Origin of the sequence: Gleimia coleocanis DSM 15436 (assembly GCF_000159015.1) — a bacterium.
In the GTDB taxonomy this organism is placed as follows: domain Bacteria; phylum Actinomycetota; class Actinomycetes; order Actinomycetales; family Actinomycetaceae; genus Gleimia; species Gleimia coleocanis.
On sequence record NZ_DS999546.1, the window covers coordinates 1 to 57671 of the forward strand.

The window sequence follows — 57671 nt, forward strand, 5'->3', positions numbered from 1 at the left end:
CTTCGAACGCCGTGACGACCGCGGTGGCCGTAAGTTTGACCGTCGCGATGACCGCCCACGTGTTGACTTCAACAAGGATGAACGACGCGCATTCTCTGCAGAACGTGCAAACCACCTCAACGAACAGTTTGACGCCGAATTTGCAGCCCCTAATACTTCCACCATTGATGGCCTTTTCATGCCAGAAGGTGTAGAAGCTACTGAACTTGATACTCACGTACTTAAAGCTTTGGAAACTTTGGGCGCACGTGGACAAGAAGAAGTTGCGAAGCTTTTGGTAATGGCAGGTCAGCTGATCGATATTGATCCTGAACTTGGTTACAAGTACGCACAAGCTGCTGTAAAGCGTGCTGGTCGTATCGATATCGTACGCGAAGCCGCTGCCCTTACCGCTTACGCAACCGAACGCTACCAGGAAGCCCTGCGTGAAGTACGTGCAGTACGTCGTATGCGTGGTGATTTCGCTCTACGTGCAGTTGAAGCAGACTGTGAACGCGCGCTCGGTAAGCCAGAAAAAGCCTTGGAATTGGTCGAAGACACCCCAATGGATCAGGTGTCCTTGGAAGAACAGGTTGAACTGGTAATCGTCGCAGCCGGCGCTCGCGCTGATCTGGAAGAACACGAAACCGCTCTGTTACTGGTAGAAAACGCCCTCGAGAAAATCGGTACAAAGGCAGAAGAACACGTAATCTCCCGACTGCTCCTGGCACAGGTAACGCACCTGCGCTCCCTGGGACGCAACCTGGAAGCAGACGAAATTGAAGCTTCCATCCCAGAAGAAGACGATGCAGAAATCATTGACTTCCTGGAACTCGCAGACGCTGATATTGACGATGTTCGTTCCGACCTCAAAGGCTCTGAAGAAGCTCCAGCAACCCGTTACGACACCCTGATTCTAGACCTCGACGGGGTATGCTACAAGGGTAAAGAACCTATCGCCCACGCAGCAGAAGGCGTAACTAAAGCAACCGAAACTGGCATTGTGCAGGTTTACGTAACCAACAACTCCTCCCGCAGCCCACAGGCAGTAGCTGAGCAGCTTTCCAGCCTTGGCTTCCCAGCAGACGAACACAATGTCTACACCTCTGCAATGGACGCAATGGCAATCATGGGTGAAACTATTGAAGCCGGTTCCAAGGTATTCGTAATCGGTGGGGAAGGCCTACGCAAGGCAGTAGTTGAAGCTGGTTACGAACTGGTTGATTCCGCAGATGAACGCCCTGCAGCTGTCGTACAGGGCTTCGACCGCTCTGTAGACTGGGCAATGCTTTCTGAAGGCGCACTGGCAATCAACGCTGGAGCTAAGCACTTCGCAACCAACATGGACGGCTCCCTGCCAATCGAACGCGGTTTTGCACTGGGCAACGGCGCGTTAGTACGTGCAGTTCGCTACTCCACCGGCGTGAAGCCAGAAGTTGCGGGCAAGCCACTGGCTGGTATCTACCACCGCGCAATCCACTTGGTAAACGGCGAACGCGCACTGGCTGTTGGCGACCGTCTGGAAACTGACATTGCAGGTGCTCTTAACGCTGGCGTGCCAGTAATGCACGTTCTCACCGGCGTTCATTCTGCAAAGGATTTGATCCTGGCTGACCGCGGTCTGCGCCCACAGCTGGTACACCTAGATATGCGTGGTCTGAACGAACCACACCCACGCCCACGTCACCACCGTGACGGCACCTGGACTTGTGGTGTTGGCCAGGTTGCGAAGGTTGTAAACGGTAAGCTGACTTTGGACGGGGTAGCACTGGTCGAAGACACCACCATCACCCTGGACTCCTACCGCGCGCTGATTGCTGCAGCTTGGGAACAGGCAGCTAAGGGACCAAAGGTATTCTGCCCAGAACTAACTGTAGTTGAAAACGATGATCCAGCAGGTATCGTCAAAACTCCAGAAGTAGTTGAAACTGAAGTAGAAACCGTAGCGGTTGAAGCAACTGAAGCTGATGCAGTAGTTGACTTCCTACCAGGTGAAGAAGATCTGGAAGCCCTGCTTGCAGAAACCGCTCACTTGGAAGATGAAGCACACTGATTAAACTAGACTGCGTAAACAGCAGTAGCTTAGTTTAAAATGGCTGAGAGCCTGGAATTTTCTGGGCTCTCAGCCTAACTTATTTATGAGGGAGCAGAAATGGCTAAATTACGCAGAATTGATGCTGAATTAGTGCGTCGTAAGCTGGCTCCCTCTCGCACTAAAGCCCAGGAAATGATTCAGGCTGGCTACGTGAAGTTAGACGGGGAAGTAGTTTATAAACCTGCCCGACAGATGGATCCTGCACAGGCGATTGTTGTGGATTTAAACGACAGTCCTGACTATGCTTCTCGCGGCGCTTATAAACTTGCCGGTGCTTTAGAAATCCTGGGGGAGAAAGCACCCCAAATCAAAGATAAACGCTGTTTAGATGCCGGGGCATCAACTGGCGGATTTACTGACGTTTTATTACGTAATGGTGCTGCTAGTGTAGTGGCAGCTGACGTAGGCTATGGACAGCTGATTTGGCGTTTACAAAATGACCCACGGGTTGAAGTCCGTGACCGCACTAATGTGCGACAGTTACAAGCTGGAGACATCGAACCTGCCCCACAGGTGGTGGTTTCCGACCTGTCTTTCATCTCATTAACCTTGGTTTTAGATGCGTTAAAAGATGTGGCAGCTTCGGATGCTGATTTCTTACTGATGGTAAAACCGCAGTTTGAGGTTGGGAAAGATAAGCTAGGCTCTGGCGGGGTAGTGCGTAACCTCGACCACCATCATGAGGCAGTTTCCGCGGTGGTGCGTTATGCGATGAAGATTGGTTTGCATCCCTATGGTTTAGCTGCCAGCCCACTTCCAGGGCCAGCTGGCAACGTAGAGTATTTTGTGGCGTTAAAAGCGGTCGCGCAAGATTTTTCCGAGGGCGCTACGCCAGCGGTAACCGTGGAAGCAGAAAATAACCGAGTCGTTGAGTTCATTAACGAGGCTGAACTAGATGTTCAGATTTGGGAAGCAATCAATGCCGGTCCTGCAAAAACCAATGGAAAAATCGCAGGAGGAGTTGAACATGACGCGTGAAGTCCTGGCAATAATTAATCCTTTCCGCGCCGACGCAGCTACTACCGCAGAGCTTGTGAAAAAAGGACTTGCAGAGTACGGGATTACGCTTACTGAGGATTTAACCGCTACTGAAGTTGAGTTAGTTCTTGTATTTGGTGGAGACGGAACCTTACTTAAAGCTGCTGAAACAGCGCGTAAAATCGATGTACCACTTCTAGGGGTAAACATCGGACATATGGGTTTTCTGGCAGAAGCAGAGTTGGATTCTTTAGAACAACTAATTGCCTGCGTAGCAGCGCAACAGTATCAGGTTGAAGAACGCATGACGTTGCAGATCGAAGTTAGCGCGCCAAACCAACCTAGTATTTCAGATTGGGCTCTGAATGAAGTATCCATCATGCATACTGACTTAGCACACCCAGCGCACTTTGGTGTTGGTGTAGACGGCCACGGGGTATCAACCTACGGTGCTGATGGTATTCTGGTGGCAACTCCAACTGGTTCTACCGCCTATAGTTTTTCTGCCGGGGGGCCGGTAATCTGGCCAGATGCTGAAGCTTTCCTGATGGTTCCACTTGCTGCGCATGGTCTTTTCACTCGTCCACTGGTGTTGGGACCATCTGCAAAACTTGAAATCTCCGTTTTAGAAGAACAACGCGCAGACCTGGAAATCTGGTGTGATGGCATCCGCTCTTACACCGTTCCAGCGGGTACTGAAGTAGTCTGCACGAAATCAGAAACCCCCGTGAAACTAGCCCGTCTCAACGACACTCCTTTCTCAGCCCGTCTAGTAGCGAAATTCAACCTACCAGTAGACGGCTGGCGGAATAGGTAGGAAGCTGCCAATGATTGAAGAACTGCATATTCGTAATCTGGGTGTAATAGCGCAGGCAAGTATCGAGTTCAAACCCGGTCTAACAGTACTTACCGGGGAAACCGGTGCAGGTAAAACAATGCTGCTAACTTCCTTACAACTATTGCTAGGGCAGCGTGCAGATACTGGAAAGATTCGTGCTGGCGAAGCCGAAGCCACCGTTGACGGGGTTTTCACGGTGGATGAAGATTTGCAAGCCGCCCTCGGGAAAAATGAAATTCAAGAATCCGAGGACGGAATACTCTTAATCGGGCGAAAAATTAGCCCCACCCGCTCTCGCAGCTATTTGGATCGCCGTCCCGCCCCGCTTAACCTGCTGACGGACCTGGGACCAAACCTCGCAGTAATCCACGGTCAGGCAGAGCAACTTAACTTAAAGAATCTTGCCTATCAGCGGGAAATCTTAGATGAATTCGGTTCTAGTGAGCACCAGGAACTCGTCGCACAATACCAACAGGCGTGGAAAATTGCGGTAGCTGCAAAACGCGAAAAAGACGCCTTCGAAGCAAGCTTGGACGATGCAGAAGCAGAAATCCAAGAACTCACTCCGGTGCTACAAAAAATTCGCAAACTAAACCTTGAACCAGGTGAAGAAGACAGTCTACAAGCAGAAATAAAACGTATCGAGAATGCGGAAACTCTGCGCGGAGGACTGGCACAAGCTCACGGTTATCTGAGTGGAAACGCAGAAGAACTTGGGGTAGTGGAAGCAATGACACAAGCCCAGCAAGCCCTGCGCCGGATTGAAAACTATGATCCAGAACTAAATGAAATCAGCCAACGCCTGGCAGAAACCATCGCCCAAGCCCAAGTCATAAGAGACGACCTGGCATACGCGCTACATGAGATTAACGCCGACCCAGCGAGGTTAGATGCCCTACAGGGACGCCGGCGCAGTATTAACCAGCTACTCAGAGGCCGCGCAGTAGACATTACAGGTCTCTTAGAATGGGCAGAAACCGCAGAGCAGAAACTAGCCGGGCTAGAAAATATTGATGATCGTTTAGCAGAACTCACCCAGAACCTTTTGGATGCCCAAGCTGAAGTTTTAGAAACCGGGGCAGCTCTTTCAGCTTCCCGGGCAGCGGTGGGTGCTAACTTGGAAAAACTAGTAGACACTGAATTACATGGCCTCGCCATGCCCAATGCACACTTCATTGTCGCGTTAAAAGAACGTATTCGCCCGGGACCGGATGGATTAGAGGATATCGAGATGCTGCTACAGCCTCACCCCGATTTGCATCCCGCGCCTTTAGCCGCAGGAGCTTCTGGTGGTGAACTCTCTCGTATCATGTTGGCGTTAGAAGTGGTTCTTGCTGATCGGCAGGCGGGTGAAAATGCGGGTCTGACCTACATTTTTGATGAGATCGATGCAGGAATCGGCGGTAGTGCAGCCCGGGAAGTTGGGTATCGTCTGGCGCGGCTCGCGAAGCATCGGCAGGTGTTGGTAGTAACCCACTTAGCACAGGTAGCGGCCTGGGCAGATCAGCAGTTAGTAATCCATAAAGAGGGCTCTACCACAACTGTGAAACCAGTGGAAAACGGGGAAAGAGTACTTGAATTAGCTAGAATGTTATCAGGAGCCCAGCATTCAGAAACTGCGCAGGCTCACGCTGAAGAACTTTTAGCTGAAGCACAGCTTCGGAAATCAGAAAGGTAAAGTGCCGTGTGGAAACGCAAAAGCCCCACGAATTCTGGGACTGACAGTGCGGTGGTACGCGTTGATCGGCGCACTAAACGACTAGCGATGCGTCTGGAATCCGGCGAAATCGCAGTTATTAACCACGCTGATATTGATCGTATCGCTGCTGAATCTTTGGTAGCAAAGCAACCTAAAGCGGTGCTTAACGCAGCTAAATCAACTACCGGACGCTATCCAAACCTTGGCCCAGAAATCCTGCTGGAAGCAGGCATTACTCTTATTGATGATTTGGGTACGGAAATCATGGAGCTGACAGAAGGTCAGTCCATCCAGATTCACGAAAATCAAATATTTGACGGCGATACCCTGATCGCTACCGGTAAACTTCAGACTTTGGAAACCAACGCTGAGGCTATGGAAGCTGCCCGGGTAGGCATGGCTGAAGAAATTGAAGCATTTGCAGCTAACACCATGGAATACATGGTTAAAGAACGCGATTTGCTGCTAAACAGCGTTGGTATTCCAGAAGTTAAAACAGATTTCCGAGGGCGGCATATGCTGGTAGTCGTGCGAGGCTACCACTATAAGGAAGATTTGGCTCTGCTGAAACCATATATTCGTGACTATCGCCCAGTGTTGGTAGGCGTAGACGGCGGTGCAGATGCCATCATAGAAGCTGGGTTTAAGCCCGATATGATTTTGGGTGATATGGACTCAATTTCTGATGAAGCACTCACCTGTGGGGCAGAAATCGTAGTTCATGCTTATCGCAATGGTAATGCTCCCGGTTTGGAACGTGTTAAACGTATTGGTGTAGAACACGTTGTATTCCCCGTTACCGGTACTTCTGAAGATGCTGCAATGCTACTAGGGGATGCTAAAGGTGCTTCCCTAATCGTTTCTTTAGGAACACACTCAACACTGGTAGAGTTCCTCGATAAAGGACGTGCAGGTATGTCTTCAACCTTCCTCACTCGTTTAGTAGTGGGTTCAAAACTGGTTGATGCTAAAGGCCTGTCCCAGATTTACCGCACCCGAATTTCTAACTGGCAACTTTTGATGCTGGCTCTAACCGGTATGCTTGCCATTATCCTAGCGATGGCAATGACACCTGCTGGACAAGCAGTCCTATCTATTATTGGCGTCCACTTGTGGGACCTGTTCAGTTCATTTAAGGAACTAATCGGTCTGGCCCCGCAAACCCCAACAAAATAAACGGAGACATAAATGGTTGATTTTCGCTATCACCTGGTTTCACTTATCTCAGTCTTTATCGCCCTCGCTCTAGGCGTGGTGTTGGGTGCAGGACCCCTCCAGGAACCAATCGCTAACGGACTCACCGGACAAGTTGAAGCCCTGAAGGAAAACCAGGCGCAAAATATCCTGGAAATCGAAAAAGCTCACAGCGACATTGCACAGCGCAATGAATGGATTTTCGACACCGCTCGCGCAACGCTCGCGGGGAGCCTAAAAGACCGTAAGGTTGCTTTAGTTACTTTCCCAGGTGCACGTCAGACCGATATTGATGATTTACGTTCTCTGATTGAAACCGCCGGTGGGGCAATCAACCAGCGGGCCACTTTAACCGCCGACTGGGCAAACAAGAAGCAAACTGAATACCGCATCGAACTTGCAAACACGTTAGCTCCAGAGCTGACGAATAAACTAGCAGATACTGCTAATAGCGGAGACGTTTTAGGACACGCCCTCGTAGAATCTCTCACCCTGGACACCCCGGAAGCTGTTGCCCTTCGTGAAAAACTAGCGGGAGCTGAAACCACCCTGGTGGAATTTGATCAGGCCAGCAACGTTACTTCTGACACTATCCTGGTTCTGGGTGCGCCTGCAGAAGCAGTGGTTAAGCCAGCTGAAAATGCAGTCACCCCACAGGATAAGAAAGCTAAAACTAACGCATCTGCAAAGGGAGCTGATATAGCGGCCCTCACTGGTTTAGCAAACGCAGTAGTATTGGCTCCAAACTGGGGCGTAGTGCTGGGTGATGGCGAATCAGAAAAAGGTCTTGTAGCAGTACTGCGCAATGCATCCGTGAAGGTAACCACTGTTGACTCTGCTGGAACCACTATGGGTAACACTTCAGCTATCTTGGCGCTGGTAAATGCAAAGGATAAGAACCTTAAGATCGGCTTCGCTCCTTCTGCGCAGCAGGTTATTCCAGAACTGCACACCCAGGCGAAATAAAATGAAAACAATCATGCGGGCTCTCGCCGCTACCGCTACAGCAGCGGTAACTACCGTATTAGTACAGGAAAAACTCAGATTCCACCCAGCACTGCAACGCACTAATCACGCGGGTAATACAGTAACTTTAGCTACTGGTCCGGCATTATCAGCTGGACTAGTCGCAGGTAACCTAGTTGCGGGAAACTTCGCTGCCGCCAGCGCGTTAGCTGCCACCGGTACAGCAGGGCTTTACGATGATGTTGACCAAGGCGAACATGATGGCGAGCAAATCGCTAAAGGGCTGAAAGGCCACTTTAACGCTTTGCGCAACGGATATATCTCAACAGGGGTTTTGAAAGTTGCCGTGATTGGCGCCAGCGCTGGAACTTACGCCCTGTATAGGGCTGTAAAAAGTAGCAAGCCGGTGCCTCAACGCGTAGTTGAATGCTTTGTTGATACGGCTCTTATCGCGGGGTGCGCAAACTTAGGTAATTTATTTGACCTGCGTCCCGGACGTGCTTTGAAAGTTGCCGTCATAGCATCAATCCTTAATGCTGGGGTGGCTGGGGCTCAAGTGTCTTTAACCCTGGCCACTATGGCAGTTGTTACAGAAGAAGACTTGGCTGGTAAAGCTATGCTCGGGGACGCCGGTGCAAACCCATTGGGCATGATGGTGGGAATGCAGAGTGCAAATATTAAGTGTCTACCGGTGAAAACAGCTGTGTGTGGATTGGTCGTTGGACTTAATGTTCTCTCTGAGAAAGTTAGTTTCACTAAGGTAATCGAAAATACCCCGGTGCTCCATAAGCTGGATATGCTTGGCCGAAACTGACCGTTATTTTCAAACAGCCAAGTTTAATACCAGAAGGGAACTACACAGGTGAAGCGGATTTCTCTAGAAAAATTCACCCTTGGTAGCGTCGGTATCCTTGCAATCACGACGCTCCTATCCAGGCTGGTAGGCTTCGGTCGGTGGCTCACACAGGGGGCTTTTGTAGGCTCAGGTGAAGTCGCTGGCGCCTATGCGTTGGCAAACCAAGTTCCCAACATTATTGTCGAAATTGTCATTGGTGGAGCCCTAACGGGCATCATGATTCCGGTTCTAGCTGGCGCGGTAAGTGCAAAGCAAAAACAGGAAGTCAATGCGATTGCCTCTGCTCTGTTAACCTGGGTAACTCTTATTCTTAGCCTCCTGGCAGTTAGCGTCTTTTTCCTAGCTCCCCATATCGCAGGCTGGTTGCCTATCCCGGCAGGTGCGAATGTTGAGAATCAGTTAAACCTAATCACGGTTTTTCTGCAGATTTTTGCCTGGCAGCTACCGCTTTATGGGGTGGCTTTAGTGTTGGGGGGAGTCCTCCAAGCACAAGAGAAATTCTTCTGGCCAGCTATTACTCCGCTATTTTCTTCGCTGGTGACGATTGCTAGCTTCTGGGCTTATCAGCAGCTGTTAGTTTCCGCTGACGCGACAGCTGCGGTACAGGGACTAGCATGGGGAACCACCGCGGGGGTTATGGCGCTTTCCATTCCACTGTTTATTCCCGTGTGGTTAAGTGGGGTACGGCTACGACCTAGCCTGGGGATATCTGCAGAAGTTCGCAAGCAGGCACTGCAACTTGGGGGAGCTGGCGTAGTAACTTTAATAGCACAGCAAGTCAGTGTCTTTGGTGGCTTATTGCTGATGCGTAAGTTTGGTGATCCAGGTACTGTGGCAATATTCCAGTACGGTCAGGCAATCTATATGTTGCCTTATGCACTTTTAATTTTCCCCGTAGTAACTGCTTTTTACCCGCGCATGGCTGCCCTGTATGCAGCGGGGGATTCTTTAGAACTTAGTGCGCAAGCAGAACAAACTCTTGAGAAAGTTTTGAAAGCGGGTGCTTTAGGGCGTGCTGGTTTATTGGCCGCAACCCCGGTTGCTGTAGCAGTGTTCAGCTTTTTAACTCCTGTGGTGGGGATGGGGCTGATGCTTTATGCCATGGCTTTTTCGCTGACTGGCTATGGTGTCATGTACTTTGGACAACGGGTTTTCTACGCCCTGGGGCAAGTGAGAATGGCAGCTGTAGTTGCAATCCAAACTTGGGCTTTGGTTATACTTTTCCAAGTTATTTTTGTAGTTGGTTTGTCTTTCCCGCAGGTTTCGCACTTTACTTCTGTGACTGAGGTTGGTGCGCAGACTCTTTTAGGCATGGGGTTAGGTTTTGCAGTTGGCTTGGGAATGTCACAGTTTTTGTATATTCGGGTTTTGAGTAAGGTTTTGCCACAAAGTCAACTACGTCAGGCTTTATCGCAGACGTGGAAGTTTTCTATGCTGACCTTGTTCGCAGGGATTATTTCAGCGTATTTGCTTAATCAAGTATTGGTATTGTTTGAAGGGGTTTTACGATGATTGCAGATGAGCGAAAGTCATATCCGGTTTTAGAACACCAACGGGTTTGGCATGGGGCAGTTTTTGATATGGATGAGGATTTGGTGCAGTTAGCGCCGGATTCAGATCCTGTACGGCGTCATTATGTGGCGCATACCGGAGCGGTTGCAGTGGTAGCTCTGCGTGGGGAGGCGGGGAGCGAAGAAATTGCTTTGGTTGATCAGTACCGGCATCCGGTGCAGGCTAAACTTTGGGAAATTCCTGCGGGTTTGTTGGATATCGCTGGTGAAGACCCACTGTTAGCGGCGCAGCGAGAGCTTTGGGAAGAAGCGGATTTGCGGGCGGACACTTGGCATGTGTTGGTGGATTATTTTACTTCTCCGGGTGGTTCTACTGAAGAATTGCGGATTTATTTGGCTCGCGATGTGGTGGAAGTTCCCGAGGGCGAGCGGCATGTACGGTGTGATGAAGAACAAACTATGGCTTTGCGGTGGGTAAATCTTAATGAGGCTATAGATGCAGTGCATGCTGGGTTGATTCATAACCCTTCTGCAGTAGTTGGCATTTTGGCTGCGGGTAGTGCGCGGAGTCGAAATTGGGAGTCGTTGCGCAGTGTTGAGTCTCTTTGGTTTAAATCGCCGCTGGGCCGTTAAACAGGGGAGTAGTCGCTTTCTTGTAGTGAGTAGTAAAACTATTGGCGCCTCGAGTTTCCTTCGAGGCGCCAATAGTTTTATAAGGTTAACGTGGGCAAGTGCACCAATCTTCTGGAGCTACGACTGCTTTTACTGAGTCAATGTGTTCACCGCATCCTTGCCAGGTGGTTTTGTTGCATTTAGGGCAGGTTACTGGGTAGCACATAATGGTCCTTTCCTTTTGAAAGTGCTATACAAACATCTTAGCAGATTAGATTTCTGTTATGGATTAGATTGTAGCTTTTGATTTACGGGATGTGATTAGTTTTTTCTATGGATTGCTTTAGAGAATTTATATAGCTAGGCAAAGCGCCCTCGGAATCCGCTTTTTAAGTAATGAATACGTATCGTAAATCCGTTAAGATTAATACGGTAAGAAAAATCAGCGGGGTGGAAGGCCAAAGCCTCACAAAACGTGAGCTGACGCTGCCACCACCAAGGTGAAGCAGAGAGGAGCGTGACCAATGGATGATCAAGGAACCAAAGAATCCGTACTGGACCTAGTCGTAGAAAAAGGACCAGTAACTGCTTCAGTAATCGCGAAAATCCTGGGTCTAACTACAGCTGCTGTACGTCGCCACATCGCCACGTTAGAAGAATCTGGACAGATTGTTGCTCACGACATTGCGCAAGTCTCTCCACGTGGGCGGGGGCGCCCCGCGCGCCACTACGTAGCAACCGACCTGGCACACCAGCGACTCCACGACTCCTATGCCGAAATCGCTGGGAAAGCACTCACTTTCCTAGCGCAAACAGCCGGCACTGACGCAGTCGAGAGCTTCGCCGCCGTGCGATCAAGAGAAATTGAACGTAAATACGCACCCGTTATCCGCGCCGCCGGCACGGACCCGCGGGCACGCGCAACCGCTCTTTCAGACGCACTCACCCAAGACGGGTACGCGGCCAGCGTCCGTGAAATCGGAGGCGGAAAATTTGCCGTCCAACTCTGTCAAGGTCACTGCCCAATCCTGGCAGTAGCCGAAGAATTTCCACAGCTTTGCGAAGCCGAAACACAGGCATTCGCACGACTACTTGATGTGCACGTACAGCGCCTCGCCACCCTCGCCGGTGGAAAGCACGTCTGCACCACGCACATTCCGGTTGCGTCACTATCCAAACGAACTGGATGGCGACACGATTCAAAACGAGCATAACGCTCATCTAGGAAGGAACACATGTCCGAAACAATGACGCCTGAAGCGCGGGAAGTGGAAGAAAAGAAGCCACAGACCGACGAAGAGATCATTAACTCTATCGGCGCATACGAATACGGCTGGCACGACACTGACCACTACGGTGCAAACGTCGAACGCGGTCTAACCGAAGAACTGGTTCGTGAAATCTCCGCGATTAAGAACGAACCAGAATGGATGCTCGAACGTCGTCTAAAGGGCTTCAAGGCATGGGAACGCAAACCACTTCCAAAGTGGGGTCCAGACTTGGACTACATCGACTTCGATGAATTCAAGTACTACGTGCGCCCAACCGACCGTGTCGCACAGTCCTGGGATGAACTGCCACCAGAAATTAAGGAAACCTACGACCGTTTAGGTATTCCAGAAGCAGAACGCAACCGCCTAGTCGCAGGTGTGGCAGCACAGTACGAATCTGAAGTTGTGTACCAGCAAATCCAGGAAGACCTGGAAAAGCAGGGTGTTATCTTCCTCGATACTGACTCTGGTCTGCGTGAATACCCAGAAATCTTCGAAAAGTACTTCGGTAAGGCCGTACCAGCAGGCGACAACAAGTTCGCAGCTCTGAACACTGCGGCTTGGTCCGGCGGTTCCTTCATCTACGTACCACCAGGCGTACACGTAGAAATCCCACTGCAGGCATACTTCCGTATTAACACCGAAGCAATGGGACAGTTCGAACGTACCCTGATTATCGCGGACGAAGGCTCCTACGTACACTACGTAGAAGGCTGTACCGCACCAATCTATGACACTAATTCTCTGCACTCTGCAATCGTAGAAATCTTCGTACTCAAGGATGCTCGCGTTCGTTACACCACCATTCAGAACTGGTCAACCAACGTTTTGAACCTGGTAACCCAGCGTGCAATCGTTGAAGAAGGCGGCACCATGGAATGGATCGATGGCAACATCGGTTCCGCAGTAACCATGAAGTACCCAGCCTGCTACCTGATGGGTGAACACGCACGTGGTGAAACCCTTTCCATCGGCTTCGCAGGAACCGGGCAGCACCAGGACACCGGTGCAAAGATGGTTCACATGGCACCATACACTTCCTCTTCCATCACCTCTAAGTCCGTCTCCCGAGGCGGCGGTCGCGCATCCTACCGCGGTCTGGTAGAAATCGATGAAAAGGCACATCACTCAAAGTCCAACGTACTTTGTGACGCATTGCTAGTCGACAAGATTTCTCGTACCGACACCTACCCATACGTAGATGTACGTACTGACGATGTAGAAATGGGACACGAAGCAACCGTATCCAAGGTGAGTGAAGACCAGCTGTTCTACCTGATGTCTCGTGGTCTAGAAGAAGACGAAGCAATGGCGATGATTGTGCGTGGCTTCGTTGAACCAATCGCCCGCGAACTTCCAATGGAATACGCACTCGAACTTAACCGCCTGATCGAACTACAGATGGAAGGATCCGTGGGATGACCGTTTCAGAAACCATGTCACGCGCGCATTCGCACGGTCTGGTAAACGAACCAGTACACCACTCTCGTGCAACTAAGCTGACCTCATTCAACACCGCAGATTTTGCAATCCCAACTGGTCGTGAAGAAGAATGGCGTTTCACCCCAATGCCACGCATTAACTTCCTCTTCGACGATACCTCCTACGCAACTTCTGCGCCAGCAGTTGAAGTAACCCTATCTGACGAAGCTACCTACGAAGTAGTGCCAGCTACTGACGAACGCCTAGACCCAGTTCTAGCGCCAGTAGACCGCACTGCGGTAGTTTCTTGGAACCAGGCGCAGGAAGTTCACTTCATTGACATTCCCCGCCACGGTGAAGTAAACGAACCAATCTTCATCAAGGTAAACGGCGATGCCACTGAAAACCAGGCGCAGCGTATTTACGTGCGTGCTGGTCAGAACTCCCATGCAGTAGTAGTACTGAGCCACACTGGTAAAGCAAACCTCAACCAAACCGTTGAAGTAAATGCCGCAGATGACGCTCAGATTACCTTCGTTTCCCTCCAGGAATGGGACGACACTGCAACCCACGCTTCAAACCACCGCCTCCGCGCGGGTAAGAACACCAAACTGCGTCACATCGTGGTTACCCTCGGTGGTTCCCTGGTACGTCTGTCCGCAGACACCGAATTCAGCGCAGAACGCGGTCACATTGAAATGCTCGGTCTCTACTTCGTAGACAAGGGGCAGCACTTCGAACACCGCCCATACATTGCGCACACCGAGCCAAACTGCTACTCTCGCGTAACTTACAAGGGTGCTTTGCAGGGTGAAGGCGCACATTCTGTCTGGGTTGGCGACTGCCTAATTGGTGAACGCGCAGACGGAACCGATACCTACGAACTGAACCGTAACCTGGTTCTTACCGAAGGTACTCTAACCGACTCTGTTCCAAACCTGGAAATCGAAAACGGTGAAATCGAAGGTGCAGGTCACGCATCCGCAACCGGTCGTTTCGATGACGAACAGCTCTTCTACCTAATGGCTCGTGGTATCCGCGAAGCAGACGCACGTCGCCTGGTAGTCCGTGGCTTCTTCGCTGAACTCATCAACGAAATCGGCATCCCAGCAGTTCAGGAACACCTGATGGAACTCATCGACGCTGAACTCGAAGCCGGTGGAGCCCTGCAGGGAGCAGGCGAATGAGCTTTCAGCTAGCTTGCCCAGCAGACCTAACTCCCGGAAGCGCCCGTGCAGTAAACCTAACCGACGCTTCGGGAACCAATCACCTGGTCGCCATTGTCTGCGATACCGAGGGAGAATGGTTTGCAATCGATGACACCTGCACCCACGCGGATGTGCCTCTCTCAGAAGGCGACATCGGCGCAGGCTGCATCGAATGCTGGGCCCACAGTGCTGAATTCGATCTTCGTACCGGAGAAGGCAGCTTCCCAGCTCCAAAACCAGTACGCACTTATCCTCTGACCATCGAAAACCAGCAGGTGCTGGTAGACGTAGATAACTAAGTAACGGAAGAAGTTCTCAATGACCACTCTAGAAATCAAAGACCTGCACGTCAGCGTCGAAACCGGCGAAGGCATGAAGCAGATTCTGAAGGGTGTAAACCTAACCATTAAGTCAGGCGAAATCCATGCAATTATGGGTCCAAATGGCTCTGGTAAGTCCACCCTGGCATACGCTCTGGCAGGACACCCAAAGTACATCATCGACTCTGGTGAAGCACTGCTTGACGGCGAAAACATCCTGGAAATGTCCGCAGACGAACGCGCTCGCGCAGGCGTATTCTTGGCAATGCAGTACCCAGTAGAAGTAGCTGGCGTAACCGTATCCAACTTCCTGCGTACCGCAAAGACTGCTGTAGACGGCGAAGCACCAAAGCTGCGTTCCTGGGTTAAGGAAGTACGCGAAGCCATGGATAACTTCCGTATGGACAACGCATTCGCAGAACGAGACGTAAACGTAGGCTTCTCCGGCGGCGAAAAGAAGCGCCTAGAAATCCTACAGCTGGAACTGCTTAAGCCTAAGATGGCAATCCTCGATGAAACCGACTCCGGTCTGGACGTTGACGCACTGCGCATCGTATCCGAGGGCGTAAACCGCGCACACCAGGCAAACGACATGGGCGTTCTCTTGATCACCCACTACACTCGTATCCTGCGTTACATCAAGCCAGACTTCGTACACGTATTCGTAGCTGGCAAGATTGCAGACCAGGGCGGCCCAGAACTGGCTGACCGTCTGGAAGCAGAAGGCTACGACCGTTACCTCAACGCCTGATAATATTTCCCGAGGGCGCATCTGAAAACTAAGTTTAAACAGATGCGCCCTCGAAAATATATCCCACCACGAAACTAAACTCTGGACGAAAAGCATGACAGTTGCGCAACCAACCCCGCTCACGGACGCAGAACTCAGCCAGCTACGCGAACAATTCCCAATCCTCTCCCGCACCGGCCGAGACGGACAAGCAATCGCCTACCTGGACTCTGCTGCTACCGCGCAGAAACCACAACGCGTAATCGACACCGAAAAACGTTTCTACGAACTTTCAAATGCAGCGGTAAATCGTGGTACCCATGAACTCGGGGATGAAGCAACCCAAGCCTTCGACGACGCTCGCACAACCGTCTCTGCCTTCATCGGAGGGCAAACCGACGAACTCGTGTGGACCAAAAACGCTACCGAAGGGCTTAACCTCATCGCCTACGCCATGCAAAATGCGTCCCTCGACAAAACCTACGCCGGAAACGCACAAACCGAATGTTTCCGAATTGGCCCCGGAGACCGAATCGTCACCACCCGCGCCGAACACCACGCAAACCTACTCCCATGGCAGGAACTCTGCAAGCGCACCGGAGCAGAATTCGCCTACCTTGACCTTACTCCCGAAGGCCGGATTGACCTTGAAACCCTCAGTGTCATCACTCCAAATACAAAACTCGTAGCCTTCACCCACATGTCCAACGTAACCGGAGCTATCAGCCCGGTCGCAGAAATCGTGGCAGCAGCACGTGCAGTGGGAGCGCTCGTCGTCCTCGATACCTGCCAGTCGGCTGCCCACATGCCGGTAGACGTGCGCGCTCTCGACGTTGATTTTGCCGTCATGTCCTCTCACAAAATGTGCGGACCAACTGGCGTTGGTGCCCTCTGGGGACGCGCTGAACTACTCGACGCTATGCCTCCCGTACTTTCCGGTGGCTCCATGATTGCCACCGTCAGCATGGAAGGTGCTCGTTACTTACCTGCACCACATCGCTTTGAAGCCGGCTCACAGCCCGTAGCACAGGCTGTAGCCTGGGCAGAAGCTGTTGAATTCTTGAAAACAGTCGGAATGGATAGGGTAGCGGCTACTGAAGAAATCTTGGCAGAAGCCATGGTGGCAGAAATAGCCGCAGTACCGGGACTCCGTATCCTCGGACCAGAAACTGCCGAAAACCGTGCCGCTGTTGTCTCGTTTGCAGTAGATGGCGTACACCCGCACGACGTCGGGCAGTTCCTGGATGCCTCATCTATTGCTGTGCGCGTTGGCCACCATTGCGCTATTCCGCTTCACACTTTCTTTGGCGTCCGCTCGTCGACTCGTGCATCCGCGGGGTTGACCACTACAGTAGAAGAAGTACAACGATTAGGCGCTGCCCTTAGCGGCGTGCAGAAATTCTTCGGAGGATACTAATGTCTCAGTTAGATGTAATGTACCAGCAGGTTATCCTAGACCACTCTCGTGCTCGTTGTGGCTCCGGTACCCTGCCAGTAGACATTCAGACCTCTTCATACCAGGTAAACCCAACCTGCGGTGACGAAGTAACTTTGGGCTTAAACCTTGACGAAGCTGGCGAAATTACCCAACTCATTTGGGATGGTGACGGTTGCTCAATTTCGCAGGCGTCTTTGTCAATCATGAGCGAATTACTTGAAGGCAAGTCATTAGCAGAAATCGCGCAATTCTATGATGACTTCGAAACTATGATGCACTCCCGCGGACAAGGGGTAGACGATGACCTGTTGGACCGTATTGAAGATGGCGCTGCCCTGGAAGGTACTTCTAAGTTCCCAAACCGCATTAAATGCGCACTACTTGGTTGGTATGCTTTGAAAGACGCGCTGGCTAAAGCTGGAGTAGCTTTAGAAGAACATAAAGCTTGAAACTAACTGCTTAACTTAAAGCTCTAAGAGAGGACAAAAATGGATAACCCAATGGCGAATCCAGAACCGGTGGAACAGCGTTTCGCTGAAGTTCAGGATGAACGTTTGGAAGGCGTAGCAATGTCTTCTGCAGGTGACTTTGACGCTAGCCAGGTCGAAGAACTCCTGAAGGACGTAATCGACCCAGAACTCGGTATCAACATTGTTGACTTAGGTTTGGTTTATGGTATTGCCATCGACGAAAATAACCGTATCAACATTGATATGACGCTGACCTCGGCGGCTTGCCCACTGACTGACGTTATTGAAAACCAAGCTCAGATGATTCTGGCAGAGCTTTCTTCCGACGTGGTTATTAACTGGGTGTGGTTGCCACCATGGGGCCCAGATCGCATTACCGAGGATGGGCGCGAACAGCTTCGTGCCTTGGGCTTCAACATCTGAGAGGTGCTTATAAAAGAACCCCTGAGCCTTGTTGGTTCGGGGGTTCTTTATAGCGTTTCTGCCTTGTTGCTGCGTGGGAATCATAACTCCGGCGTTCTCTCTGCGCGTGAACTTGATTTCGCACGCAGAGAAAACGCGTGAACTTGATTTCGCACGCAGAGAAAACGCGTGAACTTGATTTCGCACGTTGGAGGTATCCACAGCCTGGGCAGTGCGATCGAGGGTCACTAGTAGTAGTTGAGGAACGCAGTTAGTGCTGGAAGGAGGCATTTAGTGTATTGGCACGCACTAAACGCTGCCTTTAACTCTGTAGGGGAGGCGTTTAGTGTCAAAAACCAGCGTGAAGATTGCGTTCAGTGCCGGGAAGTAGCAGTTAGTGTGTAACTGAACTTTTGGGTTGTACACGCAATCTGTTACTTACACGCACAATTCGCTACTGTCATCGCACCGTGACCGGCAGTTCCTAAATATGAAGCCGAGCATGAAGCAGGAATAGTGTCCAGAAACTAAAAGCCCGACTTTCCCCCTATAACGTGGAAAGTCGGGTCCCAGCAACACCACACGTTGTATAGCCTGTATTTTGACCAAATAGCTTGTGCCCCGAGTAGAAATCTACTCAGGGCACAAGCTATAGATTATTAGAGGTTAGTCTGTGGATTTTCAGTGACCTCTGGGGATGGAACATCCTCGGTAGAATCTGCAGTTGCAACTGGAGCAGCTGGAACTGGCATAGCCATTTCCTGCGCTACTGGCTGTGCCACTGGCATTTCAACAGGTGCTGCTGCTCCTGCAGCTACTGGCATTTCAGCAGCTACAGCGGGCATTGCTGTTGGTGTTTGCTCTGGAACTACGCCTGGAACCAGGTATGCGTACTGCTGCTGTACGTGAGGTGGGTACAGGTTAAAGTACTCAGGGTAGAACTGGCCCTTTTCAAACTTGGAGCGCAGGTAGTCTGGTGTAGGAAGCGGACGCTGAGCAGGGTCAGTTAGGTGACGGCGTTCAGGCTTACGAGCCTCCCACTTACGGTAGATAACGTCGATGGTGAAGACTTGAATAACCATTACTACCAGAACTAGTACGGTCGCGTACCAAGGAGTAACCGTGTCTTCTCCGACTAGGGAGTCTGAAACCCCAGCGAACATTTCCTTCACGAAGATGGTTACGTTGTTCATTGCGTGGAGGCCAATTGCAGCTTCTAACCCACCGGTACGGTAGGTGAGAATCCAGGCTGCCACACCAAATCCGGCAAGCTGCAGGAAGGTAGCTGGATCGAAAGATCCATGTGCTGCACCAAACAGGGCAGAAGAAACCACTACAGAAATAACCAGACCGACCTTACGCCATGGAATCACTGCTCCGATTACTTGTGGCAAGAAACCGCGGAAAATGTATTCTTCACCGGCAGATTGCAGTGGAATCAAAGTCACTACCAGGAGAATCATGAGCCATAGACGTGGGTTAGGATTATAAGCTGGTAGTTCCCAGCTTAAGAGGGATTCAATACCGACAATGAGGGTGAAAGAAAAAGCAAAAGAAATTAGGGTAGATATTGCCAGCCATCCCCAGCGCATACGTCCCATCACAGAGTGTAAGAACCCAATCTTGGAACGGAATGCTATTAGTGAGGCTAGTTGGGAGGACGGAATAATTACCGCTAGGCTAAGCGCTAGGAATACTAAGACAAAGGGGTCTTGGAGGTCGATTTTTTCAGTGCTGACTTTTGCTAACATTTCACTTCCGTCAGAACCAGTAATGATGAATGGGGAGACAACCAGCATGATGCTGAGAATCCCGAAGGTTGTAACCCCAGCTAGGATGCCTAGTAGGATTCTCCACCAGCGGGTTTCTGATCCTCGGAAGGTGCGTTGATATTCAACGGGTGTCGCAGACATAGTCTGTGGCAGGTAAAACATATTAACCTTTCTTAGAGTAGAAGCGTCCTAACACTTCTTCTTTACAAGCCAAGTATTCCCTATTTTTAATGGCTTCGCGAATGGTATCTACCAGGTGTACGGTGAACCACTCATTGTGGATGGTTGCCAGGGTCGAGGCTAAGATTTCTTTGGTTTTGAACAGGTGGTGTACGTAGGCGGTAGTGTAGTGCGTACAGGTGTAGCAGCCACAGCCTGCCACCATTGGTTCGAATTTGCGTTTGAACCGTGCGTTAGTGATATTTACGCGCCCATCGGGAGTGTAGATAGCTGCGTTGCGTGCAACGCGGGATGGGTTTACGCAGTCAAAGGTATCGGCGCCTACTTCAATGGCGCGGAAGAAGTCGTCTGGTTCAGAGATGCCCAGCAGGTGACGGGGTTTTTCTTCAGGTAGTTCAGAGGTGAGCCAGGAGACGATAGTTCCCAGATTTTCTTTTTCGAGGGCGCCGCCTAATCCATATCCGTCAAACCCTTGGCCTTCGAATTCCATTTCGCGTAGGGTTCGTGCGGTTTCGCGACGTAGGTTTTCAAATTGGGCACCCTGCAGTACGCCGAAAAGTTGCTGGTAGGGGCGTTCTGGTTGTTCTGCAGTGAGTTTCCAGTGTGCGTCGAGTGAACGCTGTGCCCAGCGGTGTGTACGTGCGAGGGATTCTACCTGGTAATCGTAGGGGTGTAGTAGTGAGGTGAGTTCGTCAAAGGCGAACATAATGTCAGCACCCAGTTGATGCTGGATTTTCAGTGAAATTTCTGGGTTGAAGCGGTGTTTTGTGCCGTCGTGGTGGGAACGGAATACTACGCCGTCTTCGTCTACGGACTTGCGTGAGCGTTTGACGGCTTCTTTGGCTTCTTGTTCTGCGGTTGGTTTTTGTCCGGAGAATTCTTGGGAGAGAACTTTTTTGTAGCCAGATCCTAAGGATAATACTTGGAAACCCCCAGAGTCTGTGTAGGTAGGTTTTTCCCAGTTCATGAATTTGCCCAGGCCGCCTGCTTCATCGACGATATCTGCGCCGGGAGTTAAGTATAGGTGGTAGGCGTTGGCGAGCAACGCTTGTGCTCCCAGGTCTTCCATCATTTCTGGAAGTACACCTTTAACGTTTGCAAGGGTGCCAACGGGAATGAAAGCTGGGGTTTCAATCTGTCCGTGAGCGGTAGTAAGAATGCCGGTTCGCCCTAGTGGTTTATCACCGTAGGGGGTTTCGATTGGTACTTCATCTACGCGCGCGGTGATTTCAAAACCGCGTTGTGCGTCGATGCGTTCAAAATCTAGGTTGTCGGTAACGCCCATTAGTTATCAGCCTTTTCTGCTACGGGGGTAGCTTCCAAAATGGTGCTGCCCTTGATACCTTCGATACGTTTTACTAGGTGGATGGTTGGGTAAGTGATGGGGAGCATCACGATTTCTACAGTGACTTTGTAGACGTAACCCAGGATTAGGTAGTTGAGGAAGTCTGCTCCGGTGAGTTCGCCGTAGAAGGCAACGGTGCAGAAGATAAGTGTGTCAGCGAATTCACCTACCAGGGTGGAGCCTAAGAGGCGTGCCCAGAGGTGTTTTTCACCCCACTTGCGTTTAATAGTGACTAATACCCAGGAGTTGAGTAGTTGCCCAACAAAGTAGGCTAATAGAGATGCCGCAACGATGCGGGGGACGAAGCCAAGGACTGCTTCGAAAGCAGCTTGGTGTTCGTATGCGGATGCTGGTGGTGCGGCGGCTACTAGTAAGAACACTAGGGAAGCCAGGATTGAGTAGAAGAATCCGAGCAAGATAGCGCGTCGTGCTTTCTTTAATCCGTAGACTTCTGAAAGTACGTCACCCAGGATATAGGTCATTGGGAACAGTATTGCGCCACCGTCAAAAATCAGGGTGGTGAAGCCAAGATCTACGCCGATGAGTTTGGTAGCTGCGATATTGGAGAGTAGCAGCAGGCTTACGAATGCGATTGCGATGACGTCATAGAGTCTGTTCTTTGGAGGGGTCGTACTAAAATTATCCATACTAAGAAATTACTATATTGCGGGAACGTACTACACTTAGGACTGTGATTAATGTTCAGGATTTTTCAGTACGTATTGGCCCTCGTGTACTTGTTAAGCAGGCTTCTTTCCGTTTAGATAAGGGTATTCGAATTGGTTTAGTTGGGCGTAATGGTGCGGGTAAGACCACTACTATGCGTATGCTCGCTGGGGAGGCAGACCACGGGCAGGCTGAGTATGGGGGTGTGGTTTCTGTAAAAGGAAGCGTGGGCTACCTCTCACAGGATCCGCGGGTGGGTGACCCGCAGCAGCTGGCTTTAGATAGGATTCTTAGCGTTCGCGGGATTGATGAACTGTTGGCTCGGATCAAGAAGGCTGAGGAAATCATGTCTTCTTCTGAGGGGGATAAGCAGGTTAAGGCTATGGAACGCTATGTGCGTTTAGATCAGGAGTTCACAAATCAGGGTGGGTACGCAGCTAAGGCAAAAGCCGCACAGATTGCAGCTTCGTTGAGAATTGATGAACGTCTTTTAGGTCAGCCTTTGCAGACTCTTTCTGGTGGTCAGCGTCGTCGCGTGGAGTTAGCTCGAGTCTTGTTTTCTGAGGCTGAGGTGCTGCTTCTTGATGAGCCTACTAACCACTTGGATCATGATTCGATTTTGTGGTTGCGTGACTATCTGAAGTCTTATGCGGGTGGTTACATGATTATTTCTCACGATGTGAATTTGATTCGTGAGACGGTTAATCAGGTGATTCATTTGGATGCGGATCGGGCCGAAATGGATATTTACCATATGGGCTGGGATTTGTATTTGAAACAGCGGGAAGAGGATGAGCGTCGCCGCCGGAAGGAACGCGCGGTAGCTTTGAAGAAGGCTGAGACTTTGCGGGCGCAGGGTGAGAAGATGCGTGCTAAGGCGACTAAGGCGGTGGCTGCTCAACAAATGTTGCGTCGTGCTGAGGAGCTTGAGGCTTCGGTGGCTCCGACTCGGCAGGTTGAGAAGGTGGCACGTTTGCGTTTTCCTGAGCCTGCGGCCTGTGGCAAGGTGCCGTTGACGGCGTCGGGGCTTTCGAAGTGCTATGGGTCTTTGGAGGTTTTCACGGGTGTTGATTTAGCGATTGACCGCGGCTCGAAGGTTGTGGTTTTGGGGTTGAATGGTGCTGGTAAGACTACTTTGCTACGTATTTTGGCTGGGGTTATGCAGTCAGATAGTGGGGAAGTGGTTCCTGGGCATGGTTTGAAGCTGGGGTATTACGCACAGGAACACGAAAATCTCGATTTAGAGAAGACTGTTCTGGAAAATATGGTGTATGCGGCTCCGGCTTTGGATGATACGCATGTGCGTAATGCGCTGGGGCAGTTCCTTTTCTCTGGTGATGATGTGGATAAGCCGGCGGGGGTGCTTTCGGGCGGTGAGCGGACGCGTTTGTCGTTGGCGATGCTGGTAGTGAGCGCTGCGAATGTGCTGTTGTTGGATGAGCCTACGAATAACTTGGATCCGGCTTCGCGTGAGGAGATTTTACATGCTCTGCGGGTTTATGAGGGGACAGTGGTTTTGGTTACTCACGATCCGGGGGCGGTGACGGCGTTGAATCCTGATCGGGTGTTGATTTTGCCTGATGGGGATGAGGATCTGTGGGATGACGAGTATCTTGAGCTGGTTACTTTAACCTGAGGTGGTTTGATGGCTTTAAGTAGAGTGAGTGGTTTTCATGTTTGTTCGGCGCGTCAGTGTACTGAGGTGGCGCGTTGGGCGGTGATTTGGCGTAATCCGCGGATTCATCAGGCGCGTGAGAAAACTTGGTTGGCTTGTGAGGGACATAAGGAGTTTTTGGCTGAGTTTGTAGCGTTGCGGGGGTTTCCTTATCGGATTGTTCCGGTTTCTGAGTTGGGGGAGCCTGTGGGGCAGAGTGCGAAGCAGGTTGATCCGCGTTCTTTGACGGCTGAGGAACGGAAGATTTTCGAGGGCGGTGTCTGACTCTAAAACTCATATGTGAGTCCTCTTTGGGATGTGACTTTTTAGGCTTTTGATTTGAAAACTCATATGCGAATACGGATTCGCATATGAGTTTTCTGCTTTTGGTGTCTTAGCGTGCTGATTTTCGGTATATTTCTGGATTTTCCCTCCACTTTCCACCACCGTGGTTTTTCATTGAAAAACCACGGTTTTTTAATTTGTTTTTATGAAAACACTTCGGAAAAGTGTGGACTTGTGGTGGAAAGTGGCGTAAAGTGGAGGACGTAGGGTTGGGAGTGGAATTTATCCAAGGAGGTGTGTCATGTTCATGGGAACCCACGAGCCGAAGCTCGATGCCAAAGGACGTGTCATTCTTCCAGCTAAATTTCGCGATCAACTCGCAGACGGTCTGGTGGTGACTAGGGGGCAGGATCGCTGTCTCTACATCTTCACCAAAGCTGAGTTTGAAAATATTTACGATCAGCTCAGCAAAGCACCAATCACTTCAAAAAACGCTCGCGACTTCCTGCGTGTGCTGATGGCTGGCGCCTCTGATGAGCTCCTTGATAAACAAGGACGTCTCACGATTCCACAAACCTTACGCCGCTACGCGCAACTGGAAAGAGACGTAGTAGTTACCGGTGTAGGTGCTCGTCTAGAAGTCTGGGATGCCCAGCGCTGGGATGAATACCTCAGCGTTACGGAAGATGTCTTCTCAGACGCGGTGGAAGAAATCATTCCTGGTCTCTTCTAAAAATAACGAAATATGCCTCAGACCTGTTGGTCTCTTAGTAGCTCCGAGATCACTTCCCCGATAGCGGAACTGTTGAGAGTCCAACTGGTCTGAATCTACAAAACAACTGGAAGGAGGGGAGTAACCGTGACGAACCCAGAAAACCACGCTGAAGCAGCGGAGCTAACTCGTGATGAGATTGCTTCCCTGCACGAACCAGTATTAATCGACGAAGTTCTGGACCTCCTAGCTCCCGCATTTACCGGTGTAGAAATCGCGACGATGATTGACGCGACGCTGGGAATGGGTGGACACACTGAAGCTGTCATCACAGCTTTCCCAAACGTTCGGGTAATCGGTATTGACCGCGATCCAAACGCAATCCGCTTAGCATCTAAACGTCTAGAAAGCTTTGGGGAACGATTTAAAGCAGTCCACGCCACCTACGATAGTGTCTATGAAGTAGCCGAAGAAAACGGTTTAGCGGGGAAAATCGACGCGGTGCTAATGGACTTAGGGGTTTCTTCCCTGCAGTTAGATGACGATGAGCGTGGCTTCGCATACTCACGTAACACCTATCTGGATATGCGCATGGATCCTACTCAGGGAATCACTGCTGCAGAACTCTTAGCTACCGCCTCAGCAGCTGAATTGACTCGCATTCTGCGCACATTCGGAGAAGAAAAATTTGCCTCGCGAATTGCTCGCAACATTGAAAAGCAGCGCGAAACGAAGCCAATCGAAACTTCTCTGGAACTAACTGAGATCGTACGCGCTTCCATCCCGGCGGCTGCTCGTCGTCAGGGTGGCAACCCAGCGAAGCGAACTTTCCAAGCTCTGCGAGTAGCAGTGAACGAAGAGCTAGACATTCTAGCTGATGCTGTACCTGCCGCCCTCGAAAGCCTCAAAGTAGGCGGGCGTTTAGTAGTGGAATCCTACCAATCTTTAGAAGACCGCATCGTTAAAAACGTTATTAAAGACGGTTCGGAAATCAATATTCCGCCTGGTCTGCCAGTTATCCCAGACCATCTGAAGCCCAGCCTGGAAAACGTCACTCGCAAAGCGATTCAAGCAACTGAAGAACAAATCGCAGACAATCCGAGAGCTGCCTCAGTAAGACTCCGCGCAGCCACCATCATTAGACCATATGAAGCACCAACAAGAATCAGGAGAAAGCGATGAGCACAGCAACCGCACGCGTACGCCCGCAGCAACACGCTCCTAAAGCTACTCCTGAACTAGTACAACTTCGCGTCATTGAAACTGTAAAAGCTGGCACCTCTCCTGCGAAGCTACTGTTAATCCTGGTAATCCCAGTGATCCTGATAGTTTTAGCGAACCTATACATCAACACGCAGATGGCCCAGACTGCCTACGAACTGCGTGAAAAGCAGGTGGAACTTATTCGCTTAACTGAAAAGAACGAAGCATTAGAACAGCAGTTGCAGGTTGTTTCATCTCCTGCCACTCTGGAAGAGAATGCAAAACGCCTGGGAATGGTACCAGCCCCGGATGCGTTGTTCATCAGTATCAAAAAGAACTCTATCCAGAAGAACTTGAGCGACTTCTAATTCAACTGCTGAAAGGGCTGAAATGGCACCTCAAACGCTTGTACAGGGTAATCGTTCACTCAAATTCATCTGGGGAGCCTTCGTCACCGCACTGGCACTAATTTCACTATCACTGGTTAACATCCAGCTTATTCGAGGTTCAGAACTAGCTGCCGAAGCCGCTTCTATACGCACCTTCACGAACACCCTGCACGCCAAGCGCGGTGACATTGTAGATGCTAAAGGAACCGTTTTAGCAACTACCGTGCAGACCTACGATATCGCCGTTAACCAGCAGAAAATCAAACTGGCTACCGTCACCATCACCGATGAAAAAGGTGAAGTAGTTGAAGTTAAAAAAGGTATGTCCGCCGTAGCTGAACACCTAGCTCCACTTCTAGGAAAAAACGAAGCAGAGCTAGGTGGGCAGCTGATTGGCGACTCTACCTACCATTACTTAGCACGTAAAGTTCCGGTAGAAACCTGGCGTAAGATTCGCGCCCTCAAAATCTATGGCATTGAATGGGAAGAATCCTTCCAACGCCTTTATCCATCTAAATCCGTAGCCGCTACCGTAATTGGTTCAATTGATGCTGAAGGAGTAGGTAACTCCGGGATTGAACTCACCCAAGAAGACCTTTTAAAAGGTAAAGACGGTAGTATCACCAATGAGTACTCTCCGCAGGGTGAAGTACTTCCCGGTGGTAAAAATGAGTACCAGAGCCCACAAAACGGGCAAACCGTACACCTTACCATTGACGTTGACTTACAACACCGGATTGAAGAGTACCTTAACGCATTAGCAAAACAGCATAATGCACAAGCCGCTTCCGTAGTTATCACAGAAGTTAAGACGGGGAATATTTTAGTGTTGGCGGATGCCTACAACCGTCCGATTAATAACCAACCACAAACCTCTAAAGCCATCCAATATGCGGCAGAACCAGGCTCCGTTGGCAAGGTCTATACCATGGCATCCGGTCTTGAAAAAGGTGTGATTACTCCGCTTACTCCAGTTCCCGTGCCTGACACTCTTACTGTGTCCAACGGACAAAGCTTTAAAGATGCTGACCCACACGGCTACCAGATTCTTACCGCTGCTGGGGTGCTAGCAAACTCCTCTAATACCGGTACGATCTTTATCGGAGAGAAAGTAAAACCAGATGACCGCTGGGATTTGCAGAAGCGCTTAGGCTTAGGGAAACCCACCAATATCGGCCTGCCCGGTGAAACAGCGGGTACTCTACCAGCACCCGATAAATGGGACGGTCGCCAAAAATACGTAAATATGTTTGGACAAGCCTACTCGGTGAATCAGCTGCAGCTAGTGAACTCTTTTGCCACTATTGGTAACGGTGGAGCTTATCTGCCGCTACGCCTGATTGACGGCTACACGTTACCAGATGGCACCTACCAAAAAGCGCCGCTGGAAAAAGCTGAACGTGCTCTCAGCCCAGAAGTTTCTACAGAACTTCTTAAAATGATGGAAACCGTTTCCGCATCAGGCTCAGGCAAACACTTCCAAGTACCCGGCTACCGAACTGCCTTAAAGACAGGTACTGCAGAAGTTATCGAAAACGGCGTTTATGTCGGTAACTCGCTAAATATTGTCGGAGTGGTGCCAACTCAGGATCCGCAGCTGGCAATCTCAGTGCATATGTATCGTCCAAGTACTAATAACTACGCTTCCATTCTGTTAGCAGACTTGTTTAAACAGGTTGTGACTGATGCGGTCCGCGCCCGTAATATTCCGGCTTCTGATGTTCCTCCGCAGCCTTATCCTGTGGTAGCTGGCGGATAGTAGGATCCTAAAACTGGTACCAGGGAAGTTATGTAGCCAAGTAAACAAGAAAAGCGCAGACAGATTCATAAGAAAACGCTTTAAATATGGGAAGATTGTAAAGCATCAAAATGCGAGCAAACTGAGTTTCCCAGCGGAAAAGCAGAGGAGAACAAAGCATGAACTATCAGGCGTCGTGGATTGCTCAAGCAGTTAACGGAAAACTGCTGGGCGCAGACGTAGTGGTCTCAGGAAGTGTGGAAACTGATTCCCGAGAATGTGGTTCCGGTTCCCTCTACGTTGCTCGCGTAGGTGAAGCAACTGATGGACATAATTTCATTGACTCCGCTATTGCCAACGGCGCGGTGTGTGCAATCGTTACAAACCCAAGCATTGGTAATCCAGAACATACGCGTATCCTGGTTGAAGATGCGACCTATGCGTTGGGACTTTTAGCTAAAGTCCATATTGAGCGTTTGCGTGCTACTGGAGATTTGCGAATCGTGGGTATTACCGGTTCGGTTGGCAAAACCACTACTAAGGATTTAACTGCTGGGATTCTGGCAAAGTTTGCGCCCACCGTCGCTCCTGTAGCATCCTTTAACAACGAAGTCGGAATGCCACTAACTGCCTTGAAAGCTGATGAAAACACCCGTTACCTGGTATTGGAAATGGGAGCTTCCGGGATCGGGCATTTGGAATACTTGACTGGGCTGGTGAGCCCAGATTTAGGCGTGGAATTATCCGTAGGGCGGGCACACCTGGGCGGTTTCGGCTCCGTAGCAGGCTTGGCGCGTGCAAAAGCAGAATTAGTCGAGGGCGTTAAAGAAAACGGCTTAGTTATTCTGAACCTTGACGACCCTAATGTAGCGGCAATGGAAACAGTTGCACATACACCGGTGGTTTATTTCTCCGCCCTCGGGAATGAAAAAGCAGATATCTACGCACGCAACGTAACTCTTGATGAATTCTCCCATGCCAGCTTCGAGGCAGTAACCACTGGTGAAGTTATTCCGGTCCACCTGGGGCTGGTAGGAGCCCACCAGGTGAATAATGCTCTGGCAGCAATCAGTATCTGCCAAGGATTTGGACTGGAACTGCCTGAAATCGTCGCGGCTCTAAACGGAATGAAAGCAGCCAGCCCCCACCGTATGTCCATCGTTGAATCTCGGGGCGCAACTTTCATTGATGACTCTTACAACGCGAACCCAGATTCAATGAAAGCTGGACTTGCAGTACTCGCAAAACAAGGGGAGCATGCTAACCAGCGAATCGCAGTGCTAGGCGAAATGATGGAGTTGGGAGAAACCTCCGCACAACTACACCAAGAAGTTGGTGAAATGGTAGTAGCTACCCAGGTGGATTTGCTAATCACTCTTGGAGAAGGCGCTAAAGAAATCGCTGTTCCACTGACGGAAAAAACCACGCACTTCCATGCTGGAAGTGTTGCAGAAGCAGTTAAACTGCTAGAAGAAAAAGTCGTTGCCGGCGATGTCGTTTTCCTCAAAGGATCAAACGGCTCAGGCGTATGGAAAGTTGCGGACAAGTTCGTAGCTGAGTGAGCTATTTTGTAGGAAAGACAAAATAGGAGAGGAAAGACAGTGCTAGCTCTGGTAATCGGAACCGCAGTATCGCTGGTAGTGACCTTATTCGGTACAAAGCTACTAATCAGCATCCTGATTAAACGGCAGTACGGGCAGTTCATCCGCCAAGACGGTCCAACTGCACACCACGTTAAACGCGGTACCCCCACCATGGGTGGGATTGTCATCATCCTCGCTAGTGTAATCGGCTGGCTGGTTGGTCACCTGGCCATCGGCCAACTCCCAGATTACTCTTCAACACTGTTAATGTTCCTATTCGTCGGTACTGGCGCGGTAGGATTTGCAGACGACTTTATCAAAATCAGCCGGCAGCGTTCGCTGGGATTGAGCCCGCGCGCAAAAATCATCGGACAGCTGGCAGTCGGCACTATTTTCGCAGTGGCTGCGCTGTCGTTCCCAAATAAGCAGGGACTTACCCCAGCTTCCACAGCGGTATCGATCATTCGTGATACCTCTTTTGATTTTGCTATTGCAGGCGTCGGTGTGGGCGTAGTTTTATTCGTAATCTGGGCTAACTTTATGGTTTCTGCTTGGTCAAATGCCGTGAATCTCACCGATGGATTAGACGGTTTAGCTACTGGCGCATCCATGGTTACATTTGCGGGTTACACGTTGGTAAGCCTCTGGCAGTTCTATCAAAGCTGTACCCATCCAGAAGCTTTAGTAACCATCTGTTATAACGTGCGTGACCCATTTGGTCTGGCGGTAGCTTCTGCCGCTATTGTCGGGGCCTGCTTTGGCTTCCTCTGGTGGAATGCTGCTCCAGCACAGATTTTCATGGGGGATACCGGCGCGCTGGCTCTCGGTGGTGCCCTGGCAGGTCTGTCCATCCTGACACGTACCGAATTCCTAGGTATTATTATTGGCGGCCTGTTCGTAGTCATCCTCATGTCTGACGTAATTCAGATTGGGGTATTCAAACTTACCCGCAAACGTGTATTCCGCATGGCTCCACTGCATCACCACTTTGAACTTAAAGGCTGGCAAGAAATCACCATCGTAATCCGCTTTTGGATTATCGCAGGTCTTTTTGCAATCGCAGGCGTCTCACTCTTCTATGGGGAATGGGTATATAAGCTATGAGCATCACAACTCCACTAACAGCACATGACTGGACTAATTTAACCTGCGGGGTCTTTGGCTTAGGCAAAAGTGGGTTAGCCGCAGTAGAAGCCCTTTTAGAATTTGGCGCCGACGTTAAAGTCTATGACTCACGCTCAGCAGAGCAACTCGCTAATGTAGTCAGTGAACTAGGTGAATCTGTTTCCTGGCACTTGGAAAACAGCGGTTTAGATAATCTAGCTAGCCTTGATTTAGCCGTCGTTTCCCCCGGAATCCCTCCACATTCGGCTAGTTTCAGCGGTTTAACCGCAGCTAATGTGCCGGTCTGGAGTGAAGTTGAACTAGCCTGGCAAATCCAGCACACTCTGGGGAAAGATATTAAATGGCTTGCCATTACTGGCACTAACGGCAAAACCACTACCGTTGGACTAGTTGGCTCCATCTTGGAAGCAGCAGGCGCAAAATACGCTGTGGTTGGAAACGTTGGGGAACCAATCGTTACCACCGTCCTCAAAGCAGACGTTGAAGTTCTTGCCGTGGAACTCTCAAGCTTCCAGCTTGAAACCACGCATACGCTTTCCCCCTTGGCAGCGGTTTGTCTAAATGTTGATGCCGACCACCTGGACTGGCATGGCAGCGTTGAAAACTACCGGGATGCGAAAGCCCGCATCTACGAAAACACCCAAGTTGGTTGTGTCTACGATGTCACTGACCGAACTGTTGAAAATATGGTTGCAGGAGCAGAAGTTATCGAGGGCGCTCGCGCAATCGGTTACACTTTAGGTTCCCCAGCTCCATCACAAATCGGACTTGTTGAAAAGCTACTGGTAGACCGAGCTTTCGTGGAAAACCGCCACCATCAGGCGGAAGCAGTCGCGGAAATCAGCGACATTTTTGGCTTCGCCTCTGAACATCCATCCATCGCCCTCGTGAAAGATACTTTAGCTGCCATCGCACTTACGCGCGCCTACGGGGTAAGTGGGGAAGCAGTAGCAGCCGGTCTACGGAACTTCAAATCCGCTAAGCACCGTCGTGCGGTTATTGGGAAAACGGCCGACGTCGTATGGATTGACGACTCCAAAGCCACCAACACCCACGCGGCCAAAGCCTCCCTGGCAGGTTTCCCACCCCAAAGCGTTGTTTGGATTGCCGGGGGCGATACTAAAGGACAGGAACTGCATAGCCTGGTCGCAGATATTAAAGACTGTCTGCGAGGCGTCGTTGTAATCGGTGCCGACCCAACCCCAGTTGTCGAAGCCCTACAAACAAATGCCGCAGAGATTCCATACGTAGTAGTAGACGGTCACGAAGACATGATGTTCTCTGTCGTGAATGAAGCAGTTGCACTATCTCTACCAGGTAACACCGTGGTACTCGCACCCGCCTGTGCATCCTGGGACCAGTTCGAAAATTACGGTCAGCGTGGGGATCTTTTCGCTGAAGCCGTCGGACGCCTAGATGAGGCCTGGCAACAACAGTACGGGCAGGGAGTAGGAAAGTGACTTTCCTAGAAACCGCACAGAGGAAACTTAAACAGCTGGCGAAGCGGGTTCCGAAAATCAAACTTGATTTAGACCCAAACCCCTCAGCTGTCACTATCTACTACATTATTCTGATAGCTTCCTTTGTGCTTATCGCTGCGGGTCTGATTATGGTATTTTCAGCCTCCACGATTCGCGCTATCAGCGCAGGTGAAAGTCCTTACGCAGCCTATCTAAAGAACCTCGGGATTATGATTATCGGGGTACTGCTGATGATTTTTGTTTCCCGTATTTCGGTGACTTGGCTTAAAAAAAGTGCTGTACTGTTACTGGGAATAAGTCTAACGTTGCAGTCTCTAATCTTTACAGGATTAGCAGTTTCTGAAGGTGGCAACACTAACTGGGTGAAAATTCCAGGCGTTCCCTTCCTCTTTCAGCCATCTGAAACTTTGAAACTTACCCTGGCGGTCTACCTGGCCTGGGCATTTTCCACCCAGTTGAAAAATCGGCGTGATTTAAAGGCCCTGGGCTTGTGGATCGGCTTACCGGTAGTGGCATCCCTAGCCATGATCATGTGGGGGTCTGACTTAGGCACTACCATGATTATTGCTACAATGGTGTTGGGAATGCTGATGGTTGCCGGTATCCCATCAAAATACTACGTTTATACGGGGGCAACAGCAGTTTTCCTCGTAACGTTGGCAGTTGCATCTAAACCATCGCGATTGGAACGTATCATCTCAGTTATTCCGGGTCAGGGACCAGAGCGAAATCTGGCTGCCCCGGAACAGATTGACCACGCCCTTTGGGCACTTGGTAGCGGTGGTTTAAGTGGCGTTGGTCCAGGTGCTTCCAAAGAAAAATGGAACTACTTGGCAGCAGCTCACACGGACTTCATATTTGCTGTACTTGGGGAAGAATTAGGATTCTTCGGGGCAATTAGTATTATTTTAGCTTTCGCTTGCCTGCTCTATGGAATCTACCGTTTAGCTCTTTCCCAGACGACTGTGTTTGAACGTCTGGTTGTAACCGGTATGTTTTCGTGGATTGGTGCCCAGACTTTGGTTAATCTTGGTGCGGTTGTAAATCTAACTCCTATTATTGGTGTGCCATTACCACTGATTTCAACTGGTGGTACAGCTTTCTTAGCGACTACTTTTTGCTTAGGGGTAGTCCTTAGCATTGCCCGACAGAACGTGGGTGATGGACATAGTTTCGGTATCCGTGGAATCTTCCGTAGCTTCCTAAGTTAGTTAAAGAAGCCAGGCTAGCTAAAGAAACCCATTGAGAAGCGGTAGACTTAAAAGGTTAAGGTACTAATCACCTTTCAGAAAGAGGAATACATGACTTCTCAGATGGAACCTAAGAAAGTTCTTTTAGCAGGCGGTGGCTCCGCCGGGCACGTGAATCCTCTTTTAGCCGTAGGGAAAAAACTACGTGAGCGTGGCATTCACGCGGAAGCCTTGGGAACTTCATACGGGTTGGAAAAGGATCTAGTTCCGGGAGCTGACTTTACTTTACACACGATTGATAAAGTACCTGCACCTCGGCGTATTAACGGTGATTTAGTCCGATTTTTACCGCGCTTGCGTAAGGTTTATAAGCAGACTAAACAGATTATTAAGACTGGCGATTTCGACGCTGTGGTCGGCTTTGGGGGCTATGTTTCCGCACCTGCCTACTTGGCTGCCCGTAGTCTGGGGCTACCGGTTATTATCCACGAACAGAACATGCATCCCGGAATGGCTAATAAGCTAGGAGCAGGTTGGGCTAAACTGGTGGGCATCACTTTTGCTGATACTCCGCTACGTGCTAAAACTGGTGAAACTAAGCATGTGGGCTTACCACTACGTCCAGAGGTTGAAGATTTAGCAGGAAAATTAGCTGACCCAGCTGGGAAACAGAAATTACGCGTGAAGGTAGCTGCAGAGCTTGGATTTGATCCTGAGAAGACAACGGTTTTAGTTACCGGAGGTTCTTTAGGGGCTGTTAAGCTGAATCGGGTTTTAGCTGAAGCTGCCGGGTTGTTCCCTGAGACGGTGCAGGTGTTGCACTTAACTGGTAAGGGTAAATCCGCAGCAGTTATGGAAATCTTAGAGCAACAGAAGTGTGTTTCTACCTGGCAGGTACATGAGTATTTTGTTGATATGACGGCAGCTTTTGCTATGGCAGATTTTGTGATTTGTCGTTCCGGTGCAGGAATTGTTGCAGAGCTTACGGCTTTGGGAATCCCTGCTTTGTATGTGCCACTTCCAATTGGTAATGGTGAGCAGAAGCTAAACGCTCAAGCAGTGGTTGCTGCTGGGGGTGCTCTTTTAGTAGAGGACGCGGTTTTAAACATGGATACGATTAAGCACCAGGTTCTGCCGTTTTTAGAAAACCCCGTACAGCTGGCTGAAATGGGACGTGTAAGCAAAGAGTATGGGCGTTTAGATGCTGCTGACACAATGGCTGAGTTAGTTAAAGAAATTATCGGAGCATAATCATGACTGAGATTTTTCATTTGATTGGTGTCGGCGGTGCCGGTATGTCTGTTGTGGCAGAGTTGTTGCTGTCGCGTGGGTTTAAGGTAAGTGGTTCCGATCAGGCTGACTCTGCGGGGTTGCAACGTTTGCGTTCCTTAGGAATTGAAGCTTTTGTTGGGCATGATGCGGGGCAGGTTCCGGTTGATGCTACTGTGGTGGTTTCGACTGCAGTGCGTGAGACTAACCCAGAGTTAGCTTTTGCGCGTGAACATAATCTACCGGTTATTCACCGGTCTCAGGCGTTAGCAATCGCAGCGCAGGGTTTAGATTTTGTGGCTGTGGCGGGGGCGCATGGTAAGACTACGACTTCAGGGATGCTCGCGGCCGCGTTGTCTGCAGCCGGTATGGATCCTTCTTTTGCTGTTGGTGGGGTAGTAGCTGGTTTTGGTACTGGCGCGCATCTGGGGCAGGGGCGTTTCTTTGTTGCGGAAGCGGATGAGTCGGATGGTTCTTTCTTGAATTACACGCCTCGGGTTGCTTTGGTTACTAACGTGGAGCCTGACCATTTGGATCATTATGGGTCTCGCGAGGCTTTTGAAGCTGTTTTTGATGAGTTTGTAACCCGTATAACAGCTGATGGGGCGTTGGTAGTTTGCGCGGATGATCCGGGGGCGTCTGCTTTGGGACAGCGAGTGTTGGCAACTGGGCGTCGCGTTTGGTCTTATGGTTTGGATTCTTCTGTCGAGGGCGCTCAGCATCTGCAGATTTCTGAGGTGGAGCTACACGCTAGTGGATCTTCATTCTTGGTGTCTTATGGGGATGAGACGGTTGCGGTGCACTTAAATGTGAGCGGTTTGCATAACGTCTTAAATGCTACTGGCGCTTTGGCAGTAGCGTTGGATTTGGGAATCAGCCTGTCGGTGATGGCTGAGGCATTGAAAGCGTTTACGGGAACTGGTCGCCGTTTTGAGTTTAAGGGTGAGGTAGCTGGAAAACGTCTCTTTGATGATTATGCACATCATCCTTCAGAGGTGGCTGCTGCCTTGAAGCAGGCTCGTGTAGTTGTTGGTGAAGGCAAGGTTGTGGTTTTGTTCCAGCCGCATTTGTATTCACGTACGCGAAATTTTGCGGCGGAGTTTGCGGCTTCTTTGGCATTGGCTGATCAGGTTGTTTTAGCTGATATTTATGGGGCGCGTGAAGATCCGATGCCGGGGATTACTTCGGCACTTATTGGGGACAAGCTTGTTGAGGTTGCTTTCGTAGGTCCTTTGGAAACTGCTGCTGAGGTTGCTGCAGAACTTACTGAAGCGGGAGATATTTGCATTACCATGGGAGCTGGTAATGTTACTTCTGTTGGCAACCAGATTATTAACTACTGGCAGAACTGATAGAAAGCTGATTAGTTGAAGAAGCCGAATCTTCCACGGAATCATTCTCGTAGTGAGGGGGGTTCACCGGCAGGTGAAGCCCCGCGTGGTGTGCCTAGGCACCCTCGGGAAAATGAAGAGGAAGTGGTTTCTGTTTGTCGTCCGCAACCGAGCCGTAGAGTGGCTATGTTGTCGGCACGAGAGAGCGCTCTAAGTGTGGGGTTAGGACGTAAAACCACGGCCACAGGTGAAGTGACGCTTGTAGAGGAGCTTAAGCTTTCTCAGCCAGTAGGTAGTAAGCCTAGCGTGGCTTCAAAGTTGCGTGGCTACGTGGCTGCCGCAACGGCTGCTAGCACTTTTAAGTCGAAGAATCATCAGAGTTCTGAGCTGGAGGAACGACGCTTGGAAGTGCGTCGGGCTAAGTTGCGTAGTTATTCCTGGTTGGGGATTAGCGTAGTTGCTGGTCTGCTGGTTGTTGGCGGACTAGTTTGGGCGGTTTTCTTTTCTACGTTATTTGCGTTGAATGCCCAGCAGATTACGGTTGTGAAGGGGAGTGAGAAGGTTTCTCCTGCCCAGGTACAGACTATCTTACGGAAGTGGGATGGGGTTCCTCTGCCGCGTGTATCTACGGGGAATATGGAAGCTGAGTTGGCAAGTATTCCGCTGGTGAAATCTGCTGAGGTTAGTCGCAGTTGGCCGAACGGTTTAGAGATTTCTTTGGATTTGCGTGTGCCGGTTTTTTCAGTTGAGGAAGCGGGACAGTGGCAGATTTATGATACCGAGGGCGTGCAGATTGAAACTTCTCCGGTGATTGCTGAGGGGACTTTACGAGCTGAACTGACTGCTACTGACCCGCAGAAGCGGGTGCAGGCTTTGCAACTGATGGCACAGGTGCGGTCGCAGTTGGATGTGGAGCTGTTGGAGGAAGTAGCGGTTTTGCGTTCTGAGGGCTCGCTGTTGGAAATAGTGTTGAATTCTGGAGCGGTAGTTAAGTGGGGAGATGCTAGCGATACCCCATTTAAGTTGAAGGTTTTGAAGGTTTTACTGGGCCAGGTTCCCGCTAAACTCTATGATGTTTCGGTGCCGGCGAAGCCAGTAACTGCCTAATCATTTGTGCAGTTTTAGATGCAATTTTTTGCTTATTTAGACACGCCTAGATATATAGTTGATTCCCCCTGGTCTGTGGCATATTTTCAGCAGGCAACGATGAAGATAAACTAATACCTTCAAGTAGAGGTTGAAGGTATTACGAGATTTTAGGGGAACGCAGTGTTTGCAACAAACTACCTGGCTGTGATTAAAGTTGTCGGCGTCGGCGGCGGCGGCGGTAACGCAGTAAACCGCATGATTCGCTCCGGCCTCAGCGGCGTTGAATTCATTGCGATGAACACTGACTCTCAGGCACTTCTGCGCTCCGAAGCAGAAGTGAAGATTGACTTGGGCGTAGACCTCACCCGCGGACTCGGTGCAGGTGCCGATCCAAACGTAGGTCGCCAGGCAGCAGAGTCTAATGAAGAAGCAATTCGCGACGTTCTGCAAGGCGCTGACATGGTATTCGTAACCGCAGGTGAAGGCGGTGGTACCGGTACCGGTGCAGCTCCAGTAGTAGCCCGTATTGCTCGCGAACTAGGCGCACTCACCGTCGGCGTAGTTACCCGTCCGTTCAGTTTCGAAGGTGACCGTCGAGCCACCCAGGCAACCGCAGGTATCCAAGCGCTTAGCGACGAAGTAGACACCCTCATCGTTATTCCAAACGACCGACTTCTGCAGATTTCTGACGCAAATGTAACCTACAACCAGGCCTACGGCATGGCAGATGAGGTTCTGCGCAACGGCGTACAAGGCATCACCGACATGATTACCACCACCGGTGACGTAAACGTTGACTTCGCAGACGTGCGCTCCGTCATGAAGGACGCTGGTTCTGCGCTCATGGGTATCGGTCAGGCATCTGGTGAAGACCGCGCTATCAAGGCAGCTGAAGCAGCAGTTTCCTCACCACTTCTGGAAGCATCCATTACCGGGGCACACGGTGTACTCTGGTTCCTACGTGCCGGCTCAGACCTTGGTCTGCAGGAACTCTACGGCGCTGCAAACCTGATTAAGGAAAGCGTAAAGCCAGGTGCAAACATTATCTTCGGTACCGTTACCGATGATTCCCTGGGCGACGAAGTAATGATTACGGTTATTGCCGCTGGCTTCGATGAAAAGAATGAAGCGGACGAAGCAGAAATCGAAAATGCCTTCCTGCCACCAGCAACCCCAGCAGTAGCGGAAACCCCAGCACCAGCAGCACGTCCACTGTCCAGCCTCCCAAAGACTGAGCCAGCTCACCGCGCGCCGATTCAGGCACCAACCCGTCCAAACACTAGCTTCCCAGCTGCGGAGCCACAGTTTGATGATGCAACCGGTTCACACTTCGCAGTGCCACGAGTATTCGATGAAGAACCAGCTGTAGATGGCTTGGATCTGCCAGATTTCCTGCGCTGATTTAAAACACAAATGACCGTTGAAATGGCAGTGAGCGGAGCCCTGGTAGGTTTTACCAGGTGTACCTCCACTGCCATTTCTGCATCCAACCCACTGGATGCTAATAATATCGCTCCAAACTACGGGCTGAATACTCCTGACGAAGCACAGCGGGTGAAAGATTTTCGGGAAACTCTTTCCAAAAAGTTAGGTAGCCCCGCTGTGTGGATGCAACAAACCCACTCAGATGTGGTCGCAACTGTTCCAAATGCTACATATAATACTGATAATAGTGTCGCCGCAGATGCCGTAATTGTTCCTGCCGGTGTCATTGCCACTGTGCAAGTAGCAGACTGCGTTCCCGTAATCATCGTAGACTCTCGCCTTAAAATTGCCGCTGCGGCACATGCCGGACGTGCTGGCATAGAAAAAGAAATCCTTGCTGAGACGATTCAGCAAATGCAACAAATGGGTTCACAAATTAATGACTTAGCAGCTGCAGTGGGGCCATGTATTTGCGAAAAATGCTATGAAGTTGGTCCAGATGTGTACGAAAAATACGTGGGGTTGTTCCCCCAAGGGGCATCGGAAACAAGCTGGGGAACGCCCTCGATAAATCTGCGCAAAGTAGTAACCGACCAGCTAATGGAACAGGGAATCACCGAAATAATCCAAGATGAAACCTGCACTTTGGAAGCCGACGATTTAAATTCGTACCGACAAAATCCGCACTGTGGTAGACAAATCGGCTGGGTACTATTTCCAAACCCATAAGTCAGACACGCCGAAACGAGCCAGCGCATCGCCGTATAAAATCAACTACTTTTGTTGTAACTGACTAAAACAATCTTGAGGGGGAACAATGCTAGGTGGACTAAACCACATGGCTGAAAAGATGGGCTGGATTGGCTCTGAAAATCCTGAGGATGAAGAATTCTATGACGACGACGTCGACTACGAGTACGAAGACGACGAATACCAGCCAGAGCAAAACTACCTTCCTACCAGTAGCCGTTTCCGAAACGAAGAAGAAAACATGGATATTTCCCGTATCGTCACTGTTCGTCCAACAAGTTACGCAGAAGTACAACTGATTGGTGACTCATTCCGCGAAGGTACACCAGTAATTGTGAATCTCACCGACACTGCTGATCACCGTCGCATCATCGACTTCTGCGCCGGACTAATTTATGGTCTGCACGGCACCATTGAAGAAATCACCCCGCAGGTAATCTTGCTTTCTCCTGAAACTGTTAAGGTACAGGGCAAAGTAGGCGGATCTGTACGACGCGGAGACTTCTTCTAAATAAATGACGGTACTTATCCACCTGGCCGGGTATATTCTGGTTTTCTTTGCACAGCTTGGCATTATTCTTTTAGCACTTAGACTCTGCTTTGATTGGGGACAGATACTGGCACCCAACTGGGAGATTAAACCACCGCTTAGCACCCTAGTGAAATATCTTTATGGAATCACTGAACCAGTGCTGGCATACCTTAGGAAATACCTACCTCCACTGCGGTTTAATGAATTTTCTGTAGATATGGGATTTTTAATTGCGCTAGTGGCATTTATAGTGCTAAAAAGAATTGCGAGTTTCCTCATATCTGTGTAATAGTAAGGTAGATAGAGGTAACCTAGGAGTAACCTAAATCCTGCGTCTGCCTAGCAAGACGTAAAGGTCGGCAGCTTCAATCTGAAGATTGATCGACCTGCTGACCAAAAATAAACTTAAAGTAAATCTGAGGTGAAAAAATGGCACTGCTCACTACTGAAGAGGTCTTGAACAAGACTTTCGGCTCTGTGAAGTTCCGCGAAGGCTACGATCAGGCTGAAGTTGACGAATTCCTTGATGAAGTTGTTGAGACCATCTACGCTCTGCAGATGGAAAATAATGACCTGAAGCAGAAGCTGGAAGCAGCAGAACGTCGCGTAGCAGAACTCGAAGCTGGCGCACCAGTAGTAGTTGAAGCCCCAGTAGTCGAAGCACCTGCTGTTGAAGAACCAGTAGTTGCTCCAGCACCAGTTGTTGAACCTGCTCCAGTAGCTCCTGTAGCACCAGTTGCAGAACCAGCTCCAGTAGCACACACCGTTCCAGAAGACGCCACCTCCATGCTGGCACTGGCACAGCGCGTACACGATGAACACGTACGTGAAGGTCGTGAACAGGGCGAACGCATCGTTGCTGAAGCACAGGCACAGGGCGAAAACATCGTTCGCGAAGCAGAACAGAAGCGCAACGACATTCTGGCTCAGCTGGAATCCGACCGTAACCTGCTCGAAGGTAAGATTAACGAACTCAAGAGCTTCGAAGCAGACTACCGCAACCGTATGCGCGAACACCTGCAGCACCTGCTGGGCGAACTGTGAGTCTAACCTCCAGTTGTTAATCGCATAAAGATTAGTAGAAAAGCGGCGATACCCGAATGGAATCGCCGCTTTTCTGCGATTGAAGTCTAAAACCCGGAGTACCCAATGACTGAGAGCCGAAAAAAACTATCCCTCATTCTTTTCACCCTCATCTCAATCATCAGCTTTATCACTGACTACGCCTCTAAACAGTGGGCACTAAAAACACTAACTCCGGGAGCTGAACAACCTTTCCTCGGTGACTTCATCACCCTGAAACTCCACTTCAACCCAGGTGCAGCCTTCTCATTCCTGGTAAACTCCACCTGGATATTCACCATCTTTGCACTGGTAATCATCCTGGGAATCGCGGTTTCAATCCGAAAACTAAACTCCCCAGGCTGGGCAGTAGCACTTGGGCTAATGTTCGGCGGAGCAATCGGTAATTTCATTGACCGTCTCACCCAACCACCCGCATTCGGCATCGGCCACGTAGTTGACTTCCTCAACTGGAACAACTGGTTTATCGGTAACGTCGCCGATATTTGGATCGTCGTAGCTGCTGGCTTAATCTTCGTACTCGTTCTCTTAAACGAGCCATTCAACGGCATTAAAGAAACCACTGGAAGCGAAAAGGAAAAGGCAGATGAGTGATATCCGCTATCTGCCCGTTCCAGACGGATTAGCAAACGAACGTATTGATTCAGCCCTCTCACGTATGCTGGGCTTATCCCGTAGCGCTGCAGGAAAACTCATCGATGACGAAAAAGTCCGCGTAAATGGGGTAGTGGTCGCTAAAAGCCATCGTCTCTCCATCAACGAAATCATCGAAGCAGACTTGGAACCACCAGCGCTGAAACCAGCACCAATCGTCGGCATGGACATTGTCTACGAAGATGAAGACCTAGTAGTAGTAAATAAACCCGTCGGCGTAGCTGCCCACGGTGGCCCAGGTTGGGATGGTCCCACCGTCATTGACAACCTCGAAGCCGCCGGCTTCCGTATTTCCACTTCAGGTCCACCAGAACGTAAAGGTATCGTTCACCGCCTGGACGTTGGTACCTCAGGGGCAATGGCAGTAGCTAAATCAGAACTTGCCTACACTAAACTAAAACACGCCTTTAAAGAACGCCGGGTACATAAAACCTATCACGCCCTCGTGAGCGGACACCCCGACCCCGCCAAAGGAACTATTGACGCGCCCATTGCCCGCCACCCATCCAAAGAATGGCGCATGGCCGTTGTCGCCGGAGGACGCCCCGCGATCACCCACTACCAGACGCAGGAACTCCTGCCAGGTGCGGCACTATTGGATATCACCCTCGAAACTGGACGCACGCACCAAATCCGCGTGCATTTCTCAGCCATCGGGCACCCCTGTGTGGGCGATACTTTCTATGGCGCAGACCAAAAACAAGCCGATCAGCTTGGTCTCACCCGTCAGTGGCTACACTCAGTGGAACTGCAGTTCGTACACCCCCGCACAAACGCGCTTACCACTGTGAAAGCACCCTATACGGAAGACCTCTCAAAGGCTTTAGAGCAGCTTCGTAACTGGTAGAACTAACTTCTAATCCGGTTCTACATAGAGAGCGAAAATCGGTAAACTAGTTCTATGGCTGTTACTGATCCTTTTGTTCACCTTCACAATCACACCGAATACTCCATGCTGGACGGTGCTTCAAAGATTGCGCCAATGGTGAAAGAAGCAGCTCGCCTGGAACAGCCAGCCTTGGCAATTACCGACCACGGTTACCTCTTCGGTGCCTACGAATTCTACTCAGAAGCTCGTAAAGCCGGCATTAAACCGATCATTGGCTTAGAAGCTTACGTAACTCCAGGTACCTCCCGTTTCGACCGTACGCGTGTACGCTGGGGTGAAGAATGGCAAGCCAGTGACGATGTTTCCGCACGCGGTGCCTACACTCACCTGACCTTGTTGGCAGAAACTACCGAGGGTATGCATAACCTTTTCCGCCTGGGGTCCATGGCGTCTTTGGACGGGCAGTGGGGCAAATGGCCACGCGCTGACATGGAACTGTTGGAGCAGTATTCTAAAGGCTTGATTGCTTTCACAGGCTGTCCTTCTTCGGAAGTGCAGACGCGTATGCGTTTGGGACAGTGGGACAAAGCCGTTGAAGCTGCCGGGCGCCTGCAGGATGTTTTTGGCAAAGAAAACGTTTTTGTCGAGTTCATGGATCATGGTATCGACATTGAAAAACGTACTCGTGCAGATTTGATTAAGCTTTCTAATCAGCTGAATATTCCGATGGTGGTTACTAATGACGCTCACTACGTGACCGCTGACGACCGGGATATTCAGGACGCTTTGCTATGTATTAACTCTGGCGTGACTCTGGATACTCCGGATCGTTTTAAGTTTGATGGCTCTGGTTATTACATTCGTTCCTCTGAATCCATGCGTCGCGACTGGGAAGATATTCCCCAGGCTTGCGATAACACGCTACTGATTGCAGAGCGTTGCAATGTGGAGTTTACCGAGGGCGTCTCATACATGCCTCGTTTCCCCGTTCCCGAGGGCGAAGATGAAACCTCCTGGTTCATTAAAGAAGTAGAACGTGGTCTGCACATTCGTTTCCCGCAAGGCATCCCAGATAATGTGCGTAAACAAGCCGACTATGAAGTTGGCATTATTAACCAGATGAAGTTCCCAGGATACTTCCTGGTCGTGTCTGACTTCATTCGCTGGGCTAAAAAACAGGGGATTCGTGTTGGCCCTGGACGTGGCTCCGGTGCAGGCTCCATGGTGGCTTACGCCATGCAGATTACTGACTTGAATCCACTTGATCACGGTTTGCTTTTCGAACGATTCCTAAACCCCGAACGTGTGTCCATGCCGGACTTCGACGTGGACTTTGACGAACGTAGACGCGGGGAAGTAATCGAATACGTGACTCGTAAATACGGTGATGACCGGGTTGCGCAGGTGGTTACCTACGGAAAGATTAAAGCTAAGCAGGCTCTTAAAGACTCCTGTCGCGTTTTGGGACGCCCATATGCGCTGGGCGAACAACTTACTAAAGCAATGCCGCCCTCTGTTATGGGTAAGGACATTCCAGTTTCTGGCATCTTCGATAAAGAACACAAACGCTATGAGGAAGCGGCTGAATTCCGTCGCTACTACAATGAAAACCCAGAAACTCATCCGATTGTAGACATGGCGAAAGGCCTGGAGGGGCTAACCCGCCAGTGGGGTGTACACGCTTGTGCGGTTATCATGTCCTCTGTTCCGCTACAGCAGGTTATCCCACTGATGCAGCGTCCACAAGATGGGGCAACCATCACTCAGTTCGACTACCCAACCTGTGAATCCTTGGGCTTGTTGAAAATGGACTTCCTGGGCCTGCGTAACCTAACAGTTATTTCGGACGCCCTCGATAATATCGAACGCAATGGGAAAGAACGCCCAGATATTGACCATGTCGAGCTTAACGACCCGAAAACCTACCAGCTGCTCTCTGCCGGGGAAACCCTGGGAGTATTCCAGCTTGATGGCGACGGCATGCAAAAGCTACTTAAACGCATGGCGCCTGACAACTTCGAAGACATTTCTGCAGTGGGCGCGTTGTATCGACCTGGTCCGATGGGTGCGGACTCGCATAATAAGTATGCGGACCGTAAAAATGGTCGCGCCGAGATTGAGCCAATCCATCCTGAACTTGCCGAACCGCTTAAAGAAATCCTGGGGACCACCTACGGCCTGATTGTTTACCAGGAACAGGTTATGGCAATCGCTCAGAAAGTTGCGGGTTACTCTCTGGGGCAAGCAGACTTGCTGCGCCGTGCAATGGGTAAAAAGAAGAAAGAAATCCTTGATAAGGAATACGTCCCATTCCACGCCGGTATGATTGAGCGAGGTTACTCAGAAGACTGTATTAAGACGCTTTGGGAAATTCTCGTTCCATTCTCGAACTATGCGTTCAACAAGTCTCACTCTGCGGCGTATGGACTTGTCTCTTATATGACTGCGTGGCTGAAAGCCAACTATCCAGTTGAATACATGGCATCCTTGTTGACCTCTCAGAAAGACAATAAGGATAAACTGGCGCTTTACCTATCTGAATGTCGTCGTATGGGCATTACCGTGCTCCCACCCGATGTGAACGTTTCAGAAGCAAACTTCACCGCGGTAGGCAATGACATCCGCTTCGGTCTGGCAGCTATCCGTAACGTTGGTATCAACGTCGTTGAAGGAATCGTTGAAGCCCGTAAAGAAAAAGGCAAGTATGATTCATTTGCTAGCTTCCTCGATAAAGTACCCGTTGCGGTCTGTAACAAACGCACCATTGAATCCCTCATTAAATCAGGGGCTTTTGACTCAGTCGCTGACTGTCGTCGTGCACTGGTCGCTGTCCACGAAGAAGCTGTTGAATCTGCTGTAAAGCTGAAGCGTAATGAAGCAGCTGGACAGTTTGACCTATTTGGAGCAATGTTTGACTCCGCAGAAGTGCAGATGATGACAGTTGATGTGCCTAATATGCCTGACTGGCCAAAGCATGAGAAGCTTTCGCATGAACGTGACATGCTTGGTCTGTATGTCTCTGACCATCCGCTTTCTGGTATTCAGAAAGCCCTGGAACGTTACCAGGATGAGCAGATTGCGCAGATTCTGACTTCAGAAACTTCTCGTGATCGTCAAATGGTGAAAGTTGCCGGTTTGATTACGGCAGTGACTATTAAGACCACCCGAAAAGGTGAACTCTGGGCCATTGCAACTTTAGAAGACCTCTCTGGTTCTATTGACCTGTTATTCTTCCCACGAAACTATGCTTCCATTTCGCATGCGTTGGCAACTGACCTGGTTGTTCAAGTTGAAGCACGTGTGCAAGAACGTGATGAGGAAGTAGCCCTGACTGGTCAGTCGATGACTATTCTGGATTTGCGTGAAGATGGAACTGTGCCGATGGTTTTAGCGTTGCCATGGCATAAATGCACGGAAGAGAATATGCAGGATTTAGCGCAGATTCTTTCAAATCATAAGGGTGAGTCACCGGTGTATTTGCGTGTAAATCGACCAGGTTTAGGTACTACTGTGCTGGATTTAAAGACCGTAGTAAAAACTTCCAGTGCATTATTTGCTGAGATTAAAGCACTGCTTGGTTCGGACGCTATTTACAGCCAGTAGTCGTTTAGCCTGAGGAGGCACCCTCGGATAAAGCAAAAGCTCACATGCGAAGTCACTTTCACATGTGAGCTTTAGTCTAAGCAGTTACTCAGGGAGAATTTCTACTTGGACCGATTCTAAGTAATCTTCGAAGTCTAGGCTGACGATCTGCCCGTCCTGTAGTTGTTTGCCGCGTTGTGTGCACTGTTCGTCGTCGATGTAGACAAAACCACCTTGAATCGCAGCGCGGGCTTCACCACCATCTTCTACTAAGTTTGCGAGTTTAAGTAGCTGTCCCAGGCGAATGGTGCCGGTTACGGTGATTACAGGGATCTCTTCATTGTCCATTTTCTAACCTCGAATCAGATACGACGTCGATACCAGTATAAGAATACTGCCAGGCTGAAACAGATGCCCAATAGGTCGGCCACTAAATCAATGAAACTACCAGTGCGATAGTAAAGCAAGTATTCTTGGATGATTTCAGTAAGAGCTGCGTACGCACCAAAAGTGAGTAGTACGAATCCTGGGCGTAGTCGGGCTAAGAGTAAACAGACTGTGATTAGCGCGAATGAAGAAAAATGCACTACCAAGTCAAAGCCGGGTTCGCCCGGGGCGGTTGCACCGGGCAGGGGTTTCAGAAAGCTGATGATGGCGGTTAGCCAAGCTGCCGGTTCAGATGGGGGAGAATCGTTAAAGAGCACGTACCCCTGCACGATGAGAAGTAATAAAGCAAAGACGAGCCAACGGTTGCGGGGCTTAACTTCGCGGTTGAAATAGTCAGAGGTAGTGTATGGATTCATGTGGTTAATTTTCAAGGGTTGCTTGGTTTGGTGCAAGCGGAAAACATGAAAGTAAAGAATTGGTAAAAAGAACTTATTTTTTGTCCAAATAATAAAACGGGGTTTCAATCAGTTTAAATACATCTATAGCATTAACCCATACGCGTAAGAGTTATCTTTCGTCCGGAAAGTAACCGCGTATCACAGAAGGAAAAATTGTGAATCTAAAGAAAGTCCCACTCTTTGCGTGGGTATTGCTAGCTATCCTACTGGCGATCCTCGCCGGCCAGTTTATGCCAATCGCGGTAGCCCGCGTATTCTTCACCTTCAGCTCTCTCTTCGGAGCCTTCCTGGGCTTTGTAATTCCGCTGATTATTATCGGCTTGGTAACTCCTGCCATTGCCGAACTTGGGTCCGGTTCCGGACGCTGGATTGCCCTCACAGCGGGGATTGCATACGTATCTACCATGATTGCAGGCTTCGGAACTTGGGGCGTAAGCCAGTTTGTGCTTCCTTCCATTCTGACTCCAGGCTCTAAGACCGATATTGCAGGTGAAACCGTAGAGGGGCTGACCCCATATTTTAACGTTTCAAACTCCGCCTCAGGCGAAGGCGTTGAAATCGTCGTAACCCCACTGATGGGCGTCATGACCGCACTGGTACTCGCATTCATTCTGGGGCTGGGTCTTTCTTTAGTACAGGGTGACGTAGTCCGTCGTGGCTTCCAAGAATTCCGCATCATTATCGTCGCAATGGTGGAAAAGATCCTAATCCCACTGCTTCCAGTACATATTTTCGGTATCTTCCTTAACCTCACCATGAGTGGCGAAGCCGTCCGCGTAGTCACCACCTTCCTAGCTGTAGTGGTAATGACCTTCTCTTTGACCCTGGTTTACCTGTTGCTACAGTACACCGTAGCCGGCGCATTCTCTGGCCGTAACCCACTGAAAGCACTGTGGACGATGAAGGATGCCTACCTGACAGCACTGGGTACTTCCTCTTCCGCAGCTACCATTCCAGTCACCTTAAAGTGTACTGAAGCAAATGGGGTTTCCAAACCAGTTGCTGCTTTCACCGTGCCACTGTGCGCAACTATTCACCTGTCAGGCTCAACTATTAAGATTGTGGGCTTCTCACTGGCAATCATCTTCTTAGCTGGTGGCGATATGTCTCTCGCAGCTTACGCACCATTTATTTTCATGCTGGGCGTAATGATGGTTGCAGCCCCAGGTGTACCAGGTGGCGCAATCGCAGCTGCAGCTGGTCTACTTTCCTCTATGCTCGGCTTTACCGAAGCGCAGGTAGGTTTGATGTTCGCAACCTACATTGCTCTGGATTCCTTCGGTACTGCAACGAATGTTACCGGTGACGGTGCAATCGCAATGATTATGGACCGCATTGCTGGAAAGAAACTTGCTGAGTCTCAGGTTAAGTAAGCTCAGACTATTAGTGATGCCCGTGGAGAATGTTCCGCGGGCATCACTTTATGTTTAATATAGATACTAGGTTTTGTTGACAGCTCGAAAGGCATACCGTGAGCGATATTGATGAAGAATTTCAGCGGATTATCTCAGGTTTTTCTGCTGAAGATTTGCCCACGGAAGACCTTTCCGAAGCGCCGTTTGAAGCTGAGTCTAAGCTGGAAGTTGATCCTTTGGACTTGCCTGAGGATGAGAGCTTACATTTAGAAAATGGCTCACAGACCGTAGGGTTTGTAATTGCGCCTTTTACTTCTGCCGTGCAGATTGCAAATATTCTTGGCGTGTATGGGATTGAACGCTGGGTAGTGCAGTTGGAAGATCAGATTGCACTTTGGTGTGAGTTAGAAACAGAAGACACTACTGACGTGGAACGTCTGCTGGGGGATGAACGCCCCCTGCCAGAAGAATGTGATGCTTTTGCGCGGATACTGTCTCGCCTTAGCCCAATTGGTGTGATTGCGGTGGTTTCCACCCTGCGTGAAGAAGACGGGGAAGTCAGCGGTGACGTGCGGGCACGCCGTTATTTAGCTGGCGAACCAGAATCGGTGATTCCCGGCGGGTTGTTGCTTAATGGTATGGAAAATAAAGTTGAGGATCTGCTTTTAGGGCGTTCTCATCCGCAGGATTTTGGGGATTCTGTGTGGGCGAAAGCCGGCCACTAAATAGGGAGTAAATCATGGGTGAGCATAATTTCGCATCATTGCAGGCTCGTTTGCAACGTTCTGTAGATTCAGCTGACCGTGGGCAAGTTATGCCACTTACAGCTGCGGCTTTGGTGGAGTTTGATCCGATTACTCGGTTAGAGAAGTTAGTTGCCGCCCTGGAGAGTGAACGTTTGCTGGCACCTGCGCTGGTGGAATCTGGCGAGGAATGCATAACTGCTGCGACGCGAATTCCTTCCCCTTATGGTGAAGTGACGGTTGCTTTTACTGATTATGAGGCTTTGCGTCGCTGGGCTCCGCAGGCTCGGCCAGTGCCGATTGCGGGTCGGCAGCAGGCGTTAATGGCAATGGCTGAAACTGGAGGACGCCTGCTCATTAACCCAGTTCCAGATTCCGAGGGCGGCTCATCTGAGCTTTCCGGAATTCGCTTACCACGCCCAGCTGTGCAGGCTTTAGCACATGGCGATTCTTGGTTACCGCCTTGGCGGGATGACGACCTGCGTACAGAACTGCAGGTGAAAGCTGATGCGTTGCAGGCTGGTTTGAATTTGACTGTCTCGGTTTTGGCTGATGTAGATCCTACTTTGAAAGTGCTTTTGGAGTTTAGTGTTCCTTACGGGGTTAGTGGGTTTGAAGTGAAAGCTGAGTTGGCTCGTTTTCATCAAGACCTGTCACAGGTGCCTCGTTTGCAAACGGCGGGGGAGCGTATTGAGTTTATTCCACTTTTAGTGGGAACTCACGCAGAGTAGTTTGTGGCTGACTTCACTGTTGTTGGTGGAGGTTGGTTTTCAAAAACGCAGAAAATCCTGGTAATATTGAATACGAATGTTCGGGCTTCACGCTCGAAATGTAGAAGCTTTAGGTTTCTACCTAAGCAAGCGGAGAAATCCCACCTTGGATTCCGACCTTGAAAAAGGGCCTTAAGATAAGGGGTTTAGAACGTGATTCTAAACTAAACGGGAATCGGGTTCATATTCAGCCACTCGTGTGGTTGTTATGTTTTGTGGACCTTCGCATGCTTAGATGCGAGGGTCTTCTTCGTATCTGAATAAAAACGAGAGTTAGGAGCAGCTCATCAACGAGCCTCGGGTAAATGACCGAATCCGCGTCCCAGAAGTTCGCCTTGTCGGACCAGAAGGGGAGCAGGTAGGTGTAGTTCGCGTAGAAGACGCTCTGCGCCTTGCTGAAGAAGCAGGTTTAGACCTGGTTGAAGTAGCACCAGGTGCGCGACCACCAGTAGCTAAGCTAATGGATTACGGCAAGTTCAAGTATGAAGCAGCCCAGAAGGCACGCGATGCGCGTCGTAACCAGGCCAACACTGTTCTGAAGGAAATTCGTTTCCGTCTGAAGATTGATGACCATGACTACGAAACCAAGAAGGGACACGTAGAACGTTTCCTTAACGGTGGCGACAAGGTTAAGGTCATGATTATGTTCCGCGGACGCGAACAGTCCCGACCAGAAATGGGTATTCGTCTGCTGCAGCGTTTAGCTGAAGACGTATCCGAACTGGCAACCGTGGAATCTGCACCACGTCAGGATGGACGCAACATGGTTATGGTTCTTGCACCTACCCGTAAGAAGTCAGATGCAAAGAACGAACAACGCAAACGCCGTGAAGCCGAACGGGCTGCTAAGCGTGACCGTAAGGCCGAAAGATCAGCAAAGGAAAGCAAAGTTAAAGCTGACGAAGCTGAACTGGCTTGAGATTACTGATTGTAGAGATGGAATAGAGGATAAAATGCCTAAGAACAAGACGCACTCTGGTGCTAAGAAGCGTTTCCGCGTAACCGGAAGTGGCAAGCTTATGCGCGAAAAGGCAAACAAGCGCCACCTGCTGGAAGTTAAGTCTTCCACCCGTACCCGTCGCCTTTCCCGCGACCAGGTTGTTGCACCAGCTGACCAGAAGAACGTTCGTCGCCTGCTGGGCATCTGATTCCCAGGCGAATAAAGAGGAGATTTAAAGAATGGCACGTGTTAAGCGGGCGGTTAACGCCCAGAAGAAGCGTCGCGTAGTACTCGAACGCGCATCCGGCTACCGTGGTCAGCGTTCCCGCCTTTACCGTAAGGCAAAGGAACAGGTTACCCACTCAATGGTTTACTCTTACCGTGACCGTCGCGTCCGTAAGCGTGAAATGCGTAAGCTGTGGATTACCCGTATCAACGCAGCAGTACGCGAAAACGGCATGACCTACAACCGCTTCATCCAGGGTCTGGCTCTGGCAGGCATTGAAGTTGACCGACGTATGCTGTCCGAACTGGCTATTTCCGATCCTGCTGCATTCACCGCTCTGGTTGAAGCTGCACGCAAGGCTCTGCCAGCAGACGTAAACGCACCACAGAACTGAAATAAACATGTCGGCTGAGAATCAGCCGCGTGAGCATCGCCCGGCTATGCTAAGCAATCCAAATGCAGACCGCATTAAAGAGGTTGCTGCGCTGGCCGGGCGTTCTGCACGCCGGCGTAGTGGACGAGTATTAGTTGAAGGTCCTCAAGCTGTACGCGAAGCTCTGCGCTTCTGTGGCAAGGACCTTTTAGACGTGTATATTTCTGAAGAGGCATGGGAACGCTATCCTGAACTTGTGCAGGAAGCTAAGGCAGCAACCCGCTGGGTACATCAGGTAACGAATGAGGTATCAAAGGCCATATCAACTGATTCCCAGGGGATCACAGCGGTAGTTAAAGACTTCCGCACTGATGGTCTGCCTAAGGTTGATTGGGATTTCATTGTCGTCCTGGCACAAACCCAGGATCCAGGTAACGCCGGTACGATGATTCGTATCGCCGATGCAGCGGGAGCAGACGCAGTCTTCATTTGTTCCGGCTCTGTTGATGTTACTTCCCCTAAGGTAGTGCGTTCTTCTGCAGGTTCAGTATTCCATCTGCCATCCATCGTAAATGTTGGTCTTCCAGAAGTTCTGGAATGGGCGCGTGCTCGCGGCATGCAATTACTGGGTGCTGATGGCAATGGCTCTGTTGATCTTTTTGATGCGGCAGACTGCATGGTTGATGTTGATTTAGCTGAACCAACTGCATGGATTTTCGGTAATGAAGCGCATGGTTTCGCACAGTTTGATACGTCTGAGATTGAGCATTTTGTGTCTATTCCATTGGGCGGTCATGCTGAGTCTTTAAACGTTTCTGCAGCTGCTGCTGTGTGCCTGTTTGCTTCTGCAAAGGCAAGGCGTTTCAACGAGCTTTAAACGGCTTTAGTATTTATTAGGAGCAAGAGTCAGTGGGTGAGGATAAGCTAATCGCAAAAATGCGGGAGGTTCTTCCTGTTGGTGGGAATACTCTGGTTTGGTCAGGTGATGACTGTGCTGAGATTGCTACTACCACTGGCTCTTTCCTGATTTCTACGGATGTTTTAGTTGAGGACGTGCATTTTCGTATTGACTGGTCGAGTGCCTTTGAAGTTGGTGTACGTGCGGCTCAGCAGAATATGGCTGACATTATGGGACAAGGCGGGATAGTTACCGCACTGGTGGTGTCATTGGTGATTCCACCTTATTTGTCTGAGGACTGGTTGTGTGATCTGGTAGCGGGTTTCGCCGCTGCTGTGGCTCCTACGGGAGCTGGTGTTGTTGGTGGGGATTTGTCGCGTGGTGCGCAGTTAGTTATTTCTGTAACGGTTTGTGGTGAGAGCGTTAAGACGCCACTTCCGGGTTCGATATTGCGGTCCGGTGCGCGTCCGGGGGATGTGGTGGCGGTGGCTGGTACTTTGGGTTATTCTTACGCGGGTTTGCAGCTTTTACAGCGGGGGAATGAACAGCCTGAGTTCGCTTTATTTAAGCAGATTTTTAAGACGCCGCAACCGCCTTTAGAGATGGGGCCGTTGGCGGCTTTAGCAGGGGCAACGGCGTTGATGGATGTTTCGGATGGATTGTCGTCTGATTTGGCTCGGCTTGCGAAAGCGTCGCAGGTGAGTGTGTTGCTTTCAAAAACAGCGCTTTCTGCTTTTACGGCACCTTTAGAGGCGGTGGCAGTTTCTCTAGGACGGTCTGCTTTGGATCTGGTTTTGAATGGAGGAGAAGACCACGCGTTGCTGGCGTGTTTCCCTGCTGGTATTGAGGTGCCCTCTGGCTTTACTGTAATCGGTAGTGTTGAAGCTGGTGGGGCAGAAGTTTGGCTGGATAGTGAAAAACTTAGTGAGTCAGGTTGGGATCACTTCGCTTAGTTTAGTTTCATTTCGTTATCTTTTTGTATTTGTATCTACCGTATCTATGGTAAATCTGCTAGCATACACGTTTGTACGAGTTATTCGTTAAAGGACGTGAGTTATGCAAAAGAATATAACTACTAAACTAATTACTGGTTTAATTGCTACCGGCTTACTCTTCCCAACGGTATCAACGACTGCAGCTTTTAGTGCTGTCCTTCCAAGGACAGAAAACACAACCGCTACCGCGCCAGCTGCGGGTACTTGGAGTGGTTCTATCACTTTTAAACTGGTATTGAATGGTGCTGACGCTCAGAACGAAAACGACTATACCGAAAAAGTCGTTGTGTTTGATAACGCGCCACTAGACACTCCACTTGGGCTACAGGGAACTCTTCCAAATACTATGGAAGGGCTTTACTGGTCTCGTCCATTTGCGGGTTGGTCTGATCAACCTAAAGCGAACCGCTACACCTCAGAAAATGTAAAACTTTACTCTGCTAATAACACTTTGGGAGATGTTCTGAAAGATTTCCCAGATGGCAAAGTAGTCTTGCACGCAATCTATGATGGTCCATTCGACGGAAAAACCTCATTTTTTGGGATTACGGTACCGCGCTCACACGAAGGGCTAAGCAAACATAACCGTCTGCGAATCCACCAGGGGTTAACTAAAGAAACAGTTCTGACTGATTTTATTTCTAACCCTAACTTCGTATTGAAAGACTACATCGCTACCGAGCGTACTAATCCTGCTTCAGCTACTCCTGGTGTAGACCAGATGGGCTTTGCAGATACTGACCTCGGCCACACCTACACTGACCATAAGGTGGTTGGTTTCTACCACCCTTCCTTAGGTGAAACAGCTCTAAAATACACCTCAAACTTCAACTTTAATAAGGGCGTAGCTACCGTTGTTCGCAACAATCCTTGGATTTACGGAGTTGGCGCGTTAAGTGAATCTGAAGTACTACTCACCTACAAAGTAGATCCAAATACTACGGTTGCTGAAAAACTTACGGGATTTACTTTAGACGCAGCGATTTTCCGCCTTAAGCGAGCTGAAGTTAAAACCACTGCAGGGGTTAAGGATATTACCGTTGAAAATCGTCAGCCAGCTGTAGATACCGGAGACATTCACGAAACCACCTTTGATCTTTCAATCCCAGCAGATATTGATCGGACTACTATCACCGAAATTCGCTTGATTGCAGAACCTCGCCAACGCCAGGGCGTAGGTGATACTGAAGAAGCCAAAACCGCTCAGGCGAAAATCGATGAAAAACTACGTGCCCTGCCTGCAACTGTTTACACTCGCGATATGACCCTGTCTAACCAACAAGGCATTAGTATCACTGCTGAGCAGGCTAAGAATCTGGCTACTAATGCAGCAGATGGAACTGACCTAGTAGCGACTATTGCAGGTACCGTTGACGGTACAGTGACATTTAAACCATTCCCACGTCTAGGAAAGTACGATTTAAGTATTCCACGGGTTGCTTCAAACGTTTTAATGGTTGACTTCGTTTACCCTAAAGTTAACTTCGATTTGAACTCGGTAACCCTTGGTGATACTCGCGATCAGGTAGCTAAGGCAGCTTTTGAGCCAAAGACAGAAATCGAAAAAGACGGTGCAAAGCTACTTGTAGTTGCTGAAAACGAATTCCCACAGGTAGAAAACTTCACCGTAAACGATAAGACCTATCGTTTCCTCGGCTGGACTACTGATGCTGCAGGCACTCAACCTTTTGATGCCACTACTGATATCCGTCAGGATACTACGGTTTACGCTAAGTGGGCACAGGAAGTTTACCCGGTAGAACCAAACCTGCTACCAGCAGAAAAATGCGGGGTAGAACCAACCCTGATGGTACCTGAGGTTACAGGGATTAAATATGAAAAGACCATGGAAGGAAAAGTAGCTACCGTCGTGGCAACACCACTTCCAGGGTATGTATTCACTACCGGTAATCAAACGGAAACCTGGACCTACACTATTAAAGCTGTGGAGTGTAAGGTGATAACTCCTAAGAAGGATAAGACTAAGACTCCTAAAGCACCAGCAAAACCTAAGCTTGCGCAAACCGGTACGAATGTAACTGGAGTAGGCGTAATTGCCTTGCTGACTCTCTTTGGTGGTATTGCCGTGGTACGCCGAGCACGCCGCTAGTAGAAACTAAGCACTAAAACCTAATTGTGGTTGTGGGCGGGGAATCACTAGATTCTCCGCCCACAACCACAATTAGTACATGTTAGTTAACGCTGAAAATCACGGATAGCTGTAAGTCCTCACTAGGTTGTAAAACAGCATTTGGATTGCGGTAGAGTTGCTCAACGCAAACAAAATCCAAAGCCTGAAAATCAGGTAAGTCGCCGATTCCGGGGTTCTCGCCAGGATTCCAAACTACCGTATGCGTGTAACCACTGGGAGTAATCTGCAACCCATCTAAAACAGCTGGGAAAGCGCCCTCGTAAACGCGATTAATACCCGCTGGAACTGGATTTAAATCCGTATCTGTGTGAGCAGAAACCGGCTCACCAGACGCATAATCTAAATAGTTGCCACGCACCCCATGCAAAATAGCCTGACCTGCATTAGCGCGGAAGTAACCATGTAGGCCCAACTCAACTGGTTTTGCCTCATCACTGAGGTTCTCAATCTGAGCATCCAAACGCAACGACACTGGTGTAAGCGTAAAAGTAAGCCTCATGCGACCTGCGGAAAGAAACTCAGGAACCACCGGGTAATCGCAAGCATCAAACTCAAAAGTGAAAACAGCTTGAGAATCAGAGGACTCAACTAGCTTCCACTCATTATTTCGGCCAAAACCGTGGAAAGGTTTCGCAGCGCCACCAAACCAAGGGAAACACAAGGGAATTCCACCGCGTAGTGGGCCCCGGCAGTCGTGGTCTGCTAAATCAGAGAGGAAAAACTGCTCTACACCATTTACCTGCCAGGAAAAAATCTGCGCTCCGAAGTGGTTAATCTGTGCGCGGGAAGATCCACAAGTTAAGGTAGTAATACTAGCCACGGTTTGCTCCTTCGCATGAATGTATACAACCTTTACTATTCTAGGAGTAACCAAACGTTGATAAGAGAGTTTTGGAAAACGACATGTACTATGCCCACCTGATGCCTAGCCCACTGGGAGAAATCCTTTTAGAAAGCGACGCAACAGCGTTGACCGGCGTGTGGTTTTCCGGCACCTATCCCAAGGACGTTGATTTAAAAGCCGTCGCCAATAGCGAACCCCCCGAAATCTTACAGCGGGCAGAAGCCTGGTTAACAGCATATTTTGCGGGTGAAAACCCCGCGCTTGATCTTCCATTAAAGCCACAGGGAACGCCTTTTCAACACGAGGTATGGAAGTACCTGTTAGAGATTCCGTACGGGCGTACAGTTACCTACGGTTGGATTGCGAAGCAGATTGCGACAGAGCGTAATATAGCGCGGATGTCTGCCCAAGCTGTAGGCGGTGCGGTAGGAAGCAACCCTATTTCTATTCTGGTGCCTTGTCACCGCGTAGTGGGAGCGAATGGGAAGCTAACTGGCTATGCTAGCGGTTTAGAACGCAAAGAGTTTCTTTTAGCCTTAGAATCTGCAGGGAATAGCTGACCTCCAGTGGAATGGGGGTAGGGTAGGTATTCTTAATAGGATTCCCCATACCTTAGATAAGGTGGGAAAAGACAAACTCCTACCTTTACTCCTAATGAACTTGTGCGGGAGCATTTTTTCAAAAAATGCTCCCGTAGCCTAACGAAAACGCTGTTTTTTAACTTCTGCGGGAGGGAAAACCAAAAAATGCTCCCGCCGGCTTCTAAGTCATGCTTTCGTTTTGGCGTGACTGGGCATATGCGTATTGCAAGTAGAGGTTGGGTTTATTCATGCCCTCAGCGTGAATTCAACAAACTAAAAACCCGACCTATCCCCATGACACTAGGAAAAGTCGGGTCCCCAGCAACACCAAATGTCGTATAACCCTATAACCCCCGCTTTCCAGGAACTAAGTGAAAACAAAAGGACCACTACCGAAGTAGTGGTCCTTGAAAGCTTATTGCAATCAGATGTTGCGTTCTACACGCTCACTCTTAATGCAGGTGGTGCAAACGTTCAGACGCTTTGGAGCGCCCTTAACAATCGCACGAATACGCTGAATGTTTGGGTTCCAACGGCGGTTGGTTCGCACGTGGGAGTGCGAAACGCTCTTGCCGAAGCCGGGTCCCTTGCCACAGACGTCGCACTTAGAAGCCACGGTTGTATCTCCGAATCTCGATTAAAACATTTTACCTACGCCAGTTTAGCGCGAAATAGTTCAACACCAAAGTCCAGCGGGTCTGAATGATAGGTATTTCACTTCCATATCAGACAACTTAACCAGAATATACGAGTTTCTAAGATATTCCAACTATTGACGCCCCGGTGTGAGTGTCAGGTGAGACACAATTTATGAGAAACTAGGTTTATGGAGCCTAAAAACACTGCAATTCAGCTGGAAATCGCTGACGTTTCTGACTTACTTCGCCTGTTGGATTTAACTATCGGCAGCTTAGAGACAGTCGCGCCTCTGCTGGATGATTTAAATGCGTTAGCGGGCGCTGATTTCGACACCGGCTCTAACGCGCTCCACACTTTCCGCACGATAAGACACCTGCTACGTGAGACGCCCACAGGTTTTGACTCAGCTCCCGCCTTTCTCAACGCCTGTACGATTTATGCGCGCAGCAGCGGC

Annotated in this window: 56 protein-coding genes (1 of these 56 running past the window's edge); 49 read left to right on the plus strand and 7 right to left on the minus strand. The window is 50.0% G+C overall.

Annotated features, from left to right (window positions below):
- From HMPREF0044_RS07185 to HMPREF0044_RS07265, 17 genes are all read left to right on the plus strand, one after another.
- Positions 1–2032, plus strand: a 2032-nt coding sequence (locus HMPREF0044_RS07185; RefSeq protein WP_006547467.1) for an HAD hydrolase-like protein, incomplete at its 5' end; no start/stop codon positions are given.
- A 99-nt stretch (positions 2033–2131) separates the two neighbouring features.
- Complete coding sequence (locus tag HMPREF0044_RS07190; protein WP_006547468.1) at positions 2132–3052, plus strand: TlyA family RNA methyltransferase; 921 nt, start codon at positions 2132–2134, stop codon at positions 3050–3052.
- The gene (locus tag HMPREF0044_RS07195; RefSeq protein WP_006547469.1) at positions 3042–3869 is read left to right on the plus strand and encodes an NAD kinase; all 828 of its coding nucleotides are present in this window, start codon (positions 3042–3044) and stop codon (positions 3867–3869) included. The genes HMPREF0044_RS07190 and HMPREF0044_RS07195 overlap by 11 nt, the downstream gene beginning before the upstream one ends.
- Before the next feature lie 10 nt (positions 3870–3879).
- A complete protein-coding gene (gene recN, locus HMPREF0044_RS07200) occupies positions 3880–5568 on the plus strand; it encodes a DNA repair protein RecN (protein WP_006547470.1) in 1689 nt (562 codons plus the stop codon).
- Between the two features lie 6 nt (positions 5569–5574).
- Positions 5575–6765, plus strand: a complete 1191-nt coding sequence (gene steA / locus HMPREF0044_RS07205; RefSeq protein WP_040313237.1) for a putative cytokinetic ring protein SteA — start codon at positions 5575–5577, stop codon at positions 6763–6765.
- A 12-nt stretch (positions 6766–6777) separates the two neighbouring features.
- Positions 6778–7749 carry a copper transporter gene (locus tag HMPREF0044_RS07210; protein ID WP_006547472.1) on the plus strand — a complete coding sequence of 324 codons (972 nt, stop codon included), beginning with the start codon at positions 6778–6780 and terminating at the stop codon, positions 7747–7749.
- Between the two features lies 1 nt (position 7750).
- A complete protein-coding gene (locus HMPREF0044_RS07215) occupies positions 7751–8563 on the plus strand; it encodes a hypothetical protein (protein WP_006547473.1) in 813 nt (270 codons plus the stop codon).
- A 48-nt stretch (positions 8564–8611) separates the two neighbouring features.
- Positions 8612–10117, plus strand: coding sequence for a murein biosynthesis integral membrane protein MurJ (gene murJ, locus HMPREF0044_RS07220; RefSeq protein WP_006547474.1), 1506 nt, complete (start codon positions 8612–8614; stop codon positions 10115–10117).
- Entirely contained in the window at positions 10114–10749 is a 636-nt protein-coding gene (locus HMPREF0044_RS07225) for an NUDIX domain-containing protein (protein ID WP_006547475.1), read from the plus strand. Before murJ ends, HMPREF0044_RS07225 begins: the two co-directional genes overlap by 4 nt.
- Before the next feature lie 503 nt (positions 10750–11252).
- Complete coding sequence (locus HMPREF0044_RS07230; RefSeq protein ID WP_006547477.1) at positions 11253–11942, plus strand: helix-turn-helix transcriptional regulator; 690 nt, start codon at positions 11253–11255, stop codon at positions 11940–11942.
- A gap of 21 nt (positions 11943–11963) precedes the next feature.
- Positions 11964–13421, plus strand: coding sequence for a Fe-S cluster assembly protein SufB (sufB, locus tag HMPREF0044_RS07235; protein ID WP_006547478.1), 1458 nt, complete (start codon positions 11964–11966; stop codon positions 13419–13421).
- Positions 13418–14608 carry a Fe-S cluster assembly protein SufD gene (gene sufD, locus HMPREF0044_RS07240; RefSeq protein ID WP_006547479.1) on the plus strand — a complete coding sequence of 397 codons (1191 nt, stop codon included), beginning with the start codon at positions 13418–13420 and terminating at the stop codon, positions 14606–14608. Before sufB ends, sufD begins: the two co-directional genes overlap by 4 nt.
- Positions 14605–14928: a Rieske (2Fe-2S) protein gene (locus HMPREF0044_RS07245; protein WP_006547480.1), complete on the plus strand. Its 324-nt coding sequence runs from the start codon at positions 14605–14607 to the stop codon at positions 14926–14928. The genes sufD and HMPREF0044_RS07245 overlap by 4 nt, the downstream gene beginning before the upstream one ends.
- Before the next feature lie 19 nt (positions 14929–14947).
- The gene (gene sufC, locus HMPREF0044_RS07250; protein ID WP_006547481.1) at positions 14948–15700 is read left to right on the plus strand and encodes a Fe-S cluster assembly ATPase SufC; all 753 of its coding nucleotides are present in this window, start codon (positions 14948–14950) and stop codon (positions 15698–15700) included.
- A gap of 94 nt (positions 15701–15794) precedes the next feature.
- Complete coding sequence (locus HMPREF0044_RS07255) at positions 15795–17096, plus strand: SufS family cysteine desulfurase (RefSeq protein ID WP_006547482.1); 1302 nt, start codon at positions 15795–15797, stop codon at positions 17094–17096.
- The gene (gene sufU, locus HMPREF0044_RS07260; RefSeq protein WP_006547483.1) at positions 17096–17566 is read left to right on the plus strand and encodes a Fe-S cluster assembly sulfur transfer protein SufU; all 471 of its coding nucleotides are present in this window, start codon (positions 17096–17098) and stop codon (positions 17564–17566) included. The genes HMPREF0044_RS07255 and sufU overlap by 1 nt, the downstream gene beginning before the upstream one ends.
- A 39-nt stretch (positions 17567–17605) precedes the next feature.
- A complete protein-coding gene (locus tag HMPREF0044_RS07265) occupies positions 17606–18010 on the plus strand; it encodes a metal-sulfur cluster assembly factor (RefSeq protein WP_006547484.1) in 405 nt (134 codons plus the stop codon).
- Between the two features lie 638 nt (positions 18011–18648).
- Here HMPREF0044_RS07265 and HMPREF0044_RS08025 read toward each other — a convergent pair.
- The 3 genes from HMPREF0044_RS08025 to HMPREF0044_RS07280 are packed head-to-tail and all read right to left on the minus strand — an operon-like array spanning position 18649 to position 21933.
- Entirely contained in the window at positions 18649–19923 is a 1275-nt protein-coding gene (locus tag HMPREF0044_RS08025) for a CPBP family intramembrane glutamic endopeptidase (protein ID WP_006547485.1), read from the minus strand.
- Between the two features lies 1 nt (position 19924).
- Positions 19925–21226: a tRNA guanosine(34) transglycosylase Tgt gene (tgt, locus tag HMPREF0044_RS07275; RefSeq protein WP_006547486.1), complete on the minus strand. Its 1302-nt coding sequence runs from the start codon at positions 21224–21226 to the stop codon at positions 19925–19927.
- Entirely contained in the window at positions 21226–21933 is a 708-nt protein-coding gene (locus HMPREF0044_RS07280; protein WP_006547487.1) for a queuosine precursor transporter, read from the minus strand. The genes tgt and HMPREF0044_RS07280 overlap by 1 nt, the downstream gene beginning before the upstream one ends.
- 44 nt (positions 21934–21977) lie before the next feature.
- On the opposite strand from HMPREF0044_RS07280, the gene HMPREF0044_RS07285 reads away from it, so the two are divergent.
- The 21 genes from HMPREF0044_RS07285 (at position 21978) to dnaE (ending at position 45877) form a co-directional block, all read left to right on the plus strand.
- Entirely contained in the window at positions 21978–23588 is a 1611-nt protein-coding gene (locus HMPREF0044_RS07285; protein WP_006547488.1) for an ABC-F family ATP-binding cassette domain-containing protein, read from the plus strand.
- Positions 23589–23597: 9 nt separating this feature from the next.
- Entirely contained in the window at positions 23598–23891 is a 294-nt protein-coding gene (locus HMPREF0044_RS07290) for a hypothetical protein (protein WP_006547489.1), read from the plus strand.
- Positions 23892–24192: 301 nt separating this feature from the next.
- Positions 24193–24624, plus strand: coding sequence for a division/cell wall cluster transcriptional repressor MraZ (gene mraZ / locus HMPREF0044_RS07295; protein WP_006547490.1), 432 nt, complete (start codon positions 24193–24195; stop codon positions 24622–24624).
- Between the two features lie 126 nt (positions 24625–24750).
- Positions 24751–25785 (plus strand): 16S rRNA (cytosine(1402)-N(4))-methyltransferase RsmH, encoded by a 1035-nt coding sequence (gene rsmH / locus HMPREF0044_RS07300; protein WP_006547491.1) that lies wholly within the window; start codon positions 24751–24753, stop codon positions 25783–25785.
- A complete protein-coding gene (ftsL, locus tag HMPREF0044_RS07305) occupies positions 25782–26174 on the plus strand; it encodes a cell division protein FtsL (protein WP_006547492.1) in 393 nt (130 codons plus the stop codon). Before rsmH ends, ftsL begins: the two co-directional genes overlap by 4 nt.
- Before the next feature lie 22 nt (positions 26175–26196).
- Positions 26197–27954: a peptidoglycan D,D-transpeptidase FtsI family protein gene (locus HMPREF0044_RS07310; RefSeq protein WP_006547493.1), complete on the plus strand. Its 1758-nt coding sequence runs from the start codon at positions 26197–26199 to the stop codon at positions 27952–27954.
- A 158-nt stretch (positions 27955–28112) separates the two neighbouring features.
- Positions 28113–29495 (plus strand): UDP-N-acetylmuramoyl-tripeptide--D-alanyl-D-alanine ligase, encoded by a 1383-nt coding sequence (locus HMPREF0044_RS07315; protein WP_006547495.1) that lies wholly within the window; start codon positions 28113–28115, stop codon positions 29493–29495.
- A 39-nt stretch (positions 29496–29534) separates the two neighbouring features.
- Positions 29535–30620 carry a phospho-N-acetylmuramoyl-pentapeptide-transferase gene (gene mraY / locus HMPREF0044_RS07320; protein ID WP_006547496.1) on the plus strand — a complete coding sequence of 362 codons (1086 nt, stop codon included), beginning with the start codon at positions 29535–29537 and terminating at the stop codon, positions 30618–30620.
- Positions 30617–32101, plus strand: a complete 1485-nt coding sequence (gene murD, locus HMPREF0044_RS07325; protein ID WP_006547497.1) for a UDP-N-acetylmuramoyl-L-alanine--D-glutamate ligase — start codon at positions 30617–30619, stop codon at positions 32099–32101. The genes mraY and murD overlap by 4 nt, the downstream gene beginning before the upstream one ends.
- The gene (locus tag HMPREF0044_RS07330) at positions 32098–33333 is read left to right on the plus strand and encodes an FtsW/RodA/SpoVE family cell cycle protein (protein WP_006547498.1); all 1236 of its coding nucleotides are present in this window, start codon (positions 32098–32100) and stop codon (positions 33331–33333) included. The genes murD and HMPREF0044_RS07330 overlap by 4 nt, the downstream gene beginning before the upstream one ends.
- Before the next feature lie 90 nt (positions 33334–33423).
- Positions 33424–34563 carry an undecaprenyldiphospho-muramoylpentapeptide beta-N-acetylglucosaminyltransferase gene (murG, locus tag HMPREF0044_RS07335; RefSeq protein WP_006547499.1) on the plus strand — a complete coding sequence of 380 codons (1140 nt, stop codon included), beginning with the start codon at positions 33424–33426 and terminating at the stop codon, positions 34561–34563.
- 2 nt (positions 34564–34565) lie between these two features.
- A complete protein-coding gene (gene murC / locus HMPREF0044_RS07340; RefSeq protein ID WP_006547500.1) occupies positions 34566–35933 on the plus strand; it encodes a UDP-N-acetylmuramate--L-alanine ligase in 1368 nt (455 codons plus the stop codon).
- A gap of 231 nt (positions 35934–36164) precedes the next feature.
- Positions 36165–37019, plus strand: a complete 855-nt coding sequence (locus HMPREF0044_RS07345) for a cell division protein FtsQ/DivIB (RefSeq protein ID WP_158027177.1) — start codon at positions 36165–36167, stop codon at positions 37017–37019.
- 162 nt (positions 37020–37181) lie between these two features.
- Positions 37182–38402 carry a cell division protein FtsZ gene (gene ftsZ, locus HMPREF0044_RS07350; RefSeq protein ID WP_006547502.1) on the plus strand — a complete coding sequence of 407 codons (1221 nt, stop codon included), beginning with the start codon at positions 37182–37184 and terminating at the stop codon, positions 38400–38402.
- Positions 38403–38414: 12 nt separating this feature from the next.
- A complete protein-coding gene (gene pgeF, locus HMPREF0044_RS07355; RefSeq protein ID WP_006547503.1) occupies positions 38415–39155 on the plus strand; it encodes a peptidoglycan editing factor PgeF in 741 nt (246 codons plus the stop codon).
- A gap of 109 nt (positions 39156–39264) precedes the next feature.
- Entirely contained in the window at positions 39265–39687 is a 423-nt protein-coding gene (locus tag HMPREF0044_RS07360) for a cell division protein SepF (RefSeq protein ID WP_084799348.1), read from the plus strand.
- Positions 39688–39691: 4 nt separating this feature from the next.
- On the plus strand, positions 39692–39997 hold the full coding sequence (locus HMPREF0044_RS07365; protein WP_006547505.1) for a YggT family protein: 306 nt from the start codon (positions 39692–39694) through the stop codon (positions 39995–39997).
- Between the two features lie 140 nt (positions 39998–40137).
- Positions 40138–40752, plus strand: a complete 615-nt coding sequence (locus HMPREF0044_RS07370) for a DivIVA domain-containing protein (protein WP_006547506.1) — start codon at positions 40138–40140, stop codon at positions 40750–40752.
- Positions 40753–40857: 105 nt separating this feature from the next.
- Positions 40858–41385: a signal peptidase II gene (gene lspA, locus HMPREF0044_RS07375; RefSeq protein WP_006547507.1), complete on the plus strand. Its 528-nt coding sequence runs from the start codon at positions 40858–40860 to the stop codon at positions 41383–41385.
- Complete coding sequence (locus HMPREF0044_RS07380; RefSeq protein WP_006547508.1) at positions 41378–42292, plus strand: RluA family pseudouridine synthase; 915 nt, start codon at positions 41378–41380, stop codon at positions 42290–42292. Before lspA ends, HMPREF0044_RS07380 begins: the two co-directional genes overlap by 8 nt.
- 54 nt (positions 42293–42346) lie before the next feature.
- The gene (gene dnaE, locus HMPREF0044_RS07385; protein WP_006547509.1) at positions 42347–45877 is read left to right on the plus strand and encodes a DNA polymerase III subunit alpha; all 3531 of its coding nucleotides are present in this window, start codon (positions 42347–42349) and stop codon (positions 45875–45877) included.
- 84 nt (positions 45878–45961) lie between these two features.
- On the opposite strand, the gene HMPREF0044_RS07390 is transcribed toward dnaE, so the two are convergent.
- Complete coding sequence (locus HMPREF0044_RS07390; protein ID WP_006547510.1) at positions 45962–46204, minus strand: RNA-binding S4 domain-containing protein; 243 nt, start codon at positions 46202–46204, stop codon at positions 45962–45964.
- Positions 46205–46218: 14 nt separating this feature from the next.
- Positions 46219–46659: a VanZ family protein gene (locus HMPREF0044_RS08030; RefSeq protein WP_050754385.1), complete on the minus strand. Its 441-nt coding sequence runs from the start codon at positions 46657–46659 to the stop codon at positions 46219–46221.
- A gap of 197 nt (positions 46660–46856) precedes the next feature.
- Here HMPREF0044_RS08030 and HMPREF0044_RS07400 point away from each other — a divergent pair, with 197 nt between their 5' ends.
- The 9 genes from HMPREF0044_RS07400 to HMPREF0044_RS07440 all read left to right on the plus strand — a co-directional run bounded on the left by HMPREF0044_RS07400 (position 46857) and on the right by HMPREF0044_RS07440 (position 55111).
- Entirely contained in the window at positions 46857–48074 is a 1218-nt protein-coding gene (locus HMPREF0044_RS07400) for a dicarboxylate/amino acid:cation symporter (RefSeq protein ID WP_006547512.1), read from the plus strand.
- Between the two features lie 98 nt (positions 48075–48172).
- Positions 48173–48781, plus strand: coding sequence for a hypothetical protein (locus HMPREF0044_RS07405; RefSeq protein ID WP_006547513.1), 609 nt, complete (start codon positions 48173–48175; stop codon positions 48779–48781).
- A 14-nt stretch (positions 48782–48795) separates the two neighbouring features.
- Complete coding sequence (locus HMPREF0044_RS07410) at positions 48796–49530, plus strand: SseB family protein (RefSeq protein ID WP_006547514.1); 735 nt, start codon at positions 48796–48798, stop codon at positions 49528–49530.
- 325 nt (positions 49531–49855) lie between these two features.
- Complete coding sequence (infC, locus tag HMPREF0044_RS07415; protein ID WP_050754386.1) at positions 49856–50488, plus strand: translation initiation factor IF-3; 633 nt, start codon at positions 49856–49858, stop codon at positions 50486–50488.
- Between the two features lie 34 nt (positions 50489–50522).
- Complete coding sequence (gene rpmI, locus HMPREF0044_RS07420) at positions 50523–50717, plus strand: 50S ribosomal protein L35 (protein WP_006547516.1); 195 nt, start codon at positions 50523–50525, stop codon at positions 50715–50717.
- 31 nt (positions 50718–50748) lie between these two features.
- Positions 50749–51129, plus strand: coding sequence for a 50S ribosomal protein L20 (rplT, locus tag HMPREF0044_RS07425; protein ID WP_006547517.1), 381 nt, complete (start codon positions 50749–50751; stop codon positions 51127–51129).
- A 7-nt stretch (positions 51130–51136) separates the two neighbouring features.
- Positions 51137–51985, plus strand: a complete 849-nt coding sequence (locus tag HMPREF0044_RS07430; RefSeq protein ID WP_006547518.1) for a TrmH family RNA methyltransferase — start codon at positions 51137–51139, stop codon at positions 51983–51985.
- A gap of 32 nt (positions 51986–52017) precedes the next feature.
- Positions 52018–52959, plus strand: a complete 942-nt coding sequence (gene thiL, locus HMPREF0044_RS07435) for a thiamine-phosphate kinase (RefSeq protein WP_006547519.1) — start codon at positions 52018–52020, stop codon at positions 52957–52959.
- Positions 52960–53062: 103 nt separating this feature from the next.
- A complete protein-coding gene (locus HMPREF0044_RS07440; RefSeq protein ID WP_006547520.1) occupies positions 53063–55111 on the plus strand; it encodes an InlB B-repeat-containing protein in 2049 nt (682 codons plus the stop codon).
- Between the two features lie 82 nt (positions 55112–55193).
- On the opposite strand, the gene HMPREF0044_RS07445 is transcribed toward HMPREF0044_RS07440, so the two are convergent.
- Complete coding sequence (locus HMPREF0044_RS07445; protein WP_040313242.1) at positions 55194–55973, minus strand: aldose epimerase family protein; 780 nt, start codon at positions 55971–55973, stop codon at positions 55194–55196.
- Between the two features lie 83 nt (positions 55974–56056).
- Between HMPREF0044_RS07445 and HMPREF0044_RS07450 the strand changes: the two genes are divergently transcribed.
- The gene (locus tag HMPREF0044_RS07450; protein ID WP_006547522.1) at positions 56057–56557 is read left to right on the plus strand and encodes a methylated-DNA--[protein]-cysteine S-methyltransferase; all 501 of its coding nucleotides are present in this window, start codon (positions 56057–56059) and stop codon (positions 56555–56557) included.
- A gap of 445 nt (positions 56558–57002) precedes the next feature.
- On the opposite strand, the gene rpmB is transcribed toward HMPREF0044_RS07450, so the two are convergent.
- The gene (gene rpmB / locus HMPREF0044_RS07455; protein WP_006547523.1) at positions 57003–57194 is read right to left on the minus strand and encodes a 50S ribosomal protein L28; all 192 of its coding nucleotides are present in this window, start codon (positions 57192–57194) and stop codon (positions 57003–57005) included.
- Positions 57195–57404: 210 nt separating this feature from the next.
- Here rpmB and HMPREF0044_RS07460 point away from each other — a divergent pair, with 210 nt between their 5' ends.
- Positions 57405–57671, plus strand: the start of a protein-coding gene (locus tag HMPREF0044_RS07460) for a hypothetical protein (RefSeq protein ID WP_006547524.1). Its footprint extends 1347 nt past the window's final position; only the first 267 of its 1614 coding nucleotides appear in the window; its start codon is at positions 57405–57407; its stop codon lies off the right edge, out of view.

Excerpts from the sequence above, each read along its gene's own strand:
- HMPREF0044_RS07190 (WP_006547468.1), top strand. The coding sequence starts at position 2,132 with ATGGCTAAATTACGCAGAATTGATGCTGAATTAGTGCGTCGTAAGCTG.
- HMPREF0044_RS07195 (WP_006547469.1), top strand. The coding sequence starts at position 3,042 with ATGACGCGTGAAGTCCTGGCAATAATTAATCCTTTCCGCGCCGACGCA.
- recN (WP_006547470.1), top strand. The coding sequence starts at position 3,880 with ATGATTGAAGAACTGCATATTCGTAATCTGGGTGTAATAGCGCAGGCA.
- HMPREF0044_RS07210 (WP_006547472.1), top strand. The coding sequence starts at position 6,778 with ATGGTTGATTTTCGCTATCACCTGGTTTCACTTATCTCAGTCTTTATC.
- HMPREF0044_RS07215 (WP_006547473.1), top strand. The coding sequence starts at position 7,751 with ATGAAAACAATCATGCGGGCTCTCGCCGCTACCGCTACAGCAGCGGTA.
- HMPREF0044_RS07225 (WP_006547475.1), top strand. The coding sequence starts at position 10,114 with ATGATTGCAGATGAGCGAAAGTCATATCCGGTTTTAGAACACCAACGG.
- HMPREF0044_RS07230 (WP_006547477.1), top strand. The coding sequence starts at position 11,253 with ATGGATGATCAAGGAACCAAAGAATCCGTACTGGACCTAGTCGTAGAA.
- sufB (WP_006547478.1), top strand. The coding sequence starts at position 11,964 with ATGTCCGAAACAATGACGCCTGAAGCGCGGGAAGTGGAAGAAAAGAAG.
- sufD (WP_006547479.1), top strand. The coding sequence starts at position 13,418 with ATGACCGTTTCAGAAACCATGTCACGCGCGCATTCGCACGGTCTGGTA.
- HMPREF0044_RS07245 (WP_006547480.1), top strand. The coding sequence starts at position 14,605 with ATGAGCTTTCAGCTAGCTTGCCCAGCAGACCTAACTCCCGGAAGCGCC.
- sufC (WP_006547481.1), top strand. The coding sequence starts at position 14,948 with ATGACCACTCTAGAAATCAAAGACCTGCACGTCAGCGTCGAAACCGGC.
- HMPREF0044_RS07255 (WP_006547482.1), top strand. The coding sequence starts at position 15,795 with ATGACAGTTGCGCAACCAACCCCGCTCACGGACGCAGAACTCAGCCAG.
- sufU (WP_006547483.1), top strand. The coding sequence starts at position 17,096 with ATGTCTCAGTTAGATGTAATGTACCAGCAGGTTATCCTAGACCACTCT.
- HMPREF0044_RS07265 (WP_006547484.1), top strand. The coding sequence starts at position 17,606 with ATGGATAACCCAATGGCGAATCCAGAACCGGTGGAACAGCGTTTCGCT.
- HMPREF0044_RS08025 (WP_006547485.1), bottom strand. The coding sequence starts at position 19,923 with ATGTTTTACCTGCCACAGACTATGTCTGCGACACCCGTTGAATATCAA.
- tgt (WP_006547486.1), bottom strand. The coding sequence starts at position 21,226 with ATGGGCGTTACCGACAACCTAGATTTTGAACGCATCGACGCACAACGC.
- HMPREF0044_RS07280 (WP_006547487.1), bottom strand. The coding sequence starts at position 21,933 with ATGGATAATTTTAGTACGACCCCTCCAAAGAACAGACTCTATGACGTC.
- HMPREF0044_RS07290 (WP_006547489.1), top strand. The coding sequence starts at position 23,598 with ATGGCTTTAAGTAGAGTGAGTGGTTTTCATGTTTGTTCGGCGCGTCAG.
- mraZ (WP_006547490.1), top strand. The coding sequence starts at position 24,193 with ATGTTCATGGGAACCCACGAGCCGAAGCTCGATGCCAAAGGACGTGTC.
- ftsL (WP_006547492.1), top strand. The coding sequence starts at position 25,782 with ATGAGCACAGCAACCGCACGCGTACGCCCGCAGCAACACGCTCCTAAA.
- HMPREF0044_RS07310 (WP_006547493.1), top strand. The coding sequence starts at position 26,197 with ATGGCACCTCAAACGCTTGTACAGGGTAATCGTTCACTCAAATTCATC.
- HMPREF0044_RS07315 (WP_006547495.1), top strand. The coding sequence starts at position 28,113 with ATGAACTATCAGGCGTCGTGGATTGCTCAAGCAGTTAACGGAAAACTG.
- murD (WP_006547497.1), top strand. The coding sequence starts at position 30,617 with ATGAGCATCACAACTCCACTAACAGCACATGACTGGACTAATTTAACC.
- murG (WP_006547499.1), top strand. The coding sequence starts at position 33,424 with ATGACTTCTCAGATGGAACCTAAGAAAGTTCTTTTAGCAGGCGGTGGC.
- murC (WP_006547500.1), top strand. The coding sequence starts at position 34,566 with ATGACTGAGATTTTTCATTTGATTGGTGTCGGCGGTGCCGGTATGTCT.
- pgeF (WP_006547503.1), top strand. The coding sequence starts at position 38,415 with ATGACCGTTGAAATGGCAGTGAGCGGAGCCCTGGTAGGTTTTACCAGG.
- HMPREF0044_RS07360 (WP_084799348.1), top strand. The coding sequence starts at position 39,265 with ATGGCTGAAAAGATGGGCTGGATTGGCTCTGAAAATCCTGAGGATGAA.
- HMPREF0044_RS07365 (WP_006547505.1), top strand. The coding sequence starts at position 39,692 with ATGACGGTACTTATCCACCTGGCCGGGTATATTCTGGTTTTCTTTGCA.
- HMPREF0044_RS07370 (WP_006547506.1), top strand. The coding sequence starts at position 40,138 with ATGGCACTGCTCACTACTGAAGAGGTCTTGAACAAGACTTTCGGCTCT.
- lspA (WP_006547507.1), top strand. The coding sequence starts at position 40,858 with ATGACTGAGAGCCGAAAAAAACTATCCCTCATTCTTTTCACCCTCATC.
- HMPREF0044_RS07380 (WP_006547508.1), top strand. The coding sequence starts at position 41,378 with ATGAGTGATATCCGCTATCTGCCCGTTCCAGACGGATTAGCAAACGAA.
- dnaE (WP_006547509.1), top strand. The coding sequence starts at position 42,347 with ATGGCTGTTACTGATCCTTTTGTTCACCTTCACAATCACACCGAATAC.
- HMPREF0044_RS07390 (WP_006547510.1), bottom strand. The coding sequence starts at position 46,204 with ATGGACAATGAAGAGATCCCTGTAATCACCGTAACCGGCACCATTCGC.
- HMPREF0044_RS08030 (WP_050754385.1), bottom strand. The coding sequence starts at position 46,659 with ATGAATCCATACACTACCTCTGACTATTTCAACCGCGAAGTTAAGCCC.
- HMPREF0044_RS07410 (WP_006547514.1), top strand. The coding sequence starts at position 48,796 with ATGGGTGAGCATAATTTCGCATCATTGCAGGCTCGTTTGCAACGTTCT.
- rpmI (WP_006547516.1), top strand. The coding sequence starts at position 50,523 with ATGCCTAAGAACAAGACGCACTCTGGTGCTAAGAAGCGTTTCCGCGTA.
- rplT (WP_006547517.1), top strand. The coding sequence starts at position 50,749 with ATGGCACGTGTTAAGCGGGCGGTTAACGCCCAGAAGAAGCGTCGCGTA.
- HMPREF0044_RS07430 (WP_006547518.1), top strand. The coding sequence starts at position 51,137 with ATGTCGGCTGAGAATCAGCCGCGTGAGCATCGCCCGGCTATGCTAAGC.
- HMPREF0044_RS07440 (WP_006547520.1), top strand. The coding sequence starts at position 53,063 with ATGCAAAAGAATATAACTACTAAACTAATTACTGGTTTAATTGCTACC.
- HMPREF0044_RS07450 (WP_006547522.1), top strand. The coding sequence starts at position 56,057 with ATGTACTATGCCCACCTGATGCCTAGCCCACTGGGAGAAATCCTTTTA.